Genomic DNA, 44,733 nt, shown 5'->3' with positions numbered 1-44,733 from the left:
TATCAGACGCAGAAGGGCATGCAGGACCAGATGTCGGCCATGCAGGAGAACTCGACTGCCATGGGCCAGGCCTTCGATGCGGCCAAGAACGACGACTCGTTCTATCTGCCGCCCGAGACGTTCGACAACCCGGACTTCAAGCGCGGCATGAAGATGTTCCTGTCCCCGGATGGGCACGCGGTGCGGTTCATCATCAGCCACGAGGGTGACCCGATGAGCCCCGAAGGCGTCAAGCACATCGATGCCATCAAGCTCGCCGCGAAAGAAGCGCTCAAGGGCACCCCGCTGGAGGGGTCGAAGATCTACCTCGGCGGCACCGCGGCGACATTCAAGGACATGCAGGAGGGCGCCAACTACGATCTGCTGATCGCCGGTATCGCGGCGATCTGCCTGATCTTCATCATCATGTTGATCATCACGCGCGCCATCGTGGCCGCGGCGGTCATCGTCGGCACGGTCGTGCTCTCGCTCGGTGCCTCATTCGGTCTGTCGGTGCTGATCTGGCAGCACATCATCGGCATCGAACTGCACTGGATGGTGCTGGCCATGTCGGTGATCATCCTGATGGCCGTGGGTGCGGACTACAACCTGCTGCTGGTGGCCCGGTTCAAGGAGGAGATCCACGCCGGGCTGAACACGGGCATCATCCGGTCCATGGGCGGCACTGGTTCGGTGGTGACCTCGGCGGGCCTGGTGTTCGCCTTCACGATGGCCTCGATGGCCGTCAGTGAACTGATCGTCATCGGTCAGGTCGGCACGACGATCGCGTTGGGTCTGCTGTTCGACACCCTGGTGGTGAGGTCCTTCATGATGCCGTCGATCGCCGCGCTGCTCGGAAAGTGGTTCTGGTGGCCGCAGATCGTGCGCCAACGCCCGCTGCCGGCGGCATGGCCCAAGCCTGAACTGCAGGAGGTGCAGAAATGAAGCGCATCATGATTGCGGGCGCCGCCGCCGTGGCGGCGTTCGCGACGGCCGCACCGGCTCACGCTGACCCCGACACCGATTTCACGAATCAGCTTCACGTGTACGGGATCTACGGCCCGAAGGACTACAACGCCTGGATCGGCAAGATCATGTGCAAGCGGTTGAACCGCGGCGTGGACGCCGATGCCTTCGAGTCCGCGAAGTTCGTCTCCGACCAGTTGGACAAGGACGCCTCGACCGAACAGGCGTGGCAGTTCCTGGGAGCGGCCATCAATTTCTACTGCCCGGACAAGACCTACGTTCTGGCGCAGGCCGCCGAGCGGCACTGAGGGAGAACAGATTATGTGGAGTCGTAAAGTGCGCGCCGGTCTCGCGGTGGCCGCCACGGCGGCGGGACTGCTGGCGACCCCGGCGGCGATCGCCGGTGCGGACAGCACGGACAACTACCCGATTCCGAATCGGATTCTCAAGACGACGTGCACCGTGGACCAGTACATGGCCGCCGCTCGCGACACCAGCCCGGTGTACTACGAGCGGTACATGATCGATTACAACAACCGGCCTCTCGACGTTCAACAGGGCGCTCGGGACCGGATCTACTGGTTCTTCTCGCTGGACTACGCCGGCCGCCGGCAGTACTCCGAGAACACCGCCACCAACGTCTACTTCGAACAGATGGCGACTCGGTGGGGCAACTGGGCCAAGCTTTTCTTCAACAACAAGGGTGTCGTCGCGCACGCCACCGACGTGTGCAACAGCTATCCCGTGACCGATCCGTCGGTCTGGACCTGGATGCACTAGACCCCTTTACAGTCTGCACCAAAAGTGTCACGCTGTGGCGATGGGCAGCATCGCACGCCACGCGTACTCCGCCGTCGGTCTGGCGGGACATCTCGGCCGGGGGGTCGGTCGGGTGGCGGCCGACGCCGTGCTCGGCAGCCGGGTCGGCCTTCCGCGCAGCGCGGCCGACCTCGACACCGCCACACTGTCTCGGGTCATCGGCACCGCCGTTGACTCGGTCACGGTGCTCGACGGCGATTCGGGCACCTCATCCCGCGCCCGGCTGAAGCTGTTCGGCGACAACGTTCCCGACACGGTGTTCGTCAAGCTGCCGGCCAGTGCCGCCGCGACCCGCCTGATGGGCGAACTCGGCCGGCTGGGCCACACCGAGGTGCGGTTCTATGACGGGCTCGCCGCTGAGCTCACCGGCGTGCCGAAGTGCTACGGCACGGCCTTCGATCCGTGGACCGGTCGTTATCTGCTGGTGCTCGAGGATCTTCCGGCAGACGAGTGCGAGTTCCCGGACACGCTGCACCCGCTCAGCGTCGACCGGGCCGCGCTCGTCGTCGAACTGCTCGCCAAGCTGCACGGCACGTTCTGGGGCCGGCTGCCCGCCGACGGACAGGGGCCTCTCGGCTGGCTCTACACGGCGTCGGGCGACGTGACATCGCTGCTGACCGGTTCGCTGATCAGCACGTCCATCAAGCGGCTGTCCGAGCGCACCGACATCCCCGTGGAGAACGGGCGCTTCATCGCCGAGAACTACCGCGCCACTGCGGCATTGATCGACGCGCCGCCGCACACCGTGATGCACGGTGACGCCCATCCCGGCAACGTGTACTTCCGCAGTGGCCAGGCCGGCCTCTTGGACTGGCAGGCCGTGCGACGCGGGCATCCGTCGCGCGAACTGGCCTACACCCTCGTCACGAGCATGGCCACCTCGGATCGGATCAATTCTCAGCGCGATCTGCTCGACGTGTATCGAGCGGCGCTGGCCGCGGCCGGAGGGCCGGACCTCGACCGTGATGACCTGTGGCTGCGCTTCCGGCAGGGCGCACTGTATGCCTATGTCGCGCCGGTGATCACCGCAGGCATGGGCGGTATGCAGGTCGACGACATCGCGCTCGAGGGCGCACGGCGCGGTGTGGCGGCACTCGACGATCTGGAGACGGTGGCGGCGCTCAGGGCGTCGTTGTGAGCAGCGCACGCAGCAGGTAGGTGTCGACGAATCGGCGTTTGGCCGGCATCGATCGATTCCGCCAACCCGCGGTGACAGGAACGACATCGTGGCGCAGGCTGGAGCTGCCGTGGCTGCAGGCCCTCGGAATCACCAGATGGCCAGCATCTTTGAACATCGATCAAGGCGCTCGTCGATGCCGACGGCCCGGTCCTGCCGAGGGAGGAACGCATCGCGGCGCTGCAGGGGGCCGGCTGAATCTGTTGCACGCCGCCCGCCACCTGGCATGATCTGGGTCGGCAGAAGTTGTTCCTTTGGCGGGGAAGGCGGCGCAGTGCCCGCAGTGACCACCGACGACGGTGTCGAGATCTTCTACAAGGACTGGGGCTCGGGGCAGCCCATCGTGTTCAGCCACGGGTGGCCGCTGTCCGGCGATGACTGGGACACTCAGATGCTGTTCTTCCTGGCGCAGGGCTATCGGGTGATCGCGCACGACCGGCGCGGGCACGGGCGCTCGACCCAGGTGGCCGAGGGGCACGACATGGACCATTACGCCGACGATCTCAAGGCCGTCGTCGAACACCTGGACCTGCGGGACGCCGTGCACGTCGGGCACTCGACCGGCGGCGGCGAGGTGGTCCGCTACCTGGCCCGGCACGGAGAGAGTCGGGCGGCCAAGGCCGTGCTGATCTCCGCGGTGCCGCCGCTGATGGTGCAGACCGAGGCCAACCCGGGTGGCCTGCCCAAGTCGGTGTTCGACGATCTGCAGGCGCAGTTGGCCGCGAACCGGTCGGAGTTCTACCGCGCGCTGCCCTCGGGCCCGTTCTACGGTTTCAACCGGCCGGGTGTGGAGTCGTCGGAAGCGGTGATCGCCAACTGGTGGCGGCAGGGCATGATGGGCGGCGCCAAGGCGCATTACGACGGCATCGTGGCGTTCTCACAGACGGACTTCACCGACGACCTCAAGAAGATCACGCTGCCGGTGTTGGTCATGCACTCCGAAGATGACCAGATCGTGCCCTATGCGGACGCTGGGCCGCTCTCGGCGGCCCTGTTGCCGAACGGGACGCTCAAGACCTACGCCGACTACCCGCACGGTATGCCCACCACGCACGCCGATGTGATCAACGCCGATCTGCTGGAATTCATCCGGTCGTAGATGGCTCGGCTCGACTCCGGACAATTGGCCGCCCTGGCTGCCGTCATCGAATTCGGCAGCTTTGAGGCCGCCGCGGCGCACCTCCACGTGACACCGTCGGCGGTGAGTCAGCGGATCAAGGCACTGGAACAGCGTGTCGGCAAGGTACTCGTCGTCCGCGAGAAGCCCTGTGCAGCAACACCGGCAGGCGTTCCGCTGGTGCGGCTGGCGGCGCAGTCGGCTCTCCTGGAGTCCGAGGCGCTCTCGGAGATGACCGGTGAGAGCCGTGGCCTGACCCGGATTGCGCTGGCGGTCAACGCCGATTCGATGAACACCTGGTTCACCGATGTCTTCACGGCGTTGCCGAACGTGCTCTTCGACGTCCGCATCGAGGATCAGGACCTGTCGGCGGAGCTGCTGCGCGCTGGAGCTGTGCTGGGCGCGGTGACCACCGAACGGGCACCCGTCACCGGGTGCCGGGTGCTGCGCCTCGGTGCGATGCGGTATGTGCCTGCGGCGAGCCGGGAGTTCATCGCCCGCCATCTGGCCGCCGGCTTCACGGCCGAGGCCGTGGCACGCGCGCCGTCGCTGGCCTGGAACCGCGCCGATATGTTGCAGGATCGACTGGTGCGCAAGGTCTTTCGCAGGGATATCGCCAGGCCGGTGCACTACGTCCCCACCGCGGCGGGGTTCGGTGCGGCGGTGCACGCGGGGCTGGGGTGGGGGATGTTTCCGGTCGGACTGCTCGACGAGGGGATGGTGCCGCTCGCGGAACAGCACCTCGACGTGCCGCTCTACTGGCAGTGCTGGAAGCTCGACAGCGCCACCATCACGGCCCTGACCGATGCGGTCAGGTCAGCGGCCCAGGGGCTGTCCCGGTAGCCGCCGACTCAGCGTGCGCGCCGGGCCAGGCGCGCCGCGTCGTCGATGAACACGGTCTTGCCCTGTCGGCGAATCCATCCGCGCTGGACGAAATCCGACAGCGCCTTGTTCACGGTCTCGCGCGACGAGCCGACCAACTGCGCCAGCTCCTCCTGGGTCAGTTCATGGTCGACGCGCAGCGATTCGCCGTCCCGAACGCCGAACCGCTTGGCGAGGTCCAGAAGCTGCTTGGCAACTCGGCCCGGCACGTCGGTGAAGATCAGGTCGGACAGGCTGTCGTTGGTGCGGCGCAGTCGGCGGGCGAGAACCCGCAGAAGCTGTTCGGCGATATGCGGGCGATCCCGGATCCACGAGCGCAGCGCCGCGTGGTCCATGATGACCACTTCGACTTCGGTCAGGGTGGTCACTGTCGAGGTCCTCGGACCCGGGTCGAACAGTGCCAGTTCGCCGAACATATCGGCCGGGCCCATCAGCGTGATGAGGTTCTCGCGGCCGTCCGGGGTGCGGCGGCCGATCTTCACCTTGCCGGAGGTGATGATGAACAGGCTCTCGCCCGGCTCACCCTCGCGGAACACGGTGTGGCCGCGCGGATACACCGCAGGCTCGAGTGATCGGGCGAGGGCGGCGACGGCATCGGGAGCAACGCCCTGGAAGATGCCGGCCCGCGCCAGGATTTCGTGCACGCGCGGTCCTTCCGTCGCTGCGATGTCGCAGATCTCTTCGATCCGTAACCCTACGCGAACCTCCGGCACCGCGGCGCGGGCGGTGCCACCCCGTGGGCGACTCGGCCGTCGTGAAGCCGCCGCGGCTACTGACGGGTCGGCCCCTTGGGGGCCGGTGCCGGGGAAAGCCCGTTACGCACCAGGATCTGCGCGTTGGACACGACATCCTCCACCGATTCCTGGCGCGGGTCCCACCACTCGGCCGTCCAGTTGAGTGCCCCCATCACGAGAAGGCGGGCCATCCGCGGATCGAGGTCGGCGCGGATGGCGCCGTCGGTGATCGCGTCGGCGAACAGGTGCTGCCAGATTCGCCCATAGGCCGCCTCCTCCTTCTTCTGGCGGGTGCGCAGGTGGTCTGGCACCTGGCCGGAGTTGCGGATCGAGGCGGTGGTGTAGTCGGACAACTCGAGTTCGTGGCGCAGGTGGGCCTCCACTCCGGCCATGATCCTGTCCATCGACGAGGTGTCGGGCGGCAATGCGTCCAGGGTCGTCTGCAGGTGCTCCCGCATGTCCATGATTCCGCAGTACATGACCTCCTCGATGAGATCCTCGCGGGAGGGAAAGTAGTAGTAGATCGCCGGGGCCTGCAGTTCGGCGTACTCGGCGACGTCGGTCAGCCGCGTGCCCGCAAACCCTTTCACGCTCAGGACGTGGGCCGCGGCATCGAGGATGCGGGCCCGCGTGCGCTGGGACTTCGAGCCGCCACCCGCGGCACGGGCGGCCGTCCCGGGTTTTCTCGGCATCGGTCAATGATAGGGCGGCAGGTGGCCCGCGTCGGGGTTCTCACGGGGCCTGACCATCCCTGCTGACCTGGGAAGAGGTGGTTTCGGCGGCTCAGGTTCGGGCGCTCCGACGGTTGTCGCAGCGCTCCGGATACTGGGGGATCCGATCAGAGCGCTCGCAGCCCACTGAGGACCAGCACCGTCCCGATCACGACCAGGCTGACGAGCAGCAGGGTCGTGCCGTGGCGCTGCAGCCATGCCCGGAACCGTTCGAGGTGCGGGTCGATGCGGTGTGAGGCCACCGCGTAGGCCAGGATCGGCACCGCGGCGCTCGATCCACCGAGGAGGGTGAAATACACCACCGCAACGGCGTCGGCGCCCGGGCCGAGGCCGGCGGTGCCGATGGCGTATCCGGCGCCGGCGCACGCCAGCACGAGTTTGGGGTTGGCCACGGTGAGTGCGACGCCCGCCACCGCAGACCAGCCGGGGGTGATCTCCTTGATCCGCGTCAGCCATCGCGGTGACTCGATCCGGCCGGGCCTGCGCCACTGCGCGACGGCGGCGCCGAGCAGCAGCATGCCGAGGATGATGCGCACCCAGGCGCTCACGGCCTCGTCGGGTGCGCGGTCGATCTGCTGCAGCAGGCGCGGGACCTGCAGGAAGAGGATTGTGACGGCGGCCTTGCTGACCAGCCAGCCGCCGATGAAGGCCAGGCCCGTGCTGCGCGGACGTGCGCTGTGCAGCACGAGGGCCAGGGCGGGAATGATCGTGAAGGGGGAGATCGCCACGACGGCGGCCAGAGCGGTCAGTTCGCCGAGGAGCTTGAGCACCGTGAAGTAGTTACCGGTGGCGACACAGTGCGCGCAAGAGTTCCACTCAGCCGGACTGGGCGCGCGGCCGGTCCGGCGAGGTCGATCAGCGGGCGGGGTGGTGGCGGTGGAAAAGCCGGAACTTCAACCAGCGAATGTCGAGAAGCACTGTCATCACCTGTCTACGAAGGACTCGCATGTGTCGAGCCGGCAGTGGCTGCGACACCATTGAAATTAGTGGCGCACTTTAAGGCCGCAGGTAGCGACACATAATTCTTCGGTAAGAACTGCCGCGGCCCCGGGCGATCGTTTCTCGCCTCGGTGTGCGGGTACACGGACGGCATGACTCGTTTCGGCTACACCCTGATGACCGAGCAGGCCGGACCCCGTGAGTTGGTTCAGCATGCTGTGGCGGCAGAGCGGACGGGTTTCGACTTCGAAGTCTGCAGTGACCACTTCTCGCCGTGGCTGACCACCCAGGGGCACGCCCCGCACGCCTGGACGACGCTGGGTGCCGTCGCGCACGCCACCGACACGGTCGAGCTGATGACCTACGTGACCTGCCCGACCATGCGTTATCACCCCGCCGTCGTCGCGCAGCAGGCCGCGACGCTGCAGATACTGGCCGACGGCCGGTTCACGCTCGGTCTCGGCAGCGGCGAGAACCTCAACGAGCACGTTGTCGGGAGGGGCTGGCCCACAGTCACCCGCCGGCACGAGATGCTCACCGAGGCCATCGCCGTCATCCGCGAACTCCTGACCGGTGATCTCGTGGACTGGAAGGGTGAACACTTCCGCGTCGACTCGGCGCGGCTGTGGGATGTGCCCGACGACGGTGTGCAGTTGGCCGTCGCCGTCTCGGGGGAGGACTCGGTGAAGGCCTTCGCGCCCCTGTCGGACCACATGGTCGCGGTCGAACCCGACGGCGATCTCGTGCAGGCGTGGCACTCCGAGCGCAGCGGCGCCGGGGCTGCGGCCCCGGCGCGGGTGATCGGCCAGATCCCCATCTGTTGGGATCCCGATCCCGAGGCGGCGCTGCAGCGGGCCCATGACCAGTTCCGCTGGTTCGCCGGGGGGTGGGCGGTGAACGCTGACCTGCCCACTCCCGCCGGTTTCGCGGGCGCGACACAGTTCGTCCGACCCGAGGACACCGGAGAGTCCATCCCTTGTGGACCGGACCTCGATCGGATCGTCGACGCCGTCAGTGAGTACTGGAAAGCCGGATTCACTGATATTGCGCTGATTCAGATCGGCGGCGATCATCAGGAGATGTTCCTCAACGAGGCAGCCGGCCCGCTGCTGGAGAAGCTGCGCACGGCCGCCGGGGCGACGAGCACCTGAGACGCAGCAGGGGGCGGCCATGTCGATGGACTGGTTCGTCGATCCGCAGTACACCTTCGCAAGATCGGTGCTGCAGAGCGGCACCGCGGCGATCTACCTGATCGCGTTCGTGGCGGCGGCCCGCCAGTTCCGCGCGCTGATCGGCAGTCACGGTCTGACCCCGATCCCGGTGTTCCTGCGGCACAGCTCATATCGGTCCGCGCCCAGCCTGTTCCGGCTGCACTACAGCGACCGGTTCTTCACCGTGGTGTGCTGGGCCGGCGTGGTGCTGGCGGGAGCGCTGATGGTCGGCGCCGGTGATCTGGTACCCCTGTGGGGCGCAGTGCTCATGTGGCTGGTGCTGTGGCTGCTGTACCTGTCTATCGTCAACGTCGGCCAGCAGTGGTACTCGTTCGGCTGGGAGTCTCTCCTGCTCGAAACTGGATTCCTGGTGGCCTTTCTCGGCAATCATGAGGTGTCACCGCCCATCCTCGTGATCGTCGCCGCGCGGTGGCTTCTGTTCCGGGTCGAGTTCGGCGCCGGACTGATCAAACTGCGTGGCGATCCGTGCTGGCGAGACCTGACGTGCCTGCAGTATCACCATGAGACGCAGCCGATGCCGGGTCCGCTGAGTTGGTTCTTCCACCACCTGCCGCGGCCGCTGCACCGAGTTGAAGTGGCGGGCAACCACTTTGCGCAACTCATCGTTCCGTTCGCCCTTTTCGCGCCGCAACCCGTGGCCAGCATCGCGGGGGGCGTCGTCATCGTGACCCAGCTGTGGCTGGTGGCCTCGGGCAACTTCGCGTGGCTCAACTGGCTCACCATGATCCTCGCGTTCAGCGCGATCTCCTGGGGCGGCGCGGGCCCAGAACTGCCGGCACCGACCTGGTACGCCGGCGTGGTCGTGGCATTCACGGCGCTGATCGCGGTGCTCAGCGTGTGGCCGCTGCGAAACATGCTCGGCCGACGCCAGCGGATGAATGCCAGCTTCAACCCGCTGCATCTGGTCAACAGCTACGGCGCCTTCGGCAGCATCACCCGCCGGCGCGAGGAGTTGGTGATCGAAGGGACTCACGACCACACGATCAGCGAGCACACGGTGTGGCGCGAGTACGAATTCAAGGGCAAGCCCGGCGACGTCCGCCGCTGGCCCCGCCAGTGGGCGCCCTACCATCTGCGCCTGGACTGGCTGATGTGGTTCGCGGCCATATCGGCCAACTATGCCCGGCCGTGGTTGTCGACGCTGCTCCAACGTCTGCTCGAGGGTGACGAAGACACCTGCAAACTGCTGCGCGACAATCCGTTTCGCGATGATCCGCCGAATCTGGTGCGTGTCCAGCTCTATCGGTATCGGTTCTCCACGTGGTCCGAACTGCGGCGGGACGGGACGTGGTGGCAGCGGACCCTGATCGGGCCCTACGTCCCCGCGGTCGGTCTCAGCGGCGCCACTGCGCGCCCGAGTAGTTCTCCCAGGGCGAGTAGTCCGCGATCAGTTCCTCCTGGGCGGGACGCTGATCGGCCGGGACGTGCTGCAGGTTGATGCGGACGCGGTACCAGATCGACGACGGTCCACGCATACCGTCGATCAGGATGTCCACGGGTTTCAGCAGCGCCGCGGCGTCGGCGTGCTTCTCCTGCCACGTGTGCAGCGCGGCCATCGCCTCGTCACGGGTCTTCGTCCGCGCCACCTCGATCAGGTTGGCCGCCCGCGCGGCCTTGGGGGCCTTCTCGGCGGGACCGAGTTCCTCGGCCAGCGCCAGCAGCTGCTCCAGACCGCCTGCCGACGAGTCCATCTCGGCCCAGGGGTCGCCGATGCTGGCGTAGCGTTCGGGCACCGTCGCCACGGTGAAGTCCTCGGCCCGGCAGGTCGGCACTTCGGCCCAGTGCAGTGGGGTGGACACGCGGGCATCGGGCCGCGACCGCACCGAGTACGCCGACGCGACGGTGCGGTCCTTGGCGTTCTGATTGAAGTCCACGAAGACGCCTTCGCGCTCCTCCTTCCACCATCTGCTCGTCCCGAGGTCGGGGGCGCGCCGTTCGACCTCGCGGGCCACGGTCTCCGCGGCGAGCCGGACTTGGCGGTAGGGCCAGTTGCGGTGGATGCGCGCATAGATGTGGAACCCTCGTGACCCGGAGGTCTTGGGCCAACCGGTCAACCCGTGATCGGACAGCACCTCACGGACGACCATCGCGACGTCGAGGATCTGCGGCCACTCGACGCCGGGCATCGGATCCAGATCGACCCGCAGCTCGTCGGGGTGGTCGAGGTCGTCCGCGCGCACCGGGTGCGGATTGAGGTCGACGCAGCCCAGGTTGACCGCCCACACCAGGCCCGCGGCGTCCTGCAGGACAGCCTCCTCGGCCGAGGTCCCCGAGCGGTACTTCAACTCCGCGACGTCGATCCAGTCGGGCCGCTTCTTCGGCGCGCGCTTCTGGAAGATCGCCTCTTCATCGATCCCTTTGACGAAACGTTTGAGGATCATCGGCCGGCCCGCCACACCGCGCAACGCGCCGTCGGCCACCGCGAGGTAGTAGTTGATCAGGTCGAGCTTGGTCACACCCGGATCAGGAAAGATGACCTTGTCCGGGTGGGTGACGGCGACCTCGCGGCCGCCCACCTCCAGGCGCATGTCTGCCATCGTATGGGCACCGGGATCGACCGCGCCGTTCCAAACCGCGGCGGGGTGTCGTTCCCCTACGCTGTGAACATGCCAAGGCTCACCGACGTGCCCTTCCAAGCAGCAGCCAAACTTCAGCAGTATGCCGAGCGCGGCTCTGCGGAATTGCACTACGCGCGCAAGATGTTCGAAGCCGGAGCCCTGCGGATCGAACAACCGCAGAACATCGTCGCGCTGCTCGCCGACATCCGTCGCTGGGGCGAGTTCGGGATGATCCCGGCGCTCAACGCGCGCCGGAACCCCAACGGCGTCGCGGTGATCGACGACGACGGCCAGATCACGTTCGCCGAACTCGACGCGGCCGCGCACGCGGTGGCCAACGGTCTGCTGGCCAAGGGCGTCAAGGGTGGAGACGGCGTCGCGCTGCTGATCCGCAACCACAGGTGGTTCCTGATCGCGCTGTACGGTGCGGCGCGTGCCGGCGCGCGGATGATCCTGCTCAACAGCGAATTCTCGGGCCCGCAGATCAAGGAGGTCTCCGAGCGCGAGGACGCCAAGGTCATCATCTACGACGACGAATACACCGAGGCCGTCGCGCAGGCCGATCCGCCCTTGGGCAAGCTGCGGGCCCTGGCCACCAACCCGGACAAGCCGGAACCGTCGGGATCCACCGACGAGACGCTGGCCGACCTGGTCGCCCGGTCCGACAACTCGCCGGCCCCGAAGGCCACCAAGCACTCCAAGATCATCATCTTGACCAGCGGCACCACCGGCACCCCCAAGGGTGCCAACCGCAGCACGCCGCCGTCGCTCGCGCCGATCGGCGGCGTGCTCTCGCACGTGCCGTTCAAGGCCGGCGAGGTGACGTCGCTGCCCGCCCCGATGTTCCACGCGCTGGGCTTCCTGCACGCGACGATCGCGATGATGCTCGGCTCCACCCTGGTGCTGCGCCGCCGGTTCAAGCCGGCCACCGTGCTCCAGGACATCGAGAAGCACAAGGTGACGGCCATCGTCGTCGTGCCGGTCATGCTGTCGCGCCTGCTCGACGAGTTGGAGAAGACCGACCCCAAGCCGGATCTGTCGAGCCTGCGCATCGCATTCGTCTCCGGATCTCAGCTGGGCGCCGAACTGGCCACTCGGGCCATGAAGGATCTGGGCCCGATCGTCTACAACCTTTACGGTTCAACAGAAATCGCCTTCGCATCGATCGCCCGTCCGCAGGACCTGAAGAAGAATCCGGCGACGGTCGGTCCTGTGGTGAAGGGGGTGAAGGTCAAGCTGTTCGACGAGAACGGCAAGGAGGTGCCGCGCGGTGAGGTGGGCCGGATCTTCGTGGGCAACACCTTCCCGTTCGAGGGTTACACCGGCGGCGGCGGCAAGGCCATCATCGACGGTCTGATGTCCTCGGGCGACGTGGGCTACTTCGACGAGGACGGGCTTCTCTACGTCAGCGGCCGCGACGACGAGATGATCGTCTCCGGTGGCGAGAACGTGTTCCCGGCCGAGATCGAGGACCTGATCAGCGGTCACCCCGAGGTGGTCGAGGCCACCGCACTGGGCGTCGAGGACAAGGAGTGGGGGCATCGTCTGCGCGCATTCGTGGTCAAGGCCGAGGGCGCGTCCATCGACGAGGCCGCGATCAAGGAGTACGTGAAGGCCAATCTGGCCCGTTACAAGGTGCCGCGTGAGGTGATCTTCCTCGATGAACTGCCGCGCAACCCCACCGGCAAGATCCTCAAACGCGAACTGCGTGACATGGAGATCGACTGACCCGGGGAATAAGCCGATCGCGCCGAGGGTAGTACTGCGGCGTGAACATCGACCTGTCTGGTAAGACCGCGCTCGTCACCGGATCCACCCAGGGCATCGGCCTGGCCATCGCCCAGGGCCTGGTGACCGCGGGCGCTCGCGTGGTGCTCAACGGCCGCACCCAGGCTCGTGTCGACGAGGCGGTCGAGGCGCTGCCGGGCCCGGCGCTCGGAGTTGCCGCCGACGTCGCCACCGAGGCGGGCACGGCAGACCTGTTGGCGCAGATCCCCGCGGTCGACATCCTGGTGAACAACCTCGGCATCTTCGAGGCGGTGCCGCCGCGGGACATCACCGATGATCAGTGGCGCCGTTTCTTCGAGGTCAACGTGCTCTCGGCGGTGCGGCTCATCCGCGCCTACCTGCCGGGCATGGTGGAGGCGGGATGGGGTCGGGCCATCCAGATCGCCAGCGACTCGGCACTGGTGACTCCCGCCGAGATGATCCACTACGGCGTCTCGAAGACGGCGCTGTTGGCGGTCACCCGGGGCTTCGCCAAGGACGCCGCGGGCACGGGAGTCACCGTGAACTCGGTGATCGCCGGCCCGACGCACACGGCGGGCGTCGAGGATTTCGTCTACCAGTTGGTCGACAGGTCACTGCCGTGGGAACAGGCGCAGCGCGAATTCATGCGCAACCACCGCCCGCAGTCACTTCTGCAGCGCCTGATCGAACCCGAGGAGATCGCCCACATGGTGGTGTACCTGGCGTCTCCTCTCGCGTCGGCGACCACGGGCGGGGCGCTTAGAGTCGACGGTGGTTACGTCGACTCGATCGTGCCCTGACGCGTTGCGGCGCTGCACCGTTACGGGTCTCGGGGCAGGCCCAGCAGTCGTTCGGCGATGATGTTCAGCTGCACCTCGGAGGTGCCGCCGTAGATCGTGGTGGCCCGGCTGGCCAGCAGATACTGCGCCCATTCGCCTTCCAGGGTCGACTCATCGCCCAGCACGGCGTCGGTGCCGAACGACGACACCGCGAATTCCGCGTAACCCTGCCCGGTCTTCATCGACAGCAGCTTGGAGATGGCCGCCGAGGGCATGGCGTCTCCACCGGCCAGTGTCAGCAGCGTCGAGCGCATGTTCATCAGCTTGGCGGCGTGCCCCTCGGCGATCAGCACCCCGGCTCGGTTCTGCTCGATCTGGTCGAAGTGCCCGTCGCGCAGGAAGGCGACGAACTTGTCCAGGCTCGGCAGGAACGGCGGTTCACTGCTTCCGATTGAAACCCGTTCGGCGGTAAGGGTGTTGCGGCTGACCTCCCAGCCGCGGTCGACCTCGCCGAGCACCAGGTGGTCGGGCACGAACACGTCATCGATGAACACCGTGTTGAACATCGCGTTGCCGGTGAGCTCGCGCAGTGGCTTGACCTCCACACCCTCGCTGGCCATGTCCAGCAGGAAGTAGGTGATGCCATTGTGTTTTGGAGCGCTTGGGTTCGTCCTCGCCAACAGGGCGCCCCACTGGGAGTACTGCGCTCCGGTGGTCCAGATCTTCTGCCCGGTGATCCGCCAACCTCCATCGACCTTGGTGGCTTTGGTGGTCAGGCTCGCCAGGTCTGATCCGGCGCCGGGTTCGGAGAACAGCTGGCACCAGATCATCTCGCCGCGGAACGTCGGCGGCAGGAACCGCTGTTTCTGCTCATCGGTGCCGAACGCCACGATCGACGGGATGATCCAGGCCGCGATGCCCATCGCGGGCCGTTTGACCCGGCCGCTCGCGAACTCCTGGGCGATGATGATCTGCTCGATGGGGGAGGCGGCGCGGCCCCAGGGCTTCGGCAGATGCGGCTGCACCCAACCGGCCTCGGCGATCGCCGTGGTGCGTTCCTCGCGTGGGATCTCTTTCAGCGCAGCGACTTCCGCGCGGATCTCGTCCCGCAGCTTCTCGGTGTCCGGGTCGAGGTCGATGTCGATGCCGCGCATCCCCGTCGCGGTCGCGTGGTCGACGACGCGTTGCGGGTAGTCGGCGGCGCGGCCGAATGCCGCCGCGATCACCAGGGCCCGGCGGTAGTACACGTTGGTGTCGTGCTCCCAGGTGAACCCGATTCCGCCGTGCACCTGGATGCAGTCCTCAGCGCAGTGCTGTGCGGCGGTCGGGGCGAGCGTCGCCGCGACCGCGGCGGCGAATCCGACGTGTGAATCCTCTGCGCCCGCCGCGGCCTCGTCGACTGCCCTTGCGGCATCCCAGACTGCGGCCGTCGCACGTTCGGTGACCGCGATCATGTTGGCGCACTTGTGTTTCACGGCCTGGAACTGGCCGATGGGCCGACCGAACTGCTCACGGATCTTGGCGTAGGCCGCGGCGGTGTCGGTGGCCCAGCGGGCGACGCCCACGGCCTCGGCCGACAGCAGCGTCGAGATGAGGGCGTGTGCGGTCTCGCGGCTGAGGTTCGCGAGCACCCGTTCGTCGCCGACCTCGACGGCGTTGGCGCGCACATGGGCCACCGGACGCAGCGGGTCGAGGCTTGTGACGGGTTCGATCTCGAGAGAGTCGGCATCGAGGATGACCCATTCCTCGCCCGAGTCGATCGCGACCGGGAGCACCAGCAGCCCGGCCTGACCCGCCGCCGGCACGGCGCGCACCTCGCCGCGGATCACCAGGGTGTCCCCGGACCGGGTCGCGGTCAGACCCGAGTCGATCGCGTAGGCCGCGATGGCCGCTCCGGAGGCCAGATCGGCGAGGACTGCGCTGTGCGGATCATTCGCGGCGATCAGCGCACTGGCGATCGCGGAGGGAACGAATGGGCCGGGCACGGCGCCGTAGCCGAATTCGGCCAGCACGATTGCCAGTTCGAGAATCCCGAAACCCTGGCCTCCGACCGATTCGGCGAGGTGTACGCCCGTCAGGCCCTGATCGGCGGCGGACTGCCAATAGGGCGGCGGGTTGTCCACCGGGGTCTCCAGCCCCTCGTGCAGCACCTCCGACGGCACGGCCCGTGCCACCAGGGAACGCACCGAGTCGGCCAGGTCTGCATGCTCGGTGTTGATCGCGATCGGCATGGTCGCCCTTTCTCGAGAACGGGTCAGTTCACCACGAAGTAGGGCTGCTGCCCGTCCACGAGCCGGCGGCAGTTCTTCAGCGCGTGATCCAGGTAGCGGTCCATGGTGTCGGCGGTGAACCAGCTGACGTGTGGCAGCAGCAGCGCGTTGTCGAGGCTCAGCAGCGGGTTGTCGGCTGCGACGGGCTCCTCGGCGAAGACGTCGAGACCGGCGGCCGACAGCTGACCGGACGTGAGGGCGTCGACCAGGGCGTCCTGATCGACGATCGCTCCGCGTGCGGTGTTGACCAGAATGGCACCGGGTTTCATCTTGGCCAACGCCGCGGCGTCGATGAGACCTTCGGTCGACGGTGTCAACGGGGCGTGGATCGACACGATGTCGCTCTTCTTCAACAGGTCGTCGAGTGTCATCCACGAGACGCTGTGTTCGTCCCGGCGCGTCGTGGTGTGCAGCACCTGGGTGCCCATCGACCGCAGGATCTGCTCGACGCGCTTGCCGACGCTGCCGAATCCGATCAGTCCCACGGTGCAGCTGCCCAGGTCGCGGACCCGGTCCCCGAGGGTGGGATCGGTCGGCCAACCGGTTCCGGCTCGGGTGGCCCGGTCCAGTTCGGGAAGCCTGCGAAGCGCCGCCAACATGAGCATCACGGTGCACTCGGCGACCGAGGCCGCATTCGCCCCGGGCATGTTGCACACCGTGATTCCGCGCTTGGTCGCGGTCTCGACGTCGATGGTGTTGACGCCCGAGCCCAGCTTGTGGATGAGCTTGAGCTTGGGAGCCTTCTCCAGGTCGGCCCCCGACAGCGGGCGCAGCACGTGCCAGATCACCTCCGCTTCGGGCAGCTGACGGTAGAACGCGTCGTCATCGTCTTCGGGCACCCAGCGCACGTCCAGCCAGGCCGACTCCGCGGCGATCTTCTCCGCGGCACGCTCACCGGGTTTGAAGTGCGCCAGGACCCTTATCGCCTTATCGTCAGCCATTCCGCGATGGTATCCGCCTGCTGATCGCGGGCACCCGGGGTTGTGAAGTAGTGGTCGGAGTCGATGGCCACCGATGTCTTGTCGGTGCTGGCCAGCGCGGTGAAGATGCGTTCGGCATCGGACGGGAACACTCCGGTGTCCTGCGTCGCGTTGATGACGAGGGCCGGACATGTGATGCGCGCCAGATGGGGTTCGGCGCGAGTCTGGGCGTGCCGCAGACTCCACATGCCGATCCAGTTGCGCAGGGTGCAGGCCGCTGCGATGCCGCGGGCCGACCGGTTGGCCCGGACCGGTTCGCCCGCGTAGCACAGGTTAGGCGTGCGATTGGTCGGCTCGATCGTCGGATCCACCATGCGCGGGTCGGCCCAGGTCCGCATCACGGTGAACGGGCGGTCGGAGAACCCGGCGGCGCGCACGCGCTTCAGTTCGGCCTCGACCCAGTCGGTGATGGCCTCGTTGCGGGCCACCTGAGCCCGGCGGTAGCGCGCCACGAAGTCGGGGGAGAAGGGCGGGCCGTGGTGGCCGCCGAACAGGTCCAGGTCGGGTGCGGTGGCCACGGGGTCGGCCTCATCGACGACGGCGCCGTCCATCCACGCGGTCAGCACCTCGGGGCGGCCGGGATGGGCGGCGCTGGCGACGTAGGCGTCGGCGGCGGGCAGATCGTCGAGTCCGGCCGCGGGGCGCATCCCCTGCAGTGGCCTGACATTGGGGTCGACGGCCTGGGACTGGTAGGCGGCCATCAGCGATCCTCCGCCGGAGTTTCCCAGCAGAACAACGGTTTCCGCTTTCGCCACCTCACGCAGCCAACGCACGCCGACGCCGATGTCGACCAGTGCGTGGTCGAGCAGGAAGTTGGTCTCGAAGCCGCGGAACCGGGTGTTCCAGCCCAGAAAGCCGACCCCGCGCGCGGCCATGTACTCGGCCAGATAGTGCTCGGAGAAGTCGATCTGATAGTGCGTGGCGATCATCGCCACCTTGGGCCATCGGCCGGCGGGTCGGTGGTAGAGGCCTTGGCAGGGGTGGCCGCCGGCACCCGCGCGTCCCGCCGTCGGGGAGTCCAGGCCGACGAATTCACGGATGATCTCGGGGGTGGCCGTCACGGGTCCTCCTTGCTGAAGATGGCGCGGTAGAAGATGTTCGACAGCGTCCTGATGCACGCTTCGTCATCGACGTCGGACGCTGCCCGCCCGTTTCGGCCCGCCAACTGGACGTAGCAGAACTGGTTGAGCATCGAGACGATCGCGGACGCCATCAGGTGCGGGTCGTCGTCGGGGCAGTGCCCCAGCCGTTGCGCGCGCTTGACCATCTCCGTGATGAACCGCAGCGGGATCTCACACATCTGGGCCCAGTGTTCGGCGAAGTCGGCATTGATCATCGCGAGTTGGGAGACGCTGACCATCTCGGCGAGGCGATGACGGTAGGTGTGCCAGTGGGCCGCGGTGGCTTCGCGAACCCGTTCGCGGTCGGAGAGCCCGTGGCGGATCACCGTCTGCGCGCGGTCCCCCGCCTCGTCGCGGAAGCGCACCGCCCAGGCGCGGACCATGGCCTCTTTGGAGTCGTAATAGTTGTAGAAGGACGCCGGGGAACGTCCGGCCTCGGCGGCGATGTCGGCGACGGTCGCGGCCAGGATCCCCTTGCGGGCGATCACGGCGCGTGCGGCGTCGTCGATGGCGGCCTGCGTCGCACGCCCGCGCCGCGTCGGTTGGGTCACGCCGGAACTCCTCGTCTTCGGCCATTGGTCAGAACTGAATCTGATGTTACATTCAGGTTATGATCAAGCCGCGGAACGTCAACACCGAGTTCGAACTGGGCGGCATCAATCACGTCGCCCTGGTGTGCGCGGACATGCAGCGCACGGTCGACTTCTACAGCGGTGTGCTGGGAATGCCGCTGATCAAATCCCTGGATCTGCCGAACGGCATGGGGCAGCACTTCTTCTTCGATGCCGGGGGCGGTGCGTGCGTGGCGTTCTTCTGGTTCGCCGACGCGCCCGACCGGGTGCCCGGCGTCTCGTCGCCCGACGCGCTGCCCGGTCTCGGTGAGATCGTCAGCGCCGTGAGCACCATGAATCACCTGGCGTTCCATGTTCCCGAGGAGCAGTTCGACGCCTACCGGCAGAAGCTCAAGGACAAGGGGGTGCGCGTCGGTCCGGTGCTGAATCACGACGAGAGCCCGGCCCAGGTGGCCCGGCACCTCCACCCCGGCGTCTATGTGCGGTCCTTCTACTTCACCGATCCCGACGGCATCACGCTCGAGTTCGCCTGCTGGACCAAGGAGTTCACCGAGTCGGACACTGGGACGGTGCCGCGCACGGCGGCGGACAGGCGCGTGCCGACCCCCTGATCGCGGGTCTCACTCGCGGAACAGGTGCGGATTGTTGAGATCGTCGATGATCGCGACCAGCAGTTCGATGAACTCCTCGCTGGACATCGCGACCTCGCCCGTGAGCCATGCGCTGATGGTCTGACGGAGTCCGCCCAGGACGAAGTTGGTGGTGGCCTTGAGCCTGCTGCTACCGCCCACCCGCAGCACGGTCTGGATGTGCCGATCGCCGAGGTTGACGAACAGCTCGGTTCGCTGCGCCCGCATCCGCAGGATCACCGCGTTGGACAGTTCGGTGCTGAACAGCAGCCGTCCGATCCGGGGATCCTCGGCGATGGTCCGCACGATGCTCGTGATGCCGGCGCGGTTCTGGTCGGCCGGCGCAACGTCGGCCACGGCGGCCTGCGTGGTGGTCGCCAGCTTCTCGGCGGCAGCGTCGAACACCGCCTCCACGAACGCGTCCTTGTCGGCGAATGCCTCGTAGAAGTATCGCGCCGTCAGGCCGGCCCTGGTGCAGATGGCGCGCACCGTCAGATCGTCGGGATCGGTCTGCCCGAGCAGATCCAGGCCCGCGTCGATCAACTGCTGGCGGCGTCGGGCCAGCCGCTCCCCGGCCTGGACGCCGCGATAGGGGCGCTGCGCTCTGTCAGCACTGTCTGGATGCCCGGCCTCTGCCACGGACCTCATATTGACACTCGATCACAGTCAGGCGCTAAAATTCCGACAACACTCGTTATCACTTTTCAAGGCAGGTCACGTCAATGACGATCAGCGATGTCCGTCCCGCGCCCGCGCGCCGAACCCGTCGAGGTGCCAGCATCGACGACGGGTTGATGGGAGTGGCGCTGCTGGCCGGCCCGGCCAACGTCATCATGCAGTTGGCGCAACCGGCCGTCGGCTACGGCGTGATGGAGAGCCGCGTCGAGAGCGGTCGCGTGGACCGGCACCCGGTGAAGCGGGCCCGCACGACGTTCACCTACCTTGCGGTGGCCACCAACGGCACCGATGAGCAGAAGGCGGCATTCCGGCGTGCGGTCAACCGCGCGCACGCCCAGGTGTACTCCAACGAGGACAGCAGGAGCCCGGTCGCGTACAACGCGTTCGACAAGGACCTCCAACTGTGGGTGGGCGCGTGTCTCTACAAGGGCGGCGTCGACGTCTATCGCACCTTCATCGGCGAGATGGACGAAGAGACGGCTGACCGGCACTACCGCGAGGGCATGCCCCTGGCGACGACGCTGCAGGTGCCCGAGGAGATGTGGCCGCAGGACCGCGCGGCTTTCGAGCGGTACTGGAACGAATCGCTGGAGAAGGTGCACATCGACGACGCGGTCCGGGAGTACCTGCACCCGATTGCGATCAACCGTCTCCGCGGAATGCGGCTGCCCGGTCCGCTGCAGCGCAGGCATGAGGACTTCTGGCAGCTCGTCACGACGGGGTTCCTGCCGCAGAAGTTCCGCGACGAGATGCGGCTGCCGTGGGATCCGCAGCGGCAGCAGCGGTTCGACCGACTGATGGCCGCGCTGCGCACTGCAAACAACGTGCTGCCCAGGGTCGCGCGCCAGTTCCCGTTCAATGTCCTGCTCAAGGATCTGGACTGGCGCGTGCGGACGGGCCGCCCTCTGGTCTGACGAACCCTTCAGCTTGCGGGCGTAGCATCCGCGCGCATGCGGACTGACAACGACTCCTGGGACATCACCACCAGCGTCGGCTCGACGGCCCTCTTCGTCGCGGCGGCGCGCGCGCTTGAGGCGCAGAAGGCCGATCCGGTTGCGGTGGACGCGTACGCCGAGGTGTTCTGTCGGGCGGCGGGCGGGCCGTGGGCCGAGGCCCTCGACCACCCTGAGGGCGAGAGCAGGCTTCGCACTGAGGATTTCGGCACCCACTTCGTCAACTTCCAGGGCGCCCGGACCCGGTGGTTCGATGACTTCTTCGCCGCTGCCGCATCCCACGGGGTGCGGCAGATGGTCATCCTTGCCGCGGGCCTGGACTCGCGGGCCCACCGATTGCCGTGGCCGGACGGCACGGTGATCTACGAGTTGGACCAACCTCGGGTGCTCGACTTCAAGCGCGAGGTGCTCGAAGCCCGGGGAGAGTCCCCCGCGGCCACCCGCGTCGAGGTCGCCGTGGATCTGCGCGACGACTGGCCCGCCGCACTGCGCGCCGCCGGGTTCGACCCCGCCCTCCCCAGCGCCTTCGTCGCCGAGGGCCTGATGATCTACCTGCCGGCCACGGCGCAGGGCCAACTGTTTGCCGGCATCGACGCGCTCACCGCCCCCGGCAGCCACGTGGGGATCGAGGAGGGCCAACCCATGCCCGCTCCCGCGTTCGAGGCCGCCAAGGCCGCCGAACTCGCCGCGGGCGGAGATGCGGCGTTCTTCACGCTCGTCTACAACGAGAAGTTCGCCGACGCCGACGAGTGGTTCGGCGCGCACGGGTGGGATGCGGCGCGCACGCCACTGGCCGAACTCCTGAGAGGGCTGGGTCGGTCGCTGCCGCCGGCGGGTTCTCAGGCCGAGTCGATGATCAACGCGAACACCCTGGTCAAGGCCATAAAGCGGTAGAACTTCCCGGGTTGGTCCCGCCCCAGGGGAAGCCTCGACAGTTAGCTTATGCAATGCTAACTTCTGCAAGTTGGCGTGAACAAGTTAACGCCGTGTACTAGTCGAGGAGACGGGGTGGGAGCGGCCTTGCTGCGCCCGCAGGAATGACTATGGGTACCGCAGACAACGGCACTGATGTGCTCACGGCGCTGGCCGCCGCTCGGGTTGACGATGACGTGGTCAGCCGCTTCGCGACGTGCTGCAAAGCGCTCGGCCTGACGGTCTATGACCGCAGACGGCCCGCGGACCTCGCCGCGGCCCGGTCCGGCTTTGCCGCGTTGACCCGGGTCGCGCATCAGCAGTGCGATGCATGGACCGGCCTCGCCGCCGCGGGCGACACCTCGGTGCCGGTCCTCCAGGCGATAGCGGACACACTGCCCACCGCGGGCCTGCTGCAGCGCCGTATCGAACTGGAGTCCGCGGCGCTGGGCTTCATCTATGACACCGGCCTGTACCTGCAGTTGCGCGCGACCGGACCCGACGACTTCCGGCTGGCCCATGCCGCGGCGTTGGCCGCCGCCGGCCGCCCGGCCGACGCCGACGCGATCGTCTCGGAGATCCGGTCCCGGCGCGCCGGCTGGCACGACGCGCGCTGGGTCGCCGCCGCGATCCACTATCGCGCGCAGCGCTGGTCGGACGTCGTCAAGCTGCTCACCCCGATCGTCAACGACAAGGACCTCGACGCGGTCTTCGCGCACGCCGTGAAGATCGCCCTGGGCACCGCGCTGGCCCGGTTGGGCATGTTCGCGCCCGCGCTGTCTTACCTCGAGGACCCCAACGGTCCGATCGCGGTCGCGGTCGTCGACGGCTCGCTGGCCAAGGCGCTGGCGTTGCGCGCGCACGGTGACGAGGAGACCGCGTCCGAGGTCCTGCAGGATCTGTATGCGGCCAATCCCGAGAACGAGCAGGTCGCCGAGGCCCTGTCGGATCCGTCCTTCGGGATCGTCACGACGTCGGCCGCCCGGATCGAGGCCCGCACAGATCCCTGGGACCCCGAGACCGAGCCCAGCGACGCCGACTTCATCGACCCGGGCGCACATGAGCGCAAGGCCACGCTGCTGGCCGAGGCCGAGCAGCAGTTGGGTGAGTTCATCGGTCTCGATGAGGTCAAGGATCAGGTGTCGCGGCTCAAGTCTTCGGTCGCGATGGCCCTGCTGCGTCAGGAACGGGGCCTGGCCGTCGCGCAGCGTTCGCATCACCTGGTGTTCGCGGGCCCGCCCGGAACCGGTAAGACCACGATCGCGCGCGTGGTCGCCAAGATCTACTGCGGCCTGGGGCTGTTGAAGAAGGAGAACGTCCGCGAGGTGCACCGTGCCGACCTGATCGGACAGCACATCGGCGAGACCGAGGCCAAGACCAACGCGATCATCGACAGCGCACTCGACGGTGTGCTGTTCCTCGATGAGGCCTACGCCCTGGTCGCCACGGGCGCCAAGAATGACTTCGGTCTCGTCGCGATCGACACACTGCTGGCGCGCATGGAGAACGATCGCGACCGCCTCGTGGTGATCATCGCGGGTTACCGCGCTGACCTCGACCGGTTCCTGGACACCAACGAGGGCCTGCGCTCCCGTTTCACGCGCAGCATCGACTTCCCGTCGTACACGCCCTCGGAACTGGTCGAGATCGCCAATTCCATGGCACAGCAGCGCGACAGCGTGTTCGAGGATGCGGCCCGGGCTGACCTTGAGAAGCTGTTCACCCACCTGGCCTCGGCGATGATGCCCGACGCCAACGGTGTGGACCGCCGCAGCCTGGACATCGCCGGCAACGGCCGATTCGTCCGCAACGTGGTCGAGCGGTCGGAGGAGGAGCGCGAGTTCCGCCTCGACCACTCCGAGGCCGCGGGTACAAATTCGTTCTCTGACGAGGAGCTGATGACGATCACCGCCGGTGATGTGGGCAAGGCTGTGGCGCCGCTGCTTCGCGGCCTGGGACTGTCGGTGCCCGCATGAGCGACGACAAGCGGCGTGACGGCAGCGCCGAGGACTCCGAACGGCGGTCCTTCGCCTCGCGCACCCCGGAGAACACCAACCTCGACGCGGTCACCTATCGGCGCGGCTTCGTCACCCGACATCAGGTGACGGGCTGGCGCTTCGTGATGCGCAGGCTGGCGTCCGGGGTGGCGCTGCATGACACCCGCATGCTGGTCGACCCACTGCGCACCCAGACTCGGGGGGTGATCCTCGGTGCCCTGATCGTGGTCACGGGACTGCTTGGCTGCCTGATCTTCTCCTGGATTCGCCCCGGCGGCACGGTGGGCAGCAGCGTGATCCTGGCCGACCGCGACAGCTCGGCCCTCTACGTCCAGGTGAACGGGAAGGTTCATCCCGTTCTCAACCTCACCTCGGCACGCCTGATCGCCGGTGCGGCCGACAAACCGACCGCGGTCCGCAGCGCACAGCTCGACGAACTGCCGCGCGGGGCGATGATCGGCATCGCCGGGGCACCCGAACGCATGGTGCAGAACGCCTCCCGCGACGGCGACTGGACGGTGTGCGACGGCGTCGGCTCCACCGACCCCGGGGTGACCGTCATCGCCGGTGCGCCCGCCGAGGGCAGCGAACGGGCCGCGACACTGGCCGCCGACCACGCCATCCTGGTGTCCTCCGGCGGCGGTGCATGGCTGCTGTGGGAGGGCCGCCGAAGCCCCATCGACCTGACCGACCGTGCCGTCACATCCGCGCTCGGCCTGAGCGCGAACCTCCCTGCGCCACGGCCGATCTCGGCGGGCCTGTTCAATGCGATCCCGGAAGGCCAGCCGTTGCGGGCACCGGTGATTCCCCAGGCCGGTGGGCCTGCGGGATTCCCGCTGCCCGTGCCCGCACCCGTTGGTGCGGTCGTGATCGCATACGGCACCGACGGCTCAGTGCTGCACTACGCCGTGCTGCCCGACGGGCTGCAGCCCGTCTCACCGGTCCTGGCCGCTCTGCTGCGCAACACCAATTCGCACGGCCTCGACCAGCCGCCGCGGCTGGACCCCGATGAGATCGCGAAGCTGCCTGAGTCCCGCCTGCTCGACACCGCGAGCTACCCGGCGCAGCAGCTGACGCTCGTCGATCCCGCGGCGGCACCGATCAGCTGCGTGCGCTGGACCAAGGCCGCAGACGCCAGCACCAGTTCGTTGACCCTGCTGTCGGGTGCCGCGCTGCCCATCGCCGACGGTGTCCGTCCGCTGGACCTGTTGGCCGGCGGTGCGGCCACAGCGGCCCGAGTCGCGCTGCCCGTCGGCACCGGATACCTGACCCAGACCGTGGGGCAGGAACCGGAGTCGCCGATCGCCGGTTCGCTGTTCTGGATCGCCGACACCGGCGTGCGGTACGGCATCGAAGCCGACAACGCCGAGGAACTCGCGAAGACCGTTGCGGCGCTGGGCCTGACCCCGCCACCCGCCGACATTCCGTGGTCAGTGCTGTCGCTGTTCGCGCCCGGCCCCGCGCTGTCCAAAGCGGACGCGCTGACCGCCTACACCAGCAACGCTGGGACGGAGACCCGATGAGCAGGTTGATTTTCGAGGCACGCCGGCGACTGCCGCAGCCTGCGCTCCGCAAGGGGACCATCACGATCGAGGCGCCGCCCGAGCTGCCCCGGGTGATTCCGCCGTCGCTGCTGCGTCGCGCGTTGCCCTATCTGATCGTCATCCTGATCGTGGGCATGGTCGTGGCGATGGTCGCCACGGGGATGCGGATGATCTCACCGCAGATTCTGTTCTTCCCCTTCGTGCTCCTGTTGGCCGCCACCGCGCTCTACCGCGGCACCGACAACAAGATGCGCACCGAGGAGGTCGACGCCGAGCGCGCGGACTACCTGCGTTACCTGTCGGTCGTCCGCGACAACGTGCGCCAGCAGGCCGCCGACCAGCGTGCCGCACTGCTGTGGTCACACCCCGACCCGGTGGATCTTCCTGCGGTGCTGAGCAGTTCGGGCTCGCGGCGGCAGTGGGAGCGCGACCCCCACGACTCCGACTTCCTGGTGATCCGCACGGGCCTGCACGACGTTCCGCTGGACACGGCGCTGCGCGTCAAGGACACGGTCGACGAGGTCGACCTCGAGCCGGTCTCCTACAGCGCGCTGCGCTCGCTGCTGGAGACGCAGCGCACCGTGCGCCAGGCGCCCACCGGCATCAACCTGACCAAGATCTCGCGGCTGACGGTGCTCGGTGACACCGCCGAAGTTCACGCGGCGGTGCGGGCGTGGATCGCTCAGGCGGTGACCTGGCACGACCCCGGCGTCCTCGGTGTGGCACTGGCCAGTCCGAAGCTGGACTCGCCGGACTGGTCCTGGCTGAAATGGCTTCCGCACGTTGATGTTCCGGGCGTGATCGACGGCGTCGGTCCGGCCCGCTTCCTGGCGCCCAGCGCCGACGAGCTCATCGCCAAGATCGGTCCCATGCTGGCCGAGCGGCCGGTGTTCGACGGATCCGACGCCAGCGCGCTGGGACTGCGGCACCTTCTGATCATCGTCGACGATCCCGACTGCGACCTGTCCGCGTCGGTGCTCTCGGCGGCCTGGGCCGGCGTCACGGTCGTACACCTCTCCGACGTGCCACCGCACCGGGAGCAGTACCCCGATCCCGAGAAGCCCATCTTCACGATCGGCGACGGACGAATCGAACGCTGGGGCGCCAACGGCTGGCAGCGCGCCGTCGACCGGGCCGACGCCTTGGCCTCCGACGAGACCGCGCATCTGGCGCGGCAGCTGTCGCGGTGGGATTCCAATCCCACACACGCCGGGCTGCGCTCGGCCGGCACCAGCGGCGCGACGTTCACGACGCTGCTCGACATCGCCGACGCCACGCAGTTGGACGTCCCGACACTGTGGGCCCCGCGCAGCCGGGACGAGGAGTTGAGGGTGCCGATCGGCGTCACCGCGACCGGCGAGCCGCTGTACTTCGACCTCAAGGATGAGGCCGAGGGCGGCATGGGACCGCACGGCCTGATGATCGGTATGACCGGTTCCGGCAAGTCCCAGACCCTGATGTCGATCCTGTTGTCGCTGTTGACCACTCACTCGGCTGACCGGCTGATCGTGATCTACGCCGACTTCAAGGGCGAGGCCGGGGCGGACATCTTCCGCAACTTCCCTCAGGTCGTCGCCGTGATCTCCAACATGGCGGAGAAGAAGTCGTTGGCCGACCGCTTCGCCGACACCCTGCGCGGTGAGGTCGCGCGCCGTGAGACCCAGTTGCGCGATGCCGGTCGCCGGATCCAGGGCAGTGCGTTCAACTCGGTCACCGAGTACGAGGCCGCGATCGCGGCCGGGCACGACCTGCCTCCGATGCCGACGCTGTTCGTGGTCGCCGACGAGTTCACACTCATGCTCGCCGACCATCCCGAGTACGCCGAACTGTTCGACTACGTCGCCCGCAAGGGTCGCTCGTTCCGGATCCACATCCTGTTCGCGTCGCAGACGCTGGACATCGGCAAGATCAAGGACATCGACAAGAACACGTCGTATCGGATCGGCCTGAAGGTCGCCAGTCCGTCGGTGTCTCGCCAGATCATCGGGGTCGAGGACGCGTATCACATCGAGTCGGGCCGAGAGCACAAGGGCGTCGGCTTCCTGGTCCCCGCTCCCGGCGCGGATCCGATCAAGTTCCGCAGCACCTACGTCGACGGCATCTACGATCCGCCGCGGCGCCCCAGATCCGTTGTGGTGCCGGCTGATCCTCGCCCGCAGCTGTTCACCGCAGCCGAGGTCGACGCCGACCAGGACATCGTCGTGGTGCCGTTCGACGAGACCGACGTCCCCATCGGGCCGCCGAAGAAGCTGATCGCCACGATCGGTGACCAACTGGCCGGCTACGGCCCGCGAGCGCCTCGCCTGTGGCTCGCTCCGCTCGATGAGCCGGTTGCGCTGTCCAGCGTGCTGGCCGACGCCGCTGTCCCCGAGGGCCGCGGGGTGTGGCCACTCGGCGAGATCGACCGGCCCTTCGAAATGCGCCGTGATCCGCTGCTTTTCGACGCCACGTCGGCGGCGGGCAACCTGCTTGTCCACGGTGGCGCGAAGTCGGGCAAGTCGACCGCCCTGCAGACGTTCATCCTGTCGGCCGCGTCGACCCACTCACCGCGCGACGTCGTGTTCTACTGCCTGGACTACGGCGGCGGACAGCTGCGGCCGCTCGAGTCGCTGGCGCACGTCGGCAGTGTCGCCTCGCCGCTGGAGCCCGAACTCATCCGCCGCACATTCGGTGAGCTCGAGCAGCTTCTGGCGCGCCGCCGCCAGGCTGGCCCGGGGGAGATCCACCCGCGGGTGTTCCTGGTGATCGACAACCTCTACGCGTTCGGCCGGGACAACACCGACCAGTTCAACACGCGGAACCCGCTGCTGAACAAGGTGACCGAACTGGCCAACAACGGCCTGGCGTATGGGATCCACGTCGTCGTCACCACGCCCAACTGGCTCGAGGTCCCGCTGGCCATGCGCGACGGCCTGGGGATGCGTCTGGAAATGCGACTGCCCGATCCACGGGACAGCAACGTCCGGGTGGCCGGATCGGTGCGTCGGCCGGCCGAGAGCGTGCCGTACGACCAGCCCGGTCGCGGCCTGACGATGGCCGCCGAGCACTTCCTGTTCGCGGCACCGGAGTTGGGGCGCATCGACGAGATCAACGCGCGGCATCAGGGAGTCGCGGCGCCGGCCGTGCGCCTGCTGCCGACCGATCTGGACCCGGCCGCCGTCGCTCCGCTGTGGGTGGGACCAGAGCAGGTCGTCATCGGTCAGCGCGAAGAGGATCTCGCGGCCGTGTCGGTCGACTTCGCCGCACATCCGCTGCTGATGGCCCTCGGCGACACCAAGTCCGGCAAGACGACGCTGCTGCGCCACATCATCCGCACGGTGCGCGAGAACTCGACGTCCGACGAGGTGGCCTTCACCGTGCTGGACCGTCGTCTGCATCTGGTCGAGGAACCCCTGTTCCCGGACAACGAGTACACGGCCAACATCGACCGAATCACCCCGGCGATGCTCGGTCTCGCGGCCATCATCGAGGGGCGCCGTCCTCCTGCCGGCCTGGCGCCGGCCGAGCTGGCCAAGTGGGACTACCGGTCTGACTCGTCGGGCGGCCACACGCACTACCTGATCATCGACGACGTCGACCAGATCCCCGACGCCCCGGCGATGTCCGGACCGTATGTGGGTCAGCGGCCGTGGACTCCTCTGATCGGCCTGCTCTCGCAGGCGGCGGATTTGGGTCTGCGGGTGATCGTCACAGCCCGTGCGACCGGTTCCGGACACGCCCTGATGACCAACCCGTTGTTGCGAAGGATGAATGAACTGCAGGCGACAACGCTGATGCTGTCGGGGAATCCGCAGGATGGCGGCAAGATTCGCGGTCATCGGTTCTCTCGGCTGCCCGCGGGCCGCGCGGTGCTGCTCGACGACACCGACACCCCGACCCATGTCCAGCTCGTCAATCCGTTGATCGGCATGAGCACCACCCACTCCAGCACCAACAACTCCAGCACCAACAACGAAGGAAGGGAGTAACCCATGACGCTCCGTGTGATTCCCGAAGGTCTGGTGGCCACCAGTGCCGCGGTGGAGTCGTTGACGGCCCGGCTCGCCGCCGCGCACGCCGCGGCCGCTCCACTCATCAGTGCGGTAACTCCGCCTGCGGCCGACCCGGTTTCGTTGCAGACCGCCGCCGGATTCAGTGCGCAGGGCCTTGAGCACTCCGCCGTCGCGGCGCAGGGAGTCGAGGAGTTGGGCCGCTCGGGCGTCGGGGTCGGCGAGTCCGGCACCAGTTATGCCACCGGCGACCTGCAGGCCGCCTCCACCTACCTGATCGCCCGCGGGGTCTAGATGACCGCGCCCGTCTGGTTCGCGTCGCCTCCCGAGGTGCACTCGGCGCTGCTGTCCAGCGGTCCCGGTCCCGGAGCGCTGTTGGCCGCCGCGGGTGCGTGGAGCAGCCTGAGCGCCGAGTATTCGGCAGCGGCGGCTGAACTCTCGGCTCTGCTCGGCTCGGTGCAGGCCGGATCCTGGGAAGGGCCCAGCGCGGAGCAGTACGTCGCCGCCCACGCCCCCTATCTGGCGTGGCTCAACCAGGCCGCGGTGAACAGCGCCGGCGTGGCCGCCGAGCACACCACGGCCGCGGCGGCCTACACCACGGCGCTGGCGACCATGCCGACGCTGGCCGAACTCGCGGCCAACCACGCCATCCACGGCGTCCTGATCGCGACGAACTTCTTCGGCATCAACACCATTCCGATCGCGCTCAACGAGGCCGACTACGTTCGGATGTGGATCCAGGCCGCCACCACGATGAGCACGTACCAGGCGATCAGCACGGTCGCCCTGGCGAGCGCGCCGAGGACCACGCCCGCGCCGTTCGTGCTGACCCCGGGAGTCGGCGAGGTCGGCACCATGATGGCCGACCTGACGCAGATGGGCGCGCAGGCCCAGGCGACGGAATCGGGCACGGCGCTGGAGAGTTCCGAGAGCAGCCTGCCGGACTGGTTGCGGTCCTACCTGGAGAGCCTTCCCGGTGGGGAAGAACTCGTCAGGTTCTTCGAAGATCCGCTGGGCATCCTCCAGCAGATGATCACCGATTTCGCCACCAACCCGACGGCAGCGCTGACAGCCTGGGGCCCATTGCTTTTCGCGCTGGGATGGCAGGTGATCTCGTGGATCGGCGCCTTGACCGTCTACCCGACGCTGCTGCTCTCTCCGCTGCTGCTGCCGGTGGTGCTCGGGCTGGGCATCCCGGCCATCGTGGCATTGGCCGAACACCTCACGCGGACTCCGGTGCTGCTCGAGGAGCCGCCAGCCGAGCCGGCCGCGCCGGTTCGCACCGAGCAGCAGTGGCCGCTGGCCAACGTGCCGGGGCCGACCGCGCCCGCGACAGGCGGGGCCGGTGCGCCGCCCGCGCCGATGTCCGGCGGCGCGACGGCGACCCCCGCACCTGCCGCAGGCGCCGAGATGATCGGCTACGCCGTCCGCGGTGACGACCCGGGCGAGGGCTTCTGGCCGACACTGACCGACCGCACCGGCGCCAAGGCGCCGGCTTCGGACATGGCTGCCGCCGCGGCCGCGGCAGCACTGGCCTCGACCCGCGAGAAGTCCCGTGCCCGGCGGCGCCGTGGTGCCGGGGTCAAGGACCGCGGGCACCGCGACGAATACATGACCATGGACGACGGACGGTCGACCCCGCCCGAGCCCGCCCCGCAGCCGACGACGTCGGCGTCGACCGCGGGCGCGGGCCGGCTGGGCGCCGCCGGAGGTTTCACGGGCACCGAGACCAAGGAGACGGCGGGCGAGGCCACCGGGTTGACCACCCTCGACGACGACTCCTTCGGGAACGGCCCCACCACGCCCATGCTGCCCAACAGCTGGGGAGAGGGGGCACCGCCTGAACGTCCGTAGTCACAGAACCGTTTTGTTGATCAGACTGATTGGAGACCAACGAGCATGAGTCTTCTCGACGCTCACATCCCCCAGATCATCGCCTCGGAGTCGGCGTTCGGCGCGAAGACCGCGCTTATGCGCAGCACCATCGCACAGGCCGAGCAGGCCGCGATGTCCGCGCAGGGCTTCCACATGGGCGAGTCCTCGGCCGCGTTCCAGGCCGCCCACGCGCGCTTCGTCGAGGTCGCCGCCAAGGTGAACACGCTGCTCGACGTCGCGCAGGCCAACCTGGGCGAGGCCGGTGCGACCTACGTCGCCGAGGATGCCGCCGCCGCCAGCACCTACGGAGGTTTCTGATGTCCCAGATCATGTACAACTACCCGGCGATGCTCGGCCACGCCGGCGACATGGGCGCCTACGCGGGCACGCTGCAGGCGCTCGGCGCCGACATCGCCACCGAGCAGGCCGCCCTGCAGAACGCCTGGCTGGGCGACACCGGTATGACCTACCAGGCCTGGCAGGCGCAGTGGAACACGGCGATGGAGGAGTTGGTGCGCGCGTACCGGGCGATGGCCACGACGCACGAGACCAACACGATGTCGATGCAGGCGCGCGACGCCGCCGAAGGTGCTAAGTGGGGCTGACAGTCCTCATCGGAGTGACCAGTGGCGCCTAATGCGGTCGAACTGACCGTCGAGGCGGCCTGGTTCATCGCGGACACGGTGGGCGCCGGCACCTTCCCCTGGGTGCTGGCGATCACCCCGCCGTACCGCGACGGCTCTGAGCGGGCGGCGTTCGTCGCCCGCCAGACCGAACACCTCACCCGACTGGGTGTGATGACCGACGGCGGGATCGACCCGGCCGTCGAGCAGTGGATCCGGGTGGTCTGCCACCCACAGCGCTGGCTCGAACTGCGTTTCGTCGGACGGGGATCCGAGGCCACCGATCTGCTGCGGGGGATCGTGGCGTGCCGGGACGGGCGGATCGTGGTGGCGCTGCGCAACGCCCATCTCGTGACGTTCACCGCCGTCGACATCGCGGATCCGCACGGTCTGGTGCCCGTGGTCACGGTGGGTCTGTCGAATCGGCGGCCCGCCTCGTTCGACGAGTTCGCGATGCCGGCCCGAGTGGGTGCCCGCGCCGACGAGCAGTTGCGCCGGGGCGCCGAACTGTCCTCGGTGATGGAGTACCTCGGCATCCCTGAATCCGCGCATGCTGTGGTCCAGGCGGTCTTCGCGGGGGCCCGAAGCTACGTCGAGATCGTCGCGGGTCAGCGCCGGGACGCCACACAGAACACCTCCGAGGTCGGTGTCGCGATCTTCGACACCACCGAAGGCCGGGTGCTGGTCAGTCCCACCCGCGCCTACGACGGCGAATGGGTCTCCACGTTCACACCTGGGACACCGTTCGCGATTGCACTTGCACTTCAGAACTTGACCGCGACACTGCCTGACGGCCAATGGTTCCCGTCGGCGAACCTCGCCAGAGACTTCACCACGCTGAAAAGCTGACCGACACCAAGCTGAGAGAGAACGAACAGATGACAGACATCTCCGGGGCGACTGTTGCCACTCCGGTCCTGCCGATCGTGCGCGTCGCGATCCTGGCCGACAGCCGCATCACCGAAGTGGCGCTGCCTGCCCAGGTGCCGCTGCGCGAGATCATGCCCGCGGTGTTCAGGCTGCTGCCCGAGCACGACGAGGAGCAGGAGGACACCGGGGTCCCGCGTCGGCTCAGCCTGGCCCCGATCGGCGGGGCGACGTTCTCTCTCGATGCCACCCTCGACACTGTCGGGGTCGTCGACGGTGATCTGCTTGCGCTGCAGCCTGTTCCCGCCGGTCCCGCCGCACCGGGGATCGTCGAGGACATCGCGGACGCCGCAGTGATCTTCTCCGAGTCCAGGACTCGGCCGTGGGGCGCCCAACACATCGAGAAGGCGGCCCGCGCGGCGGTTGTCGCGGTGCTGCTGGCCGGCACCGGGCTGGCCGTCGCCCATCGGTTGGCCACCGGTCACGCGGTGGGCCTCTACGCCGTGGCGGCACTGGCCGCGCTTGCGGTGGTGGCCGCACTTCTGCTGCGCGCGCGCTCGGCGCAGCCCGCGGCCGAATTGGCGGCTGTCGCGCTGATCCCGGTCGGCGCTGCCTTCGCACTGGCGGTGCCCGGTGAATTCGGCGCCGCCCAGGTCATTCTCGCGGCCGCGGGGGTGACCGCCTGGTCGCTGATCAGCCTGATCCTGTCGGAGCGCGCGCTGTCCTTCTTCACCGCGACCACCGTCATCGGGTTCGGTGTGCTTCTCGCCGGCGCCGCCTCCGCGATCTGGGACCTGCCCCTTCTCGCCCTCGGTTGCGGCCTGCTCGTGCTGGCCCTTCTGGTCACCGTCCAGGCCGCTCAGCTGTCCGCGGTGTGGGCGCGCCTGCCGCTTCCGGTGATCCCCGCGCCCGGCGACCCGGCGCCGACGGCGCCCTCGATCAAGGTCCTCGAGGACCTGCCGCGCCGCGTCCGCATCAGCGACGCGCATCAGACCGGATTCATCGCAGGTGCCGTCGTGCTGTCGGTCCTGGGGTCGCTTGCCGTCATCGGCGACGCCACGGCAATCCGCCCCGCGGCCTGGTACGTCGTGATCGCCACCGCCGTCGCGGCCGTGCTGCGGGCCCGAGTCTGGGACAGCGCGGCGTGCAAGGCGTGGCTGTTGGCCCAGCCGTACCTGGCCGGTGTCTGCCTGCTCGTGCTGTTCGCCGTCCAGGGCCACTACTGGCCGGCCCTGTGGACGTTTGTCGTGCTGGCCCTCGCGGCGCTGGTGTGGGTGTTTGTCGCGGCGAACCCGAAACTAGCCTCGCCGGAGACCTATTCGCTGCCACTGCGGCGCCTGGTCGGGTTCCTCGGCGCGGGTATCGACGCCTCGCTCATTCCGGTGATGGCCTTCCTGGTCGGACTGTTCAGCTGGGTTCTCAATCGATGATCCGAGTGCTTCGGCTCGGGCTCAGGGCCACGGCGGCGGCGTCTGCGGCGGTCCTGCTGATGAGCCCGAGCGCGTGGGCGATCACCCCGCCCTCCGTCGATCCCGACGTGGCGCCGCCCTCCGGGAACCCCGGCCCCACACCGGGGATGCAGCAGCAGGGCGAGTGCGTCACGACGGGTGTGCTTCCCGGCACCGATCCGGCGGCGGGGTCCCCGAGCCAGCGGATGCTCAATCTCGCTGACGCCTGGGCGTTCTCGCGCGGAGCCGGCCAGACCGTGGCTGTGATCGACACCGGGGTCAAGCCCGGACCGCGGCTGCCCAACGTCGAGGCGGGCGGTGACTTCCTCGGCAACACCGACGGGCTCACCGACTGCGACGGGCACGGCACCCTGGTGGCCGGGGTCATCGCCGGACAGCCCGGCGATGACGAATTCTCCGGTGTCGCACCGGAAGCGCGCCTGTTGTCCATCCGTCAGACCTCGGCGCGGTTCTCGCTGCGCACCCAGGGTGGGGACCCCGCCATCGAGCGGGCGTCGGCCGACATCGCCGCGATGGCCCGTGCGGTGGTGCACGCCGCAGACCGTGGCGCACGCATCATCAACATCTCCTCGGTCACATGCCTGCCGGTGAACAACCCGGTCGATCAGGCGGCCCTCGGTGCCGCGCTGCGCTACGCCGCCGTCGACAAGGACGCTGTGATCGTGGCCGCGGCCGGAAACGACACCGGCCCCAACTGGATCTCCGGTGGCCAGACGTGCCAGTCCAATCCGATCAACCGCGCCACGGACCCCGAGGACACCCGGAACTGGGCGGGTGTCGGTGTCGTGTCCGCGCCGTCGTGGTGGCAGCCGTATGTGCTCTCGGTCGGTTCCCTGACCCCGACAGGCCAGCCGTCGAAGTTCACGATGACCGGTCCGTGGGTCGGAATCTCCGCTCCCGGCGAGAACATCGTCTCCATCGGCAACGGGGACGGTGGCCTGGTCAACGGGGTGCCCACCGACCGGGGTCCCATGCGGACTGTCGACGGCACCAGCTTCGCGGCGGCCTACGTGTCCGGCGTTGCGGCCCTGGTCCGCAGCCGGTTCCCCGAACTTCCTGCGGCGCAGGTGATCCAGCGTCTGACAGCGACCGCGCACAACGGTGCTCGCGAGCCCTCCAACGTGGTGGGGGCGGGGACCCTCGACCCCGTCGCGGCCCTGACGTGGGAGTTGGCGCCTGGTGATCCGAACCCCGCCGTCAGCACCCAGATCGCGGCGCCCGTGGAGGCGCCGCCCGAGAACCACACGCCGCGCAACATCGCGTTCGCCGGCACGGCCGCCCTGGCGGTGGCCGTGGCCGCGACGGCCTATGCGGCACATCGACGAAAGGAACGTTCGCAGTGAGGATCGTCTGGCCGGGACCCGGTCGACTCACCCTGGCACTGCTGGCCATCGTGCCCGCGGCCATGGCCTATCCATGGCAGACGGTGACCGGCAGGTGGCTGCTCGGGATTGCCGTCGTGCTCTCGATCATCCTGTTCGGGTGGTGGCGCGGACAGCATTTCACCACGATCGTGCGACGCCGGATGGCGCTGCTCGGGGCCCGCAGCGGCGGGGGAGCGCATCACCTGGTGGCTCAGGGCAATGCCGACGCACGCACCACGGCGGTCCTGCGGGTGCTGCCGGACAGCGACGGTGAACTGCCCCTGCCGGTGATCGCGAGTTACCTCGACCGCTACGGTCTGCGATGCGACGCGGCCCGAATCACCAGCCGGGACAACGCCGTCGGCCGCACCACGTGGGTGGGGTTGACCATGTCGGCGGCCGCCAACCTGCCCGCCCTGCAGGCCCGGTCGGCCAGGATCCCGCTGCGCGAGACCGCCGAGACCACGCTGCGCCGTCTCGCCGACCATCTTCGTGAACTCGGCTGGCAGGTCAGCACCACCGAGGCCGACGTGCCGGATCTGCTCGGCCCCGAGGCCAAGGAGAAGTGGCGCGCCATCCAGGACGGCACGCAGGGCTGCATCGCGGCTTACAGCCTGCCGGTGGATGATTCGCTGTCGGACACGCTGGCCGCCCTGGCGGATCTGCCGCCGTCGTCGGCGAAGGAGGTGTGGACCACGCTCGTCGTCACGCCCGGCGGCCGGGTGTCGGCCGCATGCGCCATCCGCACCGGCGAGCTCCCCGGGAAGTCGGTTCCGATGCCCGGCCTGGTCGCGCTGGGTGGGCGTCAGCGCGCCTCGCTGTACGCGATCGCGCCCGACGCTGTCGACGTCGTGGCGCCGTCCCCCGGTTCGGCCGGTGCGGTCGACGTTCTGGCGTCCGTGCGTTGGCCCGCTGGTCGCAAGGCGGTCAAAGCTTAGCGGCTGCTTTTCAGAACATCAGCGGAGCAAGGAACTTCGTCATCCGCCGCAGGTACTCCGGTTGGCTCACATGCAGGATGTGGTTGCCCGGGAACCAGTGCAGTTGGCAGCGGTCCCAGTGTTCCCACAGGGCTTCGGCCTGCTCCGGGGGAGCGAGGCGGTCACCGAGGCCGGTGATGATCAGTCGCCGGTCCTTGGGGACCTTCGGTGTGTATGTCAGCGGTGAGTGGAAGGCCGAGGACGCGAACGCCTCCTCGCGGGTGATCCCGCTGGCGTAGCGGCCGAACTCCACCAGCTTGTTGGCCGGCCACCAGTCGTCGAACGCCGACTCCGGGTTGACCACAGGCACATTCGGGATGACGGCCTGCAGGCGGTCATCGGCGCTGGCGATCAACGACGAGGTGTAGCCGCCCAGCGACATCCCGGTGAGCGCGATCTTCTCGACGCCCGTGGACTCGAGGTAGTCCAGGATCGAACGGAAGTCGTGCACGGCCTGGGCCATGGCCTCGGCCATGCCCGCCATGCCGTTGGAGAAGAAACCGTAGCCGCTGAACGGTGAGTAGCGTTCGGCGCGTCGGCCGTGGAACGGCAGCGTGTAGAGGAGCACGTCGAATCCCGTGCGGTAGAACCACGGCAGCGAGAAGAACAGGCCGTTGACCAGGTACGGCGATCCGAGGAAGCCGTGGATGACGCACAGCGTGGGATGTGGGCCGTCGTCGTGGCGCCAGTGTTGGGCGTGCACGACGTTGTTTCGGTTCAGCCCGCGCCACAGGTTGCGCATACCCGGATTGAGGGCCTCGTAGCTGCTCTGGAACTGCACGTGTTCGACGTTGCCGTGCGCCACCCACCGGGCCACCGCATTGGCCGGTTTCACCGATACGCGTGGTTCCGCGACGGGCCTCGGGAACGATTTCGCCGCATCGTGTTCCGCGGCGAGGTCGGCATAGAACCGAAGGTGCTCGCGCTCCTGACGGAGGTTGGATCCGCGCAGCACGCCCGCAACGACAGGCGGAAGCATGGCGCCACCCACCAGGGATGCGACACCGGTGCGAAGTCCCAGGTCGGCCACGGCCGAGGCGTCGACGACGAGACGTTGCGCAAGAGTCAATTCCGAGCGGTCGGGCAGCCCGCGTTCCCCGGCGTCGGCGCCTGGTACGTCGGGAACGGGGATAGGCGGATCGACCGGTTCAGCTTCAACACTGGAGCCCACGATCCCGATGGTAGCCCTGCGCCTCCTCAGGTGAGGCCGAACAGCCTGGCTCCGTTGCCGTAGAAGACATTCGCAAGCCAGTTGTCGTCGGCCACCTCGAGATCCACGATGGCCTGCATCGCCTCGGCGTAGCTGTAGGGGATGTTCGGGAAGTCGCTGCCGAACAGAATTCGATCGCCGAGATCGCGGAGGCGGTGCAGGTGATCGGTGGGAAACGGACTCATCTCTTCGGCGAAACGCGTGAACGCCATGGTCGTGTCCAGGCAGACCTGCGGATAGTCGTCACAGATGTCGAGGAATTCGGCGTACTCCGGCATCCCCATGTGTGCGATCACCAGCTTCAGTCGCGGATGGCGCCGCAGCAGTGTGCGGATGCGGTCGGGGCCGGTGAAAGCTCCGGGCGCCGGCCCTGAGCCGCAGTGGATGACGACCGGACGGTCGTGATCGGTCAGTGTGCCCCACACCCCGTCGAGCAGGGGATCGTTGGGATCGTAGGCGCCGACCTGGACGTGCGCCTTGAACACCCGAGCACCCGAGACGATCGCGGCCTGGACGTAGTCACGCGCATCCGGTTCCGGGTAGAACGTCGCGGTGTGAACGCAGTCCGGTGTCAGGGTCGCGAACTGCGCGGCCCAACTGTTGAGCCATTCGGCCATCTGCGGTTTGTGCGCGTAGATCAGGGAGGTGAAGGCGTGCACGCCGAACCGGCGCAGGGTGTGCACGCGGTCCTCTTCGGCGGCGCGGTAGCGGATGGGCCACTGGCGGCCCGTCAGAGGGCCGGCCGAGTCGAAGTACTGCCAGACCTTGTCCATCACGTTCTTCGGCATGAAGTGGGTGTGCACGTCGACGATCCCCGGCAGGCCCAGGTCCTGCCAGATGCGGCGTACCGATTCGAAGTCGTCCATCGTCATAGAGGATGTCACCATGTGGAACCCCGACGCCTACCTGGCCTTCGCGGACCACCGGGGGAGAGCGTTCTTCGACCTGACGTCGCGTATCGGCGCCACCGCACCGCGGCGCGTCGCGGATCTGGGCTGCGGGCCGGGCAATCTGACCGTCACGCTGGGCCAACGGTGGCCGAACGCGGTGCTCGAAGCCGTCGACTCCGCGCCGGAGATGGTCGCAGCCGCGCGCGAGAGGGGTCTGGACGCCGTCGTGGGCGACATCACCGACTGGGCCCCGGCACCCGACACCGACGTCGTGGTGTCGAACGCGGCGCTGCAGTGGGTGCCGTCGCATCGTGATGTTCTTGTGCGATGGGTGTCTCTGCTGGCCCCCGGGGCGTGGATCGCGATGCAGGTGCCGGGGAACTTCGACAATCCGTCACACCGGGCGGTCCGGGCGGTGGCTCGATCACCCGAGTTCGCAGATGACTTGGCCGACATCACGTTTCGTGATGGCGACGTGGTGGACACGCCGCTGCGGTACGCCGAGCTCCTCACCGACGCGGGATGTGCGGTCGATGCGTGGGAGAGCACGTATATCCACGAGCTGGCGGGGGAGACGCCGGTGCTGGATTGGATCACCGGGACCGCGTTGACCGAGGTGAAGGCGCGGTTGTCGGAACAGCGCTGGCAGGACTACCGGCGGGCGATCACCCCGCTGCTCGCGCAGGCCTATCCCGTGCGCCCGGATGGCAGGACGTTCTTCCCGTTCCGGCGGGTGTTCGTGGTGGCGCGGGTGCTCTGAGGTTCTCCCGGAGCGCAGCGTGGCAAGGTCCCCGGTTCCCCGAGGACGCCCCCGATGTTTTCGCAGTTCAGGGGGCGGGACAACCACTCAGCGGGGCAGTCCGGACTCGCCCTTGTTGTGCAGCAGATTGAGGAAATCGATCGTGTCCCACGCGGTGGTGTAGAAGTTCTCCTTGAACCGGGCCGCACCCATTTCGACATTGAGCAGATCGGCAATCTGGTCATAGCCGTAGTAGAGAATCCCGATCGGCGGCAGCGTCAGGAGCAGTTGGTTGATCGCCACCTGTGTGGCGCGCTGATCGCCTCCGATCGTCCCGCCCGCGATCTGAAGAAGCGGCACAGGCAGATTCACCCACGGAATCATCTGACTCACCCGGTATCCGGCCTCAAAGCCCTCACGCACGAACGGATCGAACACGTCGGGCGAGACACCGAGAACCACGTTGCGCACCGACAACGCCGGTCCGAACATGCCTGCGGGTGTGGGATCGGGGTCGTCGGCCCGGAACGGGTTGGTGAACGGAGCATCGGTGTCGGGGGCAGCCGCGGTGTCCGAGGCGGCCGCCGTCGTCTGGACGGCACTCAGCGGCGCCAACGCCTTCGCGGCCCTGGCGGCCTTGTCCGCCAGGACTGAATCCGACGCCGTCGCGGGGAGCTTCGGCGCCGTCGCGGTGGAGAACTGCTTCTTGAGGTTCTCGACGGCATCGGCCGGATCGAACTTCGGAAGTTCCCTGTCGACCTTGGGGAGCTTCGCCTCGGCGAACTTCTTCTGGACGTCGGCAACCCTCTTCTCGACGTCGACCCGCCGCGATTCGATGTCGGCTCTGCGTCTGTCGAGCCTCGACTCGATGTTGGCGGTCGGGGACACGCGCTGCAGCTTCTCGACCTTGGCGGTGCGCGTCGGGGTGTCGGCGCCCGTGTCGGTCTCGGCGTGTGCCGTCGCCTGGCCACCCACGGCCATCGCGACACCAACTCCAGCCGCCACTGCGGCCCCGCCGAGATATCCCACGCACTTCGCCGACGCCATCGTCATCCTTCCCAGAGACCGAAGTGCATCCTAGGGCGCCGCACTGGAAAGGGCAGCGCGCGTGGTGTGGTACGAGTGGGGAGTGACCCAACGGACGGCAGTGGCAGCAGTGGCGTCGGCGTTGATCTTCGTGGTCATGTTGGTCGGTTACCTGGTGAACTGGGCCTGGCTGCACGACTTCGACATGGCGCTGCTGCAGCCGTTCAGCAACTTCGGCCTCGAGCATCCTGCCTGGGTACGGGCCTGGGATTGGATCAGCCTGATCGGCAGCCCGATGGTGTTTCGGCTGATCACACTGGGCTTGATCGTCTGGTTCGCGGTTCGTCGCGAAGCCCGCACAGCTGTGTTCCTGCTGCTCACGGTCGAACTCAGCGCGCTGCTGACTCAAGGGGTCAAGGAGGCGGTGGACCGTCCCCGGCCGGCAACGGCACTGGTCCACGCGACATCGACGTCCTTTCCGTCCGGGCACGCCCTGGGTGTGATGGTCTGCGTTCTGGCGCTGCTGACTGTGCTCCTGCCCCGAGTCGCCGCGCAGTGGCGCACACCGCTCATCGTCCTGGGCGTGGTGCTCGTGGTGGTCATCGGTGTGGCACGGGTCGTGCTCAACGTTCATCACCCGTCCGATGTGCTGGCCGGATGGGCCCTGGGCTATCTCTACTACCTGGTGTGCCTGCCCGTGCTCAGGGTAGAGGCCGAAAAACCGGCAGCACTCGATACATCGACGTGAACGTGGCCTCGGCGTAAGCGTCGCCCACCTCGCCGTCTCGGGCCACCGGGATGGGGCCGTCGGCGCTGGTGAAGCTGAACTCGGGCACCTGCATCTCATGGTAGAGCGGGCTGCGCTCCAGGCGGCCGAACGCCAACGCCGCAAGGATCCTCACGCGGGCGAGCCGACGACCGGTCTCGAGGATCCGGACATCGATCAGTCCGTCGTCCATCCTGGTGCGCCGCGCCGGTGCGAACCCGGCTGGCAGATACACCGAATTGCCGAGGAAGAACAGCGACGTCTGCAGGGTCTTGTTGTCATAGGTGATGGTGACCGGTTCGTCATTGCGCAGCGTGTGCAGCATCGCGTAGATGCCGGCGACGGGCTTGCCCAGGCGGTGTTCGAGCTTCTCGCGAGTCTGCACGAAGAACGGGTATGCCCCGATGCTCGCGGTGTTGACGACCATGCGGGATTGGTTGAGGCACACGAGGTCGACGCACGCCACGCTGCCGTCGCGGATGGCGCCGACGGTGTCGGCCACCGTCGCGCACCCGATGTCCTTGGCGAAGTGGTTGAACGTTCCCGCGGGGAACACCGCCAACGGCAGTTTGGCGTCGACCGCCACCGCTGCGGCCGTGGACACCGTGCCGTCCCCTCCAGCGATCGCGAGAACCTCGGCCCGGGTGGCGGCGTCGCGCAGCACCTGTTCGGGATCGTCGTCTTCGCCGAGTTCGACGATCTCGGCCTTCGGCAGTGCCTCGCGCACCTCGTCGAGCACGCGGGCACCCGTTCCGCTGCCCGAGGCGGGGTTGACCACCAGAACCACGCCGGCACCGTCGGGCCGGCGCGGAGTGTCGACGACCAGGGGTTCGGTGCGGGGCAGCGTCCTCTCGACGACGGGCGGCACCAGCCTGCCACCGAGGACGGCGATGCCGGCGCCGATGCCGAAGCCGGCCACCACGTCGCCGGGATAGTGCGCACCTGTCGCGACCCGCGACAGGCCCACGAGTCCGGCGAGCAGAGCCAGCGACAGTCCCACTCCCGGGCTCTCGAGCCCGACGGCGACGGCGAAGGCCGCGGCGCTGGCCGAATGCCCCGACGGCAGCGAGTTCGACGTTGGGAACCGCTTGATCTGCCGGGGCAGGGGCACCGAGGTCCGGCTCGGCCGCGGACGCTTCCACAGGCGCTTGGCCACCTGATTCGTCACCAGGCTGGTGACCGCGAGGGTCACGACGCCGCGCGCCGCGCCGCGTCGGGCGCCCGGGTTGCCCGAAGCGAGCAGGATCGCCGCGATCGCGAACCACAGCTTGGAGTGGTCGGCGGCGCGGGTGAGCGGCGGCATGACCGTGTCGAGAAGTGGTGTGGGCGAGTCGGCGATGGCCTCGAACACCTCACGATCGAGGGTTCCCAGGCCTTGGGTGATCTGTCGGATTCCGCGATTGCGTTGCCAGGGCAGATTCATCCAACCCAGGCTAGCTGTTCGATTCAGGAAGTGGGTTCGTCGGCGGCTTTGCCGGAGTTCTTGTCGCTCGGAATCACGATGCGACGGGTGGCGACGGTCTTGCCTTCCACCTGCTTGGAGACCGTTGGAGCGGTCGGTGGCGCGGAGACCCGGCCGGTGACCGGTGTGCCGTTCTTGACCGATGGGACGGAGACCTTTTTGGTGGCGGTCTTGTCGTCCTTGTCTCCGGCGCCGCCGCCCTGCATCGCGCCCGGCGGCATCATCGGGTAACCGCCCATGCCTCCGACTGGGGCCGTGGGTGCCGCAGGTGCCGCCGGGGCGGACGGGATCGCGCCGGCCCGTGCCGACGTCGGCGTCGTCGACGCCCCGGGAGGCGCTGCCGGGCCGAGCATCGACATCGGTGTCGTGCCGCCCACGCCGCCTCCGCCGCCGGACCCGCCAGCCTCCTCCAAACCTTCTGCGCCGCCGCCCATCTCGTCCCAGGCGGCGGCATCGAATGCCTCCGGTCCGATCTCTGCTGCCGACTCACCGAGATCACCCATGCCCTGCTGCAGGAAGCCCTGGATGGACTGCGCGAGTTGCTGGGGCATCTCGGTGAGTGGCTTCAGGGCCCCGCCCACCGCCCCCGCGAGTCCACCGGCGATACCGCTGGCCATCTGCGGAATCTGTTCGGCCATCTTGCTGACCTCCTGCAACTGCGCCTGCGACTTCGCCTCATTCTCGGGGAACTTCGTCAGGGCATCCTTGGTCAGCGCTTGGCGTTCGGCGTACCCCTTCTGCAGGTCGGCGATGTCTTTGGGGTCGTCACCGTTGGCGGCGGCGATCAGTGCGGCCAGGATCTGCTCCACCCAGACCGTGGCCGGGCCCATCATGTCGGGAGTGATCCCGGGTGGGGGCGGTACGAGGTCCGCCACGGAGTAGCTGTGGCCGTCGTATTCGATCTCGCCGGTCATCGTCCCCCCTGCAATGCCTGGAACCAGGCGAAGTGGTAGTTCACGGTGGTCTTTCGGCCCGCGATCAGAGCGTCGATCGCGGCCAGCAGCTGCCAGTTGCCGATCTGGTGCTGATCGGTGTCGGGGTAGGCCACAAGCACCCTCTGCGCCTGGGCGTGGAGGTGTTCACGCAGGAGTTCGGCCTCGGTGTCGAGGATGCCGGTGCCGGCGACTCCTGCCTTGGCGAGAGTGTGGGCCAGCCTCGGCAGGCCGTCGCGCCAGTTGGCGGCCTGTGTCAGCTCCCAGTTGAGGTCGTCCACCTGGGGAAGGTCGCGGGACCGGATCGACATCGGCATCTGATCCACGTCTTTGGCGTCCGGAAGGAACTGGCCTGGGCTCCAGCTCTCGACGACCGCGGTGTCGGTGAGCAGTGCCTCCAGGCCTGCCGGTCGGCGTGCTGGTGGCAGAACTGTTGTTCCCGTGGGGATTTCGACGTGTGGAGGAATCCACCCACTGGCGAGATCGGTGACCAGGACCGTCGTGCCGTCCTCGCGTTCGCCAACGGCCCAGCGCAGGTTCGGTTCCTGGCGGGCGACGGCTTCGAGCAGATTCTGCAGTCTGGTTCGCTTGGCGGCTTCCGCGGAGGTGGCGCCGGCGACGGCACCTGCGGACGTCGCGACGGCGGTTTCGGTGAGACCCGTCGGTGCGACCGGCGGTGTCTGGGCGGGCGCGGGCTGTTGGCGTACGACGGCCTGCTGGTTGAGGGCGCTTGCGCCTGCCGACGGATTGACCGGCGCTGAGGCCGGGGCGGCGGCCAGTGGAGGGGGTGGGGCCGGTGCGGCGGCGACGGGCGGTCGGAGATCGGCACCGTAGGCCGGGAGTGCTGCGCTCGGTACGGCTGGGCCTGCGATGGGGCCCGCCGGTGGGATCGGGGCGGCGGGTGCGACTGGGGCGACCGGGGCGGCGTACATCGCTGGAGACTCGGCGGACTGCGCGGTCTCGACGCTGGGTGTGGGCGCGTCGAAGATGGCGTGGCCCGACGAGGGGGCGGTCGGCGGCGAGTAACTGCTCGCGGAGGATGCGAAGTCCGGTGGCGGGGTGGGTGTCGGGTGGAACGCCGTGTCCATCACGTTCTGGGTGAGCGCTTCTGTGCCGGTGGACAACGGCATCCCCATGTCCATGCCCTTGGTGAAACTGTCGGTGAACTGTTGTGGACCGAAAGTTGTTGGGGCGGTGGGGATGCTGGGGGTGGAAGCTGCGATGGG

42 protein-coding genes are annotated in these 44,733 nt (G+C 68.1%); 26 read left to right on the top strand and 16 right to left on the bottom strand.

Going from position 1 to position 44,733, the window contains the following annotated elements; genetic code table 11:
- The 4 genes from A5727_RS17760 to A5727_RS17745 form a co-directional block, all read left to right on the top strand.
- The coding region (locus A5727_RS17760; protein WP_157521438.1) for an MMPL family transporter at positions 1 to 924 on the top strand (924 nt) is incomplete at its 5' end.
- Positions 921 to 1,253, top strand: a complete 333-nt coding sequence (locus A5727_RS17755) for a DUF732 domain-containing protein (RefSeq protein WP_068252384.1) — start codon at positions 921 to 923, stop codon at positions 1,251 to 1,253. The genes A5727_RS17760 and A5727_RS17755, both read left to right, overlap by 4 nt.
- Before the next feature lie 13 nt (positions 1,254 to 1,266).
- Complete coding sequence (locus tag A5727_RS17750; RefSeq protein ID WP_068252381.1) at positions 1,267 to 1,725, top strand: DUF5078 domain-containing protein; 459 nt, start codon at positions 1,267 to 1,269, stop codon at positions 1,723 to 1,725.
- Positions 1,726 to 1,765: 40 nt separating this feature from the next.
- The gene (locus A5727_RS17745; protein ID WP_068252416.1) at positions 1,766 to 2,902 is read left to right on the top strand and encodes a phosphotransferase; all 1,137 of its coding nucleotides are present in this window, start codon (positions 1,766 to 1,768) and stop codon (positions 2,900 to 2,902) included.
- Here A5727_RS17745 and A5727_RS27560 read toward each other — a convergent pair.
- A complete protein-coding gene (locus A5727_RS27560; RefSeq protein WP_157521437.1) occupies positions 2,886 to 3,059 on the bottom strand; it encodes a hypothetical protein in 174 nt (57 codons plus the stop codon). The two genes, A5727_RS17745 and A5727_RS27560, sit on opposite strands and share 17 nt — an antisense overlap.
- A gap of 156 nt (positions 3,060 to 3,215) precedes the next feature.
- On the opposite strand from A5727_RS27560, the gene A5727_RS17740 reads away from it, so the two are divergent.
- Together A5727_RS17740 and A5727_RS17735 are read left to right on the top strand one after the other, a co-directional pair.
- Positions 3,216 to 4,040 (top strand): alpha/beta fold hydrolase, encoded by an 825-nt coding sequence (locus tag A5727_RS17740; protein WP_068252378.1) that lies wholly within the window; start codon positions 3,216 to 3,218, stop codon positions 4,038 to 4,040.
- Complete coding sequence (locus A5727_RS17735; protein WP_068252375.1) at positions 4,041 to 4,901, top strand: LysR family transcriptional regulator ArgP; 861 nt, start codon at positions 4,041 to 4,043, stop codon at positions 4,899 to 4,901. It abuts the gene before it with no gap.
- Between the two features lie 8 nt (positions 4,902 to 4,909).
- On the opposite strand, the gene A5727_RS17730 is transcribed toward A5727_RS17735, so the two are convergent.
- The 3 genes from A5727_RS17730 to A5727_RS17720 form a co-directional block, all read right to left on the bottom strand.
- On the bottom strand, positions 4,910 to 5,584 hold the full coding sequence (locus A5727_RS17730; protein ID WP_068252368.1) for a Crp/Fnr family transcriptional regulator: 675 nt from the start codon (positions 5,582 to 5,584) through the stop codon (positions 4,910 to 4,912).
- 125 nt (positions 5,585 to 5,709) lie between these two features.
- The gene (locus A5727_RS17725) at positions 5,710 to 6,366 is read right to left on the bottom strand and encodes a TetR/AcrR family transcriptional regulator (RefSeq protein ID WP_082949871.1); all 657 of its coding nucleotides are present in this window, start codon (positions 6,364 to 6,366) and stop codon (positions 5,710 to 5,712) included.
- A gap of 146 nt (positions 6,367 to 6,512) precedes the next feature.
- Positions 6,513 to 7,175 carry a GAP family protein gene (locus A5727_RS17720; protein ID WP_068252366.1) on the bottom strand — a complete coding sequence of 221 codons (663 nt, stop codon included), beginning with the start codon at positions 7,173 to 7,175 and terminating at the stop codon, positions 6,513 to 6,515.
- Positions 7,176 to 7,496: 321 nt separating this feature from the next.
- Between A5727_RS17720 and A5727_RS17715 the strand changes: the two genes are divergently transcribed.
- Positions 7,497 to 8,495, top strand: a complete 999-nt coding sequence (locus tag A5727_RS17715; RefSeq protein WP_068252411.1) for an LLM class F420-dependent oxidoreductase — start codon at positions 7,497 to 7,499, stop codon at positions 8,493 to 8,495.
- A gap of 25 nt (positions 8,496 to 8,520) precedes the next feature.
- Positions 8,521 to 10,014 (top strand): lipase maturation factor family protein, encoded by a 1,494-nt coding sequence (locus A5727_RS17710; protein ID WP_082949874.1) that lies wholly within the window; start codon positions 8,521 to 8,523, stop codon positions 10,012 to 10,014.
- On the opposite strand, the gene ligD is transcribed toward A5727_RS17710, so the two are convergent.
- A complete protein-coding gene (gene ligD / locus A5727_RS17705) occupies positions 9,911 to 11,113 on the bottom strand; it encodes a non-homologous end-joining DNA ligase (protein ID WP_068252361.1) in 1,203 nt (400 codons plus the stop codon). The genes A5727_RS17710 and ligD overlap by 104 nt on opposite strands.
- Before the next feature lie 69 nt (positions 11,114 to 11,182).
- On the opposite strand from ligD, the gene fadD2 reads away from it, so the two are divergent.
- A complete protein-coding gene (gene fadD2, locus A5727_RS17700) occupies positions 11,183 to 12,862 on the top strand; it encodes a long-chain-fatty-acid--CoA ligase FadD2 (RefSeq protein ID WP_068252407.1) in 1,680 nt (559 codons plus the stop codon).
- Between the two features lie 41 nt (positions 12,863 to 12,903).
- Complete coding sequence (locus A5727_RS17695; RefSeq protein ID WP_068252358.1) at positions 12,904 to 13,683, top strand: SDR family NAD(P)-dependent oxidoreductase; 780 nt, start codon at positions 12,904 to 12,906, stop codon at positions 13,681 to 13,683.
- 20 nt (positions 13,684 to 13,703) lie between these two features.
- Here the strand turns inward: A5727_RS17695 and A5727_RS17690 are convergent, their stop codons facing one another.
- From A5727_RS17690 to A5727_RS17675, 4 genes are read right to left on the bottom strand one after another with little or no spacing between them, the layout of a single operon-like run.
- Complete coding sequence (locus tag A5727_RS17690; RefSeq protein ID WP_068252355.1) at positions 13,704 to 15,893, bottom strand: acyl-CoA dehydrogenase family protein; 2,190 nt, start codon at positions 15,891 to 15,893, stop codon at positions 13,704 to 13,706.
- Positions 15,894 to 15,916: 23 nt separating this feature from the next.
- Positions 15,917 to 16,873, bottom strand: a complete 957-nt coding sequence (locus A5727_RS17685) for a 2-hydroxyacid dehydrogenase (protein WP_068252402.1) — start codon at positions 16,871 to 16,873, stop codon at positions 15,917 to 15,919.
- On the bottom strand, positions 16,852 to 17,973 hold the full coding sequence (locus A5727_RS17680; RefSeq protein WP_197507692.1) for an alpha/beta hydrolase: 1,122 nt from the start codon (positions 17,971 to 17,973) through the stop codon (positions 16,852 to 16,854). The genes A5727_RS17685 and A5727_RS17680 overlap by 22 nt, the downstream gene beginning before the upstream one ends.
- Positions 17,970 to 18,584 (bottom strand): TetR/AcrR family transcriptional regulator, encoded by a 615-nt coding sequence (locus A5727_RS17675; RefSeq protein ID WP_068252351.1) that lies wholly within the window; start codon positions 18,582 to 18,584, stop codon positions 17,970 to 17,972. The genes A5727_RS17680 and A5727_RS17675 overlap by 4 nt, the downstream gene beginning before the upstream one ends.
- Before the next feature lie 59 nt (positions 18,585 to 18,643).
- Here A5727_RS17675 and A5727_RS17670 point away from each other — a divergent pair, with 59 nt between their 5' ends.
- Positions 18,644 to 19,216: a VOC family protein gene (locus A5727_RS17670; protein ID WP_068252349.1), complete on the top strand. Its 573-nt coding sequence runs from the start codon at positions 18,644 to 18,646 to the stop codon at positions 19,214 to 19,216.
- 9 nt (positions 19,217 to 19,225) lie between these two features.
- Here A5727_RS17670 and A5727_RS17665 read toward each other — a convergent pair whose 3' ends face one another.
- Positions 19,226 to 19,882, bottom strand: a complete 657-nt coding sequence (locus A5727_RS17665) for a TetR/AcrR family transcriptional regulator (protein ID WP_068252347.1) — start codon at positions 19,880 to 19,882, stop codon at positions 19,226 to 19,228.
- 74 nt (positions 19,883 to 19,956) lie between these two features.
- On the opposite strand from A5727_RS17665, the gene A5727_RS17660 reads away from it, so the two are divergent.
- From A5727_RS17660 to eccE, 13 genes are all read left to right on the top strand, one after another.
- The gene (locus A5727_RS17660) at positions 19,957 to 20,826 is read left to right on the top strand and encodes an oxygenase MpaB family protein (protein WP_068252342.1); all 870 of its coding nucleotides are present in this window, start codon (positions 19,957 to 19,959) and stop codon (positions 20,824 to 20,826) included.
- Between the two features lie 36 nt (positions 20,827 to 20,862).
- Complete coding sequence (locus A5727_RS17655; protein ID WP_068252339.1) at positions 20,863 to 21,759, top strand: class I SAM-dependent methyltransferase; 897 nt, start codon at positions 20,863 to 20,865, stop codon at positions 21,757 to 21,759.
- Positions 21,760 to 21,908: 149 nt separating this feature from the next.
- Positions 21,909 to 23,753: a type VII secretion AAA-ATPase EccA gene (gene eccA, locus A5727_RS17650; protein WP_082949870.1), complete on the top strand. Its 1,845-nt coding sequence runs from the start codon at positions 21,909 to 21,911 to the stop codon at positions 23,751 to 23,753.
- Positions 23,750 to 25,297, top strand: coding sequence for a type VII secretion protein EccB (eccB, locus tag A5727_RS17645; RefSeq protein ID WP_068252332.1), 1,548 nt, complete (start codon positions 23,750 to 23,752; stop codon positions 25,295 to 25,297). The genes eccA and eccB overlap by 4 nt, the downstream gene beginning before the upstream one ends.
- Positions 25,294 to 29,286 (top strand): type VII secretion protein EccCa, encoded by a 3,993-nt coding sequence (eccCa, locus tag A5727_RS17640; protein WP_068252327.1) that lies wholly within the window; start codon positions 25,294 to 25,296, stop codon positions 29,284 to 29,286. The genes eccB and eccCa overlap by 4 nt, the downstream gene beginning before the upstream one ends.
- A gap of 3 nt (positions 29,287 to 29,289) precedes the next feature.
- Positions 29,290 to 29,601: a PE family protein gene (locus tag A5727_RS17635; protein WP_068252324.1), complete on the top strand. Its 312-nt coding sequence runs from the start codon at positions 29,290 to 29,292 to the stop codon at positions 29,599 to 29,601.
- Positions 29,602 to 31,161: a PPE family protein gene (locus A5727_RS17630; protein WP_068252320.1), complete on the top strand. Its 1,560-nt coding sequence runs from the start codon at positions 29,602 to 29,604 to the stop codon at positions 31,159 to 31,161. It begins immediately after the preceding gene.
- Between the two features lie 45 nt (positions 31,162 to 31,206).
- A complete protein-coding gene (locus tag A5727_RS17625) occupies positions 31,207 to 31,500 on the top strand; it encodes a type VII secretion protein EsxS (protein ID WP_068252316.1) in 294 nt (97 codons plus the stop codon).
- The gene (locus A5727_RS17620; protein WP_068252313.1) at positions 31,500 to 31,787 is read left to right on the top strand and encodes a WXG100 family type VII secretion target; all 288 of its coding nucleotides are present in this window, start codon (positions 31,500 to 31,502) and stop codon (positions 31,785 to 31,787) included. The genes A5727_RS17625 and A5727_RS17620 overlap by 1 nt, the downstream gene beginning before the upstream one ends.
- Positions 31,788 to 31,808: 21 nt before the next feature.
- On the top strand, positions 31,809 to 32,654 hold the full coding sequence (locus A5727_RS17615; RefSeq protein WP_068252311.1) for an ESX secretion-associated protein EspG: 846 nt from the start codon (positions 31,809 to 31,811) through the stop codon (positions 32,652 to 32,654).
- Between the two features lie 29 nt (positions 32,655 to 32,683).
- Positions 32,684 to 34,102, top strand: a complete 1,419-nt coding sequence (gene eccD, locus A5727_RS17610) for a type VII secretion integral membrane protein EccD (protein ID WP_068252308.1) — start codon at positions 32,684 to 32,686, stop codon at positions 34,100 to 34,102.
- Positions 34,099 to 35,484, top strand: a complete 1,386-nt coding sequence (mycP, locus tag A5727_RS17605) for a type VII secretion-associated serine protease mycosin (RefSeq protein WP_068252305.1) — start codon at positions 34,099 to 34,101, stop codon at positions 35,482 to 35,484. Before eccD ends, mycP begins: the two co-directional genes overlap by 4 nt.
- Positions 35,481 to 36,443, top strand: a complete 963-nt coding sequence (gene eccE, locus A5727_RS17600) for a type VII secretion protein EccE (protein WP_068252300.1) — start codon at positions 35,481 to 35,483, stop codon at positions 36,441 to 36,443. The genes mycP and eccE overlap by 4 nt, the downstream gene beginning before the upstream one ends.
- Before the next feature lie 10 nt (positions 36,444 to 36,453).
- Here the strand turns inward: eccE and A5727_RS17595 are convergent, their stop codons facing one another.
- Positions 36,454 to 37,653 carry an alpha/beta hydrolase family protein gene (locus tag A5727_RS17595; protein ID WP_068252296.1) on the bottom strand — a complete coding sequence of 400 codons (1,200 nt, stop codon included), beginning with the start codon at positions 37,651 to 37,653 and terminating at the stop codon, positions 36,454 to 36,456.
- A 26-nt stretch (positions 37,654 to 37,679) separates the two neighbouring features.
- Positions 37,680 to 38,558 carry an amidohydrolase family protein gene (locus A5727_RS17590; protein ID WP_082949872.1) on the bottom strand — a complete coding sequence of 293 codons (879 nt, stop codon included), beginning with the start codon at positions 38,556 to 38,558 and terminating at the stop codon, positions 37,680 to 37,682.
- A 19-nt stretch (positions 38,559 to 38,577) separates the two neighbouring features.
- Between A5727_RS17590 and A5727_RS17585 the strand changes: the two genes are divergently transcribed.
- Positions 38,578 to 39,342 carry a trans-aconitate 2-methyltransferase gene (locus A5727_RS17585; protein WP_068252290.1) on the top strand — a complete coding sequence of 255 codons (765 nt, stop codon included), beginning with the start codon at positions 38,578 to 38,580 and terminating at the stop codon, positions 39,340 to 39,342.
- Between the two features lie 87 nt (positions 39,343 to 39,429).
- On the opposite strand, the gene A5727_RS17580 is transcribed toward A5727_RS17585, so the two are convergent.
- The gene (locus A5727_RS17580; RefSeq protein WP_157521435.1) at positions 39,430 to 40,368 is read right to left on the bottom strand and encodes a hypothetical protein; all 939 of its coding nucleotides are present in this window, start codon (positions 40,366 to 40,368) and stop codon (positions 39,430 to 39,432) included.
- A gap of 136 nt (positions 40,369 to 40,504) precedes the next feature.
- Between A5727_RS17580 and A5727_RS17575 the strand changes: the two genes are divergently transcribed.
- Entirely contained in the window at positions 40,505 to 41,095 is a 591-nt protein-coding gene (locus tag A5727_RS17575) for a phosphatase PAP2 family protein (protein ID WP_157521439.1), read from the top strand.
- Here the strand turns inward: A5727_RS17575 and A5727_RS17570 are convergent.
- From A5727_RS17570 to A5727_RS27900, 3 genes are all read right to left on the bottom strand, one after another.
- A complete protein-coding gene (locus tag A5727_RS17570; RefSeq protein ID WP_068252284.1) occupies positions 41,049 to 42,536 on the bottom strand; it encodes a bifunctional phosphatase PAP2/diacylglycerol kinase family protein in 1,488 nt (495 codons plus the stop codon). The two genes, A5727_RS17575 and A5727_RS17570, sit on opposite strands and share 47 nt — an antisense overlap.
- Before the next feature lie 23 nt (positions 42,537 to 42,559).
- Positions 42,560 to 43,489 (bottom strand): hypothetical protein, encoded by a 930-nt coding sequence (locus A5727_RS17565; protein WP_068252281.1) that lies wholly within the window; start codon positions 43,487 to 43,489, stop codon positions 42,560 to 42,562.
- Positions 43,486 to 44,733 (bottom strand): DUF5631 domain-containing protein (locus tag A5727_RS27900; protein ID WP_197507691.1); only part of this gene is annotated, 1,248 nt, incomplete at its 5' end. The genes A5727_RS27900 and A5727_RS17565, both read right to left, overlap by 4 nt.

Origin of the sequence: Mycobacterium sp. ACS4331, assembly GCF_001667265.1 — a bacterium.
GTDB lineage: Bacteria > Actinomycetota > Actinomycetes > Mycobacteriales > Mycobacteriaceae > Mycobacterium.
Note: the sequence above shows the minus strand (reverse complement) of the source record. Positions and strands in the feature narration are given on the sequence as shown.

What these genes read in the sequence shown, in the direction of transcription:
- A5727_RS17565 (WP_068252281.1), bottom strand. Translation starts at nt 43,489, where the DNA reads ATGACCGGCGAGATCGAATACGACGGCCACAGCTACTCCGTGGCGGAC.
- A5727_RS17585 (WP_068252290.1), top strand. Translation starts at nt 38,578, where the DNA reads ATGTGGAACCCCGACGCCTACCTGGCCTTCGCGGACCACCGGGGGAGA.
- A5727_RS17630 (WP_068252320.1), top strand. Translation starts at nt 29,602, where the DNA reads ATGACCGCGCCCGTCTGGTTCGCGTCGCCTCCCGAGGTGCACTCGGCG.
- A5727_RS17575 (WP_157521439.1), top strand. Translation starts at nt 40,505, where the DNA reads ATGTTGGTCGGTTACCTGGTGAACTGGGCCTGGCTGCACGACTTCGAC.
- A5727_RS27560 (WP_157521437.1), bottom strand. Translation starts at nt 3,059, where the DNA reads ATGTTCAAAGATGCTGGCCATCTGGTGATTCCGAGGGCCTGCAGCCAC.
- A5727_RS17635 (WP_068252324.1), top strand. Translation starts at nt 29,290, where the DNA reads ATGACGCTCCGTGTGATTCCCGAAGGTCTGGTGGCCACCAGTGCCGCG.
- A5727_RS17580 (WP_157521435.1), bottom strand. Translation starts at nt 40,368, where the DNA reads ATGGCGTCGGCGAAGTGCGTGGGATATCTCGGCGGGGCCGCAGTGGCG.
- eccA (WP_082949870.1), top strand. Translation starts at nt 21,909, where the DNA reads ATGGGTACCGCAGACAACGGCACTGATGTGCTCACGGCGCTGGCCGCC.
- A5727_RS17750 (WP_068252381.1), top strand. Translation starts at nt 1,267, where the DNA reads ATGTGGAGTCGTAAAGTGCGCGCCGGTCTCGCGGTGGCCGCCACGGCG.
- A5727_RS17590 (WP_082949872.1), bottom strand. Translation starts at nt 38,558, where the DNA reads ATGGACGACTTCGAATCGGTACGCCGCATCTGGCAGGACCTGGGCCTG.
- A5727_RS17755 (WP_068252384.1), top strand. Translation starts at nt 921, where the DNA reads ATGAAGCGCATCATGATTGCGGGCGCCGCCGCCGTGGCGGCGTTCGCG.
- A5727_RS17655 (WP_068252339.1), top strand. Translation starts at nt 20,863, where the DNA reads ATGCGGACTGACAACGACTCCTGGGACATCACCACCAGCGTCGGCTCG.
- ligD (WP_068252361.1), bottom strand. Translation starts at nt 11,113, where the DNA reads ATGGCAGACATGCGCCTGGAGGTGGGCGGCCGCGAGGTCGCCGTCACC.
- A5727_RS17690 (WP_068252355.1), bottom strand. Translation starts at nt 15,893, where the DNA reads ATGCCGATCGCGATCAACACCGAGCATGCAGACCTGGCCGACTCGGTG.
- eccB (WP_068252332.1), top strand. Translation starts at nt 23,750, where the DNA reads ATGAGCGACGACAAGCGGCGTGACGGCAGCGCCGAGGACTCCGAACGG.
- A5727_RS17685 (WP_068252402.1), bottom strand. Translation starts at nt 16,873, where the DNA reads ATGGCTGACGATAAGGCGATAAGGGTCCTGGCGCACTTCAAACCCGGT.
- A5727_RS17745 (WP_068252416.1), top strand. Translation starts at nt 1,766, where the DNA reads ATGGGCAGCATCGCACGCCACGCGTACTCCGCCGTCGGTCTGGCGGGA.
- A5727_RS17620 (WP_068252313.1), top strand. Translation starts at nt 31,500, where the DNA reads ATGTCCCAGATCATGTACAACTACCCGGCGATGCTCGGCCACGCCGGC.
- A5727_RS17665 (WP_068252347.1), bottom strand. Translation starts at nt 19,882, where the DNA reads ATGAGGTCCGTGGCAGAGGCCGGGCATCCAGACAGTGCTGACAGAGCG.
- mycP (WP_068252305.1), top strand. Translation starts at nt 34,099, where the DNA reads ATGATCCGAGTGCTTCGGCTCGGGCTCAGGGCCACGGCGGCGGCGTCT.
- A5727_RS17715 (WP_068252411.1), top strand. Translation starts at nt 7,497, where the DNA reads ATGACTCGTTTCGGCTACACCCTGATGACCGAGCAGGCCGGACCCCGT.
- A5727_RS17625 (WP_068252316.1), top strand. Translation starts at nt 31,207, where the DNA reads ATGAGTCTTCTCGACGCTCACATCCCCCAGATCATCGCCTCGGAGTCG.
- A5727_RS17725 (WP_082949871.1), bottom strand. Translation starts at nt 6,366, where the DNA reads ATGCCGAGAAAACCCGGGACGGCCGCCCGTGCCGCGGGTGGCGGCTCG.
- fadD2 (WP_068252407.1), top strand. Translation starts at nt 11,183, where the DNA reads ATGCCAAGGCTCACCGACGTGCCCTTCCAAGCAGCAGCCAAACTTCAG.
- A5727_RS17710 (WP_082949874.1), top strand. Translation starts at nt 8,521, where the DNA reads ATGGACTGGTTCGTCGATCCGCAGTACACCTTCGCAAGATCGGTGCTG.
- A5727_RS17570 (WP_068252284.1), bottom strand. Translation starts at nt 42,536, where the DNA reads ATGAATCTGCCCTGGCAACGCAATCGCGGAATCCGACAGATCACCCAA.
- A5727_RS17735 (WP_068252375.1), top strand. Translation starts at nt 4,041, where the DNA reads ATGGCTCGGCTCGACTCCGGACAATTGGCCGCCCTGGCTGCCGTCATC.
- A5727_RS17660 (WP_068252342.1), top strand. Translation starts at nt 19,957, where the DNA reads ATGACGATCAGCGATGTCCGTCCCGCGCCCGCGCGCCGAACCCGTCGA.
- A5727_RS17670 (WP_068252349.1), top strand. Translation starts at nt 18,644, where the DNA reads ATGATCAAGCCGCGGAACGTCAACACCGAGTTCGAACTGGGCGGCATC.
- eccD (WP_068252308.1), top strand. Translation starts at nt 32,684, where the DNA reads ATGACAGACATCTCCGGGGCGACTGTTGCCACTCCGGTCCTGCCGATC.
- eccCa (WP_068252327.1), top strand. Translation starts at nt 25,294, where the DNA reads ATGAGCAGGTTGATTTTCGAGGCACGCCGGCGACTGCCGCAGCCTGCG.